This is a genomic window from Mesorhizobium sp. M0052 (genome assembly GCF_040323255.1).
Taxonomy (GTDB): Bacteria; Pseudomonadota; Alphaproteobacteria; order Rhizobiales; family Rhizobiaceae; genus Mesorhizobium.
The window spans coordinates 223,492-279,514 of record NZ_JAMYUS010000005.1 but is presented as its reverse complement, the minus strand read 5'-3'; the positions used below and the strand labels follow the sequence as shown (position 1 = coordinate 279,514).

Genomic DNA, 56,023 nt, shown 5'->3' with positions numbered 1-56,023 from the left:
CGACGCCATCCACGGCCGCAGGTCCGGCTCGCCGCGAAACGGCCAATAGAGGCTGACCATGCGGCCGGCAATGTCGCCGATTGCCGCGTCGAGCCCTTCGGCGATAGCCCGCGACATCGCCACCCGCGCATCGGCGGAAACCGCCAACCGTGCCGCGATCAGACGCTCGCGCTCGGCCTTGCGCCAACGGCGCACATCGGTCCAGTCGGTCAATGGCGCGCGAAATTCCGGATCGAGTTCGTGCATGAAGCAAGGTGGCGAAGAATATTGCGCCCGCCCTTTGCCATCTTTGTCATCGTCGTTGGCCATGCTTCACTCCCGTGGTTCCAGCCCCTGCAAGGCTATACCCGTCCATGCTTGCCGACATAGGCATTCGCGACATCCGGCGACGAGTCCTGGGCAGCCTTAAGCGGCAATCTAGCTCGCCCCGACATTGTTGCGGTGCACAAAAATCACTAGATAAAGGGAGACAAACAGGGGTGAATGCGATGAGTGAAACCAGCCATCATGTCGTTGTCGTCGGCGCAGGGTTCGGCGGTCTCGAACTCACCCGGGCGCTGGCCGGCGCACCCGTGCGCATCACCATGATCGACAAGCGCAACCATCACCTTTTCCAGCCGCTGCTCTACCAGGTGGCGACCACCTCGCTGGCGACCTCGGAAGTCGCCTGGCCGATCCGTCATCTGCTGCGCAAGCGCGAGGACGTGACGACCCTGCTCGGCAACGTCACCGGCGTCGACCGTCCAGGCAAACGCGTGCTGCTTGAGGACGGCAGTTCTGTTCCCTACGACACGCTGGTGCTCGCCACCGGCGCGCGTCATGCTTATTTCGGCCACGACGAATGGGAGCCTTTCGCGCCCGGGCTGAAGACGCTTGAAGACGCAACCACCATTCGCCGGCGCATCCTGCTCGCCTTCGAGCAGGCCGAGCGCGAGACCGATCCGGCCAAGCGCCAGGCACTGCTGACACTGGTCATCGTCGGCGGCGGCCCGACCGGCGTGGAGCTTGCCGGCACCATTGTCGAACTCGCGCATGAAACGCTGCGCGGCGAATTCCGCAACATCGACACGCGTGAGGCGCGTGTGGTGCTGGTCGAGGCCGGAGACAGGATCCTAGCCAATTTCGCGCCAAAGCTGTCCGACTATGCGCGCAAGGCGCTGGAGCGGCGGGGCGTCACGGTCGAGCTTGGCCGCGCCGTCACGCGCCTCGATGCCGAAGGCGTCGTCTTTGGCGATACGCATCTGCCGGCGCGAACCATCCTGTGGGCCGCCGGCGTGGCGGCTTCACCCGCGGGAGAGTGGCTGGGCGCGCCGGTGGACCGGGCGGGCAGGGTAATGGTCGAGCCCGATCTGACCGTGCCGAACAGTCCTGAAATCTTCGTCATCGGCGACACCGCGCATGTCTTGCGGCCGGACGGCAAACCGGTGCCCGGCGTGGCGCCCTCGGCCAAGCAGGAGGGCAAGCATGTCGCCGCGACGATCAGGGCGCGGCTGGCCGGCGATGGCGCGCCGCGGCCTTTCCGCTACAAACATGCCGGCGACCTGGCGACGATCGGCAAGTGGGCAGCCGCGATCGATTTCGGCTCGATCAAGCTCACGGGATGGCTTGCCTGGTGGCTGTGGGGCGTGGCGCATATCTACTTCCTGATCGGTTTCCGCAACCGGCTCTCGGTGTCGCTTAGCTGGCTATGGATCTATTTCACCGGCCAGCGCAGCGCGCGGCTGATCACCCAGGGCGACGATGACAAGGGCTGAGGTTCTCAACCGCGGCCAAGGATATTCATCCAGCCGTCACCTTTTGCTGATCGACTGACTTCCCGATGGACATGGCCGGTTTTCGGCGCGAAGCTTCCGCCCGGGGCTGGGATCTTGTCACGTCGCTGGGAAGGAAAACCAATGCCGCATCTCAATTACCCCGTCTCCCGCCGTAGTTTTCTTGCCGGTACGGCCGCCAGCGGGGCGCTGATCATGCTCCATCCGTTTTCCGCCCGCGCGCAGGCCAATCAGGCGCATCTGAGGATCATGGAGACCACCGACATTCATGTGAATGTGCTGCCTTACGACTACTACGCCGACAAAGCCAACGACACGATGGGCCTGTCACGGACGGCCTCACTGATCGCGGCGGTGCGCAAGGAAGCCACCAATGCGATGCTGATCGACAATGGCGATCTTTTGCAGGGCAATCCGATGGGCGATTACATCGCCTATGAGAAGGGCCTCAAGGAAGGCGATCTGCATCCGATCATGAAGGGCATGAACCTGCTGGGCTATGAATGCTCGACGCTCGGCAATCACGAGTTCAATTACGGCCTGTCGTTCCTCGACAAGGTGCTGGCCGGAGCCAATTTCCCCTTCGTCTGCGCCAATCTGATCCGCGGCACCGAGCTTGCCGCCAAACCGCGCGACGACAAGCTCTACCTCAAGCCCTATGTCATCCTCGACAAGAAGATCAAGGACGGGTCGGGCGCCGAGCAGCCGATCAAGATCGGCATCATCGGCTTTGTGCCGCCGCAGATCATGGTCTGGGACCTGAAGAACCTGGAAGGCAATGTCAGGACGCGCGACATCGTCGAGGCGGCCAGGGCATGGGTGCCGCAGATCAAGGAGGAGGGCGCCGACATCGTCATCGCGCTCTCGCATTCCGGCATCGATATCAAGCAGGGCGACGGCATGGAGAACGCCTCCTTCTTCGTCGCCGGCGTCGAAGGCATCGATGCGGTGTTCACCGGCCATCAGCATCTCGTCTTCCCCGGCAAGAAGGATTTTCAGGCGCTCGAAGGCGTCGACACCGAGAAAGGCACGCTGCAGGGCAAGCCCGCCGTGATGGGCGGTTTCTGGGGCTCGCATATGGGACTGATCGATCTGCTTCTGGAACGGGACGGATCGAAATGGCGCGTAGCCTCGGCCACATCGGAGGCAAGGCCGATCTACCAGCGCGTCGACAAGGCAAACAAGCCGACGGTGGCGGACGACCAGCGCGTCGTCGATGCGCTGAAGGCGGACCATGAGGCGACACTTGCCTATGTCCGCCGACCGGTCGGCAAGACCTCGGCGCCGCTCTATTCCTATTTCGCGCTGGTCGCCGACGATCCGTCGGTGCAGATCGTCAACCAGGCGCAGAGCTGGTACCTCAAGGACATATTGAAGAGCACGCAGTGGAAGGATGTGCCGCTGCTGTCGGCGGCAGCACCCTTCAAGGCCGGCGGGCGCAACGGCGCCGACTACTATACCGACGTGCCGGTGGGCGACATCGCCATCAAGAACGTCGCCGACCTCTATCTCTATCCGAACACGGTGCGCGCCGTCGAAATCACCGGCGCGCAAGTGAAGGAATGGCTGGAAATGTCGGCCGGCATTTTCAGGAAGATCGAGCCGGGCAAGGCCGACCAGGCGCTCATCGACACCGAATTCCCGTCCTACAATTTCGATGTGATCGATGGCGTCAGCTACGGAATAGACCTGTCGCAGCTGCCGAAATACGATGCCAAGGGTGGCGTCGCCAATGCCGGCTCGAACCGCATCGTCGGCCTCAGCTTCGACGGCAAGCCTATTGATCCGGCAGCGAAATTCGTCGTCGCCACCAACAATTACCGCGCCGGCGGTGGCGGCAATTTCCCCGACATCAATGCCTCGAAGATCATCTACGAGGCGCCGGACACCAACCGCGACGTGATCGTGCGCTACGTCGTCAGCGAAGGCACGATCAATCCCTCGGCCGACGACAATTGGTCGTTCACGCCGCTGCCCGGCACCAGCGTCGTGTTCGAGACCGGCCCCAAAGCGAAGGATTTTATATCGGGAGTGAAATCGCTCAAGATCGAGCCGGCCGGCGAGGGCGAATCCGGGTTTGCGAAGTATCGCATCCTGCTTTGAGGCAACGTGCAGCTAACAGGGAAAACGAGCGGGCATACGCCCGCTCAATCACGCTTCGGATCAGGCTTTGTAGACCACTTGGCGCACGTCGATGTAGCTGGCTCTAAAGCCGGCTTCGCAATAGTGGAGATAAAATTCCCAAAGCTTCTTGAAGCGGTCGTCGAAGCCGAGCGGGACGATCTTTTCCCACGACGCCCAGAAGCGGTTGCGCCATTCGGCAAGCGTGCGGGCATAGTCGTCCGGAAAGACGCGCTCGCGCAGATGGGCAAGGCCATGGTCGCTGCCCAGCGTCTTCAGGATCGACGGCGTCGGCAGCATGCCGCCTGGGAAGACATAGCGCTGGATGAAATCCGGCCTCGCCCGATAGGTGTCGTAGGCGGCCTCGTTGATGGTGATGATCTGCAGGCCGGCGGTGCCGCCGGGCCTCAAGCACGCCTTCATCTTGCCGAAAAATACCGGCCAATATTTTTCGCCGACCGCCTCGAACATCTCGATCGAGGCGATGCGGTCGTAAGTGCCCGTTTCGTCTCGGTAATCCTGCAGCTTGATGTCGACCTTGTCAGACAGTCCCGCCTTCTGGATGCGCGCCTTGGCGAAATCGTGCTGTTCGCGGCTGATGGTCAGGCCGGTGACGCGGCAGCCGATCTCGCGCGCGGCAAATTCGGCAAAACCGCCCCAGCCGCAGCCGATCTCGAGCACATGGTCCTTCTTGCCGATGCCGGTATCCTTGGCCAGCGCGCGGTATTTGGCGGCCTGAGCGCTTTCCAGGTCGTTGGCGCCGGTCGCATAGAGCGCCGACGAATAGGTCATGCTGGGATCGAGCCATTGCTTGTAGAAGGCGTTGCCGAGATCGTAATGCGCCGAGATGTTGCGCTTCGAGCCGGCGCGGGTGTTTTCGTTGAACCAGTGGCGGATGCGCTGGACCGTGTTGATGAGCCAGTTGGCGCCGCCGGCAATGCGTTCCCCAACGGCCGAGTTGACGACGAACAGTTCGAGGAAGCTGGTTACATCAGGGCTTTCCCAGTCGCCGTCCATGTAGGATTCGGCAACGCCGATGGTGCCGCCGGAAAAGGCACGGCCGGGCAGGCGCCAGTTCTTCAACACCAGCTCGGCATCCGGCCCGGGTCCGTTGCCGCCGACAAGCACCGCCCGGCCATCCGGCATCCTCACCTTCAGCGAACCGCGCGGCAATTTCATCGCCGCCGACAGCACCATGCGCGCCTTGGCCGGCAGGCCCTTGACGATCTCGGCGAAATTGAGTTCGTCCAGCCTGATGGCGTCGCCGATGCCTTTGTATTCCCTGACAGCCATCTCACACCCCCCTGGACTTCCGCGGGGGCGGCGCAAGATCTGCCGGCCTCCACATCCTCCACTTTCATTCGCCAGGCGCGAACGCCGTAGCCTGCTTAAATTTTCGCCACAATCTTCCACCGCATCGACCGGAACTTCAAGAGGCAAGCCGTGCCCGGCACTGGCCCAGGTGGCGTGCCTGGGGCCAGAATCGGTGAGGGCGAGCGACCGCCGGCGAAATCGCTATGGTTAGGAACAGCCACATACGTTAGTTTCAGCCATGCGTTATGTCATCGTCATCGTCGCCATCGCCTTTTTCCTGATCTGGGACGGCCTCTACAATCAGGGCCGCTATCTCGACACGACGGTCAGGGAGATGTCGCGCGTCGTGCGCTACGTCACCGGCAAAGCCTAGCTTTTTGCGCCTCTGCAAAGTCGCCTGCCGGCATTGCCGGGCGCGACATCGTGGCGGTTGACGCGACGGTCCCGCTCACACAAAACATGCTGGAAATCGAACGTGGAGGCAGGCGTGATCCGGCATATCGTTTTCTTCAGCGCGCGGCGCAAGGACGATGTCGAGGCCGTGCGCACAGGCTTGCTCACACTGGGCAAGATCCCGCATTCAAGCCTCTTCGAGGTGACGCTCAACAGCAAGGTCGATCCGCTGTCGGATGCGATCGACGTGGTCGTCTATGCCGAGTTCGAGGATGATGCCGCGCTTGCCGCATACAAGGCGCACCCGCTCTATGCCGAGACGACCAGCCGGGTCAAACCCTTGCGCGAATTGCGCTATTCGGCCGATATCGTGGCGACGGCCTGATCGGGCCGGCAAGAGGCCTTGAACCAATTTCGGGAATGATGCACACCGCGCCGGCATGACCAGCACGACCCATCCGCTTGACCATCTGGTGCTGCCGACGGCGAGCCTCGCCGTGGCGCGGGCGCGGCTGACATCGCTTGGCTTCATCGTCGCGCCAACCGGCATTCATCCCTTCGGCACCGAAAATTGCTGCGTCTTCCTTGCCGACGGCACCTATCTCGAACCGCTGGCGGTTGGGAACGAACAGCTGGCAGCGAGTGCGATCGCCGGCGGCAATGTCTTTGTCGCGCGCGACCGGCTCCATCGCGCCAGGCTGGGCGATGAGGGCTTTTCCGCCGTGGTGCTGGCCACCGACGATGCCGATGCGGACCATGCGCGCTTTATCAAAGCCGGCCTGTCGGCGGGAGACGTACTGAGCTTTTCCCGCGCCTTCACCGACACGGCCGGAAAGAGCGACATGGCCTCGTTCAAACTGGCTTTCGCCGCCGGCGCCGAGACGATGGACGCCTTTCTGTTCGCTTGCGAGCGGATCAACGCCCCTCAAATCGACCGTACGGCGCTGCAGGCTCATGCCAATGGCGTGACCGGCATTGCCGAAATCGTTGCGGTCAGCGGCGTGCCATCCGAAAAGCGCCACCTGATCGAGACAGCGACGGGTTCGAGGCAGAGGAGCAGCACGGCGTTCGACCTGGCGAACGCGCGTTTGAGCGTTCTCAAGCCCGCGGCTTTCGCTGAGCGCTTCGGCATGTCGGCTGGCGCGCCGACGGACCTTCGCTTCGCCGCGATCGTCTTTTCGGCCCGCAGTGTCGGCGCTGTCGCGAGGCTGCTTGCAGACAACGCCGTCGGGCACGATATAGCGGGCAACGAAATCGTCGTGCAGCCGGCATCCGGACAGGGCGCGGCTTTCATCTTCCGGGAGACCCCATGAGCAAGCCGCAAGGGCCTAATTCGATGGCGCCGAATTCGTCGGTAACCGTCGGCAACGTCGTCTTCGACAACAGCGGGCCCTTGGCGTTGATCGCCGGCCCGTGCCAGTTCGAATCGCGCCAGCACGCTTTCGACATGGCCGGCGCGCTGAAGGAACTGACCGGCAAGCTCGGCATCGGCCTCGTCTACAAGACCAGCTACGACAAGGCCAACCGCACCTCGCTGTCGGCAACGCGCGGCGCCGGCATGGACGCGGCGCTTCCGGTGTTCGACGAGTTGCGCAAGGCGTTTTCGCTTCCCATTCTGACCGATGTCCACACCGAGGAGCAGTGCGCGATCGTAGCGCACCATGTCGATGTGCTGCAGATTCCGGCCTTCCTGTCGCGCCAGACCGACATGCTGGTCGCCGCGGCCAAGACCGGCAAGGTGATCAACGTCAAGAAGGGGCAGTTCCTGGCGCCCTGGGACATGAAGAACGTGGTGGCCAAGATCACCGGCTCCGGCAACCCCAATGTGCTGACCACCGAGCGCGGCGCTTCCTTCGGCTACAACACGCTGGTGTCGGACATGCGGGCTTTGCCCGTGATGGCCGAGATCGGCGCGCCGGTGATTTTCGACGCCACCCATTCGGTGCAGCAGCCGGGCGGGCAGGGCGGTTCCTCCGGTGGCGAGCGCCGCTTTGTCGAGACGCTGGCGCGGGCTGCCGTTGCCGTCGGCGTCGCCGGCGTGTTCATAGAGACCCACCAGGATCCCGACAATTCGACCTCCTCCGACGGGCCCAACATGCTGCCGCTGAAGGACATGCCGGCGCTGCTCGAAAGACTGATGGCATTCGACCGCATCGCCAAGAATGCTGCTGACCTGAACCGAGGCTGATGGATTCGGCGATGGCGCGCGCGCTGCCCTGCTTGTGGAAGGCATAAGCCGGCTGTAGGCTCGCTGCTGCAAATGAGCGTCTTGGCAGGAGGAAGCCATGTCCGTCGCCCGCGTCACCGAAATCACGTCGTCGTCGAAAAAGAGCTTTCAGGACGCCATCGAGAAGGGGATTGAGCGCGCCTCAAAGACCCTGAAGAACGTGGAAGGCGCCTGGATCCAGGACCAGAAGATCGTCGTCGAGGACGGCAGGATCGCGGCCTATCGCGTCAACATGAAGGTGACGTTCATCCTCGCGGAGTAACCGCCCGCCGCTCGAAAAACGGGAACTTTCGCCCGCGCACCTCATTGTCAAAGTATCGATCAACGACATGAGGAGCAGCAGCCATGACCACCCAGACAGGCCACACCGAAGCCATCGCCGCTTCGCGCGTCATCGGCACGTCGGTCTACAACACCGAAGGCACGAGCATCGGCAGCATCGAGGACATCATGCTCGACAAGACGTCGAACGGCATCATGTTCGCGGTGATCGGGTTCGGTGGATTTCTCGGCATTGGCGAGAAGTATCACGCCATTCCGTGGGCGAGCCTCGACTATGACGAGGACAAGGGCGGCTATGTCGTGCCGTTCTCGAAGGAGCAGCTGAAGGCAGCACCCGCCTATTCGATCAATGAACTGGCCGGCGCCGATGGCGAGGCCGCACGTGATGCTTCCTATGATTACTACAAGGTCACGCCGTATTGGCATTGATCAGCTGCGCTGACGCCTGACGTGAAAAGGCCCCCGAATTCCGAAACGGGGGCCTTTTCAGTGCAACCCGACAGTTTCTAAATTATTCTGCTGCATGAAGCGTGGACAGCTGCGTCGCCGCCTTTGGCGGCTGCTGCGTATCGCACGACGTCAGGAACGCCGCCGCGATCAGGAACAAACTCACGATACCGCTCAACTCGGACATGGCGAAACTCCTCCTGTTTCGCCCCGCGCATCACCATCCTAGTCGACACAGAGATTGTTATCTCTGAATTATGATGACGTGGTGTTGCCGAACGTGATCCGAGGCATGCTCAGCCGAGGAGTCCGGCATTCTTCACCGCCTTGAAAATCTTTTCGTGCCAGGCGATCCGATCCGCTTCGCCATTGGCCGGCGTGGTGGAATTGGCGTTGCCGACGTTGATCGCGCGCGAGATCTTTTTAATCAGGCCGGCATCGGCAAAGGCATTGCAGCCTGACCCTTTCCATTCGGCGCAAGCTGCGAGCAGCGAAATCTGCGGATCCTCGATCAGTTCAGGATGATTGGCGAGGTCGACCTTGGCGAGCTTGCCCTTGGCCGTGTACGCGTCGCGCCCGGTGGTCTGGAACGTGCCGCCGCCGCGGAAATTGAAGCCGTCCAACGTTCCTTTCACATTGCCCATGCGGCCGCCATAGGCCCAGTCGCCCAGGGCTTGCGGCTTGCGCAGCAGGTTGTCCTCGATCCACTGATCGGTCTTGCCCGCGGCTCGCGACCTCCATGCGTTCCGGATTGCCGCCACGGTCGTGTAGGTCAGGGATTCGCGAATGAGGGTGAAGCCACCGGTTTCCATCGCCGCTTGAGCGAAGAAATGCATCAGCCGATCATAGTTGTTGCACACCCCATGATCGCCAAGTGTCTTGAGGCCTTTGTCGGAGGTAAAGGCGCCGATGTAACCGTCATAGATTGTTCGCTTGGAACCGCTTGCCGGTCTCTGCGCGAATTTCTGGAAGACCGCTGCTGGCAAACCCTTGTTCGGATCGCCCGCAACGGCTTCGAGCACGCTCTCGACACTCTCGGTCGACAGCACCGGTTCGCCTTCGACGACCACCGAAGCATTGGGGATTCGCTTGCCGTTGCTTTTCGGGAAGCCACCGCCGGCAAAGGTTTTCAGATCGTCGATGAGGGCGATTACGCGTGTCCGGCTCTCCGTGAAATCCATGTCGGAAAGCGGACCGCTCACCTTCTTCGTCGGGTTGATGCATCCGACGCTGGACAGGAAATTGACGCCCGGATGGATCAGGATTTCGGTGCGCTTGTTGGTCTTCAGCAGTTCGAGTCCAGGTTTGGGTGGCGTCTTGGCGCCAGTGTAGCCGATCGTCACATATTTGCCTCCGGCCTGTGTCGCCAGCGGATAGGTGCCGGGCTCGATGCGCCTGCCATTGTCTTCTTTGGAATTGTCGCCTGGGCCGCGAGATTCACACACGAACCCCGATAGACCCGTTACTGCCGTGCCGTTGTGAAAGACTTTATAGGTACCAACTGTCCTGCGTCTGGTGCCCCTCATATGCTCGACTTTGCGGCTAATAAGAAGTTCCCAGCCAGTACCTGAAATCGCTGCCATTGCCGCCTCCCCAAAGAGTTCAAGTTTGTTGATTTCACTGTGGTCGCCAAATAGTTCGCGTTGTAGATGTGACCCTAACATCTTCGAATTCTCTGCATTGTGAAGTTTGTCACGTTGGCGGTAGCCTCTTTTGAAGCATCGGGTGGAGTTTGTGTGCCGCCTGGTTTCGTGACAAAGGCATTGCCGCAGGGGCGGGGCACCCACCCCATGCCGCGCCAGACATATGACGTCAGGGCGGGCTGTTTGCGTTCAGATGGCGTCGCCCATGCCCCACGGCCTGAGCGCATGGGGCGACTGTCACCATTATTTCATGCCATTCCTGATTGCCTTTTGCGGCACTTTGGCTAAGAGGGGCGCGACGCTTTCAATCGATCAATCGGGGACATCGCAATGACCGCCATCATCGACATTGTCGGGCGTGAAATCCTGGACAGCCGTGGAAATCCGACCGTCGAGGTCGACGTCGTCCTCGAAGACGGCTCGATGGGCCGCGCCGCGGTGCCGTCGGGCGCGTCGACCGGCGCGCATGAGGCCGTCGAACTGCGCGACGGTGGCGCCCGCTATCTCGGCAAGGGCGTGCTCAAGGCGGTCGAGGCCGTCAATGGCGAGCTGTTCGAGGCGATCGGCGGCTTGGAAGCCGAAAACCAGATCCACATCGACCAGACCATGATCGAGCTCGACGGCACGCCCAACAAGAGCCGGCTCGGCGCCAACGCCATCCTCGGCGTCTCGCTGGCGGTCGCCAAGGCCGCGGCGGAAGCCGCCGGCCTGCCGCTCTACCGCTATGTCGGCGGCACCAAGGCGCATTTGCTGCCGGTGCCCATGATGAACATCATCAATGGCGGCGCGCATGCCGACAATCCGATCGATTTCCAGGAATTCATGATCCTGCCGGTCGGCGCGCCGACGCTGCGCGAAGGCGTGCGCTGGGGCTCGGAAATCTTCCACACGCTGCGCAAGAAGCTCAAGGATGCCGGCCACAACACCAATGTCGGCGACGAAGGCGGCTTCGCGCCCAATCTGAAGAGTGCGCCGGTGGCGCTCGATTTCATCATGGAATCAATCGAGAAGGCCGGCTTCAAGCCGGGCGAAGAGATCGCGCTCGGTCTCGACTGTGCGGCGACCGAATTCTTCAAGGACGGCAATTACGTCTATGAGGGCGAGAAGAAGACCCGCGATCCGAAGGCGCAGGCCAAGTACCTGGCCAAGCTCGCCGCCGACTATCCGATCATCTCGATCGAGGACGGCCTGGCCGAGGACGACTGGGAGGGCTGGAAGTACCTGACCGATTTGATCGGCAACAAGACGCAGCTGGTTGGCGACGACCTCTTCGTCACCAACACGGCGCGGCTGCGCGACGGCATCCGCATGGGTGTCGCCAATTCGATCCTGGTCAAGGTCAACCAGATCGGCTCGCTTACCGAAACGCTCGACGCTGTCGAGACCGCGCACAAGGCAGGCTACACCGCAGTCATGTCGCACCGTTCGGGCGAAACCGAGGATTCGACCATCGCCGACCTCGCCGTCGCCACCAATTGCGGGCAGATCAAGACCGGTTCGCTGTCGCGCTCGGATCGCATGGCCAAGTACAACCAGCTGATCCGCATCGAGGAAGAGCTCGGCAAGCAGGCGCGCTACGCTGGCAAGTCGGTGGTCAAAGCCTAAATTCTGCCGAACTGGCGAAAACGATGGAAGGGCGGGATTTTCCCGCCCTTTTTCGTTGCGGCCGCTGGCTAATGCACCTGTCCGTAACCGTCCATTAAGCACAATCGAGCGACAAATGGCGGTCAAAGGATTGCGACCATGTGGACACGCCAGCACAAGCAGAGAAACACCGGCCGGCTGATCATCCCGTCGCTTTGCGTGGCGTTCCTGGCCTATTTCGGCTTCCATGCCTATCATGGCGAGTTCGGCATCAATTCCAAATATCAGCTCGAAGCGCAGACCATCGAATTGCAGGCCAAGTACGATGCCATCAAGGCGCGCCGGATCGATCTGGAGCGGCGCGTCCAGCTGATGCATGAGGGCACGCTCGAAAAGGATATGCTCGACGAGCAGGCACGCCGGGCGCTCAATCTGTCCCAGCCCGATGAAATCACCATCATGCTGCCGGCCAATTCGAAATAACCGAATTTCGGTTAATCGCTGTTATCTCTAATGATTCTGGGCGTTTAGGCGCATGCCAGCCATGCGTTTTTCTGCATGGCGAAACGCGGTCTCGCATGTTAGCTTCCTTCCAATCGGTGGGGAGGAGCTGATCCTCCCCGGAGCAGACATGGTCTGCTTTAGTGTCCGCGAAGAGACGCCAACAGGGAGTGATGCATGGCCACCGCCGCCAAAAAAGCGCCTGCCAAATCCGTTAAATCGACATCCGCCAAATCAACGGGGCTTTCCGCCCCCAAGCCGGCCGACTTCACCAAGGACGAGGAGCTTGCCGCCTACCGGCACATGCTGCTTATCCGTCGCTTCGAGGAAAAGGCCGGCCAGCTCTACGGCATGGGCTTCATCGGCGGCTTCTGCCACCTCTATATCGGCCAGGAAGCGGTCGTCACCGGCATGAAGATGTCGCTGATCAACGGCGACCAGATGATCACCGCCTATCGCGACCATGGCCACATGCTGGCGATGGAACTGTCACCGCGGGGCGTCATGGCAGAGCTGACCGGACGCCGTGGTGGCCTGTCGAGGGGCAAGGGCGGCTCCATGCACATGTTCTCCAAGGAGAAGCATTTTTACGGCGGCCACGGCATTGTCGGCGCGCAGGTCTCGCTCGGCACCGGTCTCGCCTTCGCCAACCGCTACCGCGACAACAACAATGTGTCGCTGACTTATTTCGGCGATGGCGCTGCCAACCAGGGTCAGGTCTATGAAAGCTTCAACATGGCCTCGCTGTGGAAGCTGCCGGTGATCTACATCATCGAGAACAACCGCTACGCCATGGGCACTTCGGTGTCGCGCTCGTCGGCCGAAACCAATTTTTCGCATCGCGGCGCCTCGTTCAAGATTCCCGGCATTCAGGTCGACGGCATGGATGTGCGTGCGGTCAAATCCGCCGGCGATCAGGCGACCGAATGGTGCCGTGCCGGCAACGGTCCGATCATCCTCGAGATGCAGACCTATCGCTATCGCGGTCACTCGATGTCGGATCCCGCAAAATACCGCTCCAAGGAAGAAGTGCAGAAGATGCGCTCGGATCATGATCCGATCGAGCAGGTCAAGGCGCGGCTGACGGCCAAGAAGTGGGCGACCGAGGACGAACTCAAGAACATCGACAAGGAAGTCCGCGACATCGTCGCCGACGCCGCCGAATTTGCCCAGCACGACGCAGAGCCGGATCCGTCCGAGCTCTGGACCGACATCGTATTGTAACGGGAGGGCAAGGACATGCCGATCGAAATTCTCATGCCCGCTCTCTCGCCGACCATGGAAGAGGGCAATCTTTCCAAATGGTTGAAGAACGAGGGCGACAAGGTCGTCGCCGGCGATGTCATCGCCGAGATCGAAACCGACAAGGCGACGATGGAAGTCGAAGCCGTCGATGAAGGCACGATCGGCAAGATCGTGGTTCCCGCCGGCACCGAAGGCGTCAAGGTCAACGCGGTGATCGCCGTGTTGCTGCAGGACGGTGAAAGTGCAGGCGATGTCGAAAAGAGCGGCAAGCCTGCCTCCACCCAGGATGCCGTTTCCGCTGGCGGTCAGCGGACCGATGCAGCCGAGGAAGGTACAAAAGCGGCTCCCCAGGATGCCGGCGAGGCTCCGAAGGCAGTTCCCGCCGCTCCGGCGGCCAAACCTGCGGCCGATCCGGATATTCCCGCCGGCACCGAGATGGTCTCGACCACGGTGCGCGAAGCGCTCCGCGATGCCATGGCTGAAGAAATGCGCCGCGACGGCGATGTCTTCGTCATGGGCGAGGAGGTCGCGGAATACCAGGGCGCCTACAAGATCACGCAAGGGCTGCTGCAGGAATTCGGGCCGCGCCGCGTCGTCGACACGCCGATCACCGAGCACGGCTTTGCCGGCGTCGGCGTCGGTGCGGCGATGGCCGGCCTGAAGCCGATCGTCGAGTTCATGACCTTCAACTTCGCCATGCAGGCGATCGACCAGATCATCAACTCCGCGGCCAAGACGCTCTATATGTCGGGCGGCCAGATGGGCGCACCGATCGTGTTCCGCGGACCGAACGGTGCGGCCGCCCGCGTCGGCGCCCAGCATTCGCAGTGCTATGCCGCCTGGTACAGCCATATTCCCGGCCTGAAGGTGGTGATGCCGTACACGGCTGCCGACGCCAAGGGCCTGCTCAAGGCGGCGATCCGCGATCCGAACCCGGTCATCTTCCTTGAAAACGAAATCCTCTACGGCCAGTCCTTCGACGTGCCGAAGCTCGATGATTTCGTGCTGCCGATCGGCAAGGCGCGCATTCACAAGCAGGGCAAGGACGTCACCATCGTCTCGTTCGGCATCGGCATGACCTATGCCATCAAGGCGGAAGCCGAACTGCGCGGCATGGGCATCGATGCCGAGATCATCGATCTCCGGACCATCCGCCCGCTCGACCTCGACACCGTCATTGCCTCCGTGAAAAAGACCAACCGCCTGATCGTGGTGGAAGAAGGTTTCCCGCAGAACTCGGTCGGCGACCACATCGCCAACCAGGTTTCGCAGCGCGCCTTCGATTTCCTCGACGCGCCGGTCATCACGATCGCCGGCAAGGACGTGCCGATGCCTTATGCGGCGAACCTCGAAAAGCTGGCTTTGCCCAATGTCGGCGAGGTCATAGAGGCGGTCAAAGCCGTCACGTATCGCTGAGCCGGTCGGGAGGACATCATGCCAATCAACATCACCATGCCGGCGCTCTCGCCCACGATGGAAGAGGGCAATCTTTCCAAGTGGCTGGTCAAGGAGGGCGACAAGGTTTCGCCGGGCGACGTGATCGCCGAGATCGAGACCGACAAGGCGACGATGGAAGTCGAGGCCGTCGATGAGGGCACCGTCGCCAAGCTCGTCGTTCCGGCCGGCACCGAAGGCGTCAAGGTCAATGCTCTGATCGCCATTCTGGCTGGCGAAGGCGAGGATGCAGGGGCGGCGGCAAAGGGCGGCGGCGATGCCGCGCCCGCGAAAGCCGATGCCAAACAGGATAAGGCGTCAATCTCCCCACCCGTGGGGGAGATGTCGACGAAGTCGACGGAGGGGGGCGCTGTCCCGCCGACCTCTCAGTCTGTCGCGCCCCCCTCTGGCCTGCCGGCCATCTCCCCCACAAGGGGGGAGATCAGCCAATCGTCAGGCGAGCGCACTTTCGCCTCGCCGCTGGCGCGGCGCATCGCCAAAGACGCCGGCGTCGATGTGTCCGCCGTGAGTGGCACCGGCCCGCATGGCCGTGTCGTCAAGGCCGATGTCGAGGCGGCGATCGCCGGCGGTGGCGCCAAGGCCGCGCCGGCCGCGAAAGCCGCACCTGCCGGCGCTCCGGCACCTGCGGCTCCGGCTCCGGCACCCAAGGCGATGTCGGACGAACAGGTGCTGAAGCTGTTTGCCGAAGGGTCCTACGAGCTCGTCCCGCACGACAATATGCGCAAGACCATTGCGCGCCGCCTGGTCGAGGCCAAGACAACCATCCCGCATTTCTACCTGACGCTCGACTGCGAGCTCGATGCCCTGCTGGCGCTGCGCACACAGATCAATGCGGCGGCTCCGATGAAGAAGACCGACAAGGGCGAAGTGCCCGTCTACAAGCTGTCGGTCAACGACATGGTGATCAAGGCGATGGCGATGGCGCTGATGGCGGTGCCGGATGCCAATGCATCGTGGACCGAAAGCGCCATGGTCAAGCACAAGCACGCCGATGTCGGCGTTGCCGTGTCAATCCCCGGCGGCCTGATCACGCCGAGCATCCGCCACGCCGACGAAAAGACGCTGTCCACTATCTCCAACGAGATGAAGGATCTGGCGAGCCGTGCCCGCAGCCGCAAGCTGAAGCCTGAGGAATATCAAGGCGGCACGACGGCTGTCTCCAATCTCGGCATGTTCGGCATCAAGGACTTTGCCGCCGTCATCAACCCGCCGCATGCGACGATCCTGGCGGTGGGTGCGGGCGAGCAGCGGCCGGTGGTCAAGAATGGCGAGATCAAAATCGCCAATATCATGTCGGTGACGCTGTCGACCGATCACCGCGCCGTCGACGGTGCGCTTGGCGCCGAACTTCTGGTCGCCTTCAAGCGCATGATCGAAAACCCGATGGGCATGCTGGTCTAGGAAGGAAAGGCTGTGCGGAGATTCGTCACCAGCCTTTTCGCCCTGATCCTTTCCGGCCTGGCCGGCGGGCTGGTGGCGCTGTGGCTGGCAATCGCCACCAATGCGAACTCGGAATTCATCCTTGTCTTCATGGCCTCGGCGCTGGTCTCTATCGTTGCGACGGTGGCGTTTTTCATCGCGCAATTGGTGCCAAACCTACAAAGGGCGATCAATCTGACGGGGCTTGTTGGGGTTGCGTTGTTCGTGCTGGCCGGGATCGGGCTGATTGCCTGGACCTTCTCTCAGCCGCCGGGCAAAGCCCAGTGGTCGGGCGATCTCCCCGTTGTCGCCGGTCTGATTTTGCCAAGCATCGCCACGGTTATCGTGCAGTGGCTGTTCGTGGGATGGCGCGTGCGGCGCGGGCTTAAGGCGGAGGCGGGTGCGGGTGCATGAAGACGATCCTCTGCTACGGCGATTCCCTGACCTGGGGCTATGACGCGGCAAGCCTCGGGCGCCATGCGCTGGAGGACCGCTGGCCGAGCGTGCTCAAGGCGGCGCTGGGCGACGATGATATCGAAGTCATTGCCGAAGGTCTGAACGGCCGCACCACGGCTTTCGACGATCACCTGGCTGGTGCGGACCGCAACGGCGCCAAGGTGCTGCCGACGATCCTGACCAGCCATGCGCCGCTCGACCTGATCATCATCATGCTTGGCGCCAACGACATGAAGCCCTGGATCCACGGCAATCCGGTCGCGGCCAAGCAAGGCGTGCAGCGGCTGATCGACATCGTACGCGGCCATGATTATCCGTTCGGCTGGGCCGCGCCGCAAATCCTGATCGTCGCGCCACCAGCGGTCAGCCGCACGGACAATGCCGAATTCAAGGAAATGTTTGCCGGCGGCGACGAGGCCTCGAAGCGGCTGGCGCCGCAATATTCCGCGCTCGCCGACGAGGCCGGCTGCGGCTTTTTCGATGCCGGCACCGTAGCCGAGACCACACCGATCGATGGGGTCCATCTCGACACGGAAAACACGCGCAATATAGGTGAGGCATTGGCGCCATTGGTGCGCGTGATGCTGGAACTCTAGAGAAAAATCAGGGAGAAACCCCGTGGCTGAATCCTACGACGTCATAATCATCGGCTCAGGCCCCGGCGGCTATGTCACGGCGGTGCGCTCCGCCCAGCTCGGCTTCAAGACTGCCATCGTCGAGCGCGAGCATCTCGGCGGCATCTGCCTCAACTGGGGCTGCATCCCGACCAAGGCGCTGCTGCGCTCGGCCGAGATCATGCACTATTCCGATCATCTGAAGGACTACGGCCTGAAGCTCGAAGGCGGCAAGGTCAGCGCCGACACGGCCGCTGTCGTCGACCGCTCGCGCAAAGTGTCGTTGAGGCTCAATGGCGGCGTCGCCTTCCTGATGAAGAAGAACAAGGTCGACGTCATCTGGGGCGAGGCCAAGCTTTCAAAGCCAGGTGAAATCGTCGTCTCCAAGACGGCCAAGAAATCGATGGAGCCGCAGCCGCCGGTGCCCAAGGGCGTCAAGGGCGAGGGCACCTATACCGCCAAGCACATCATTCTCGCCACCGGCGCCCGGCCGCGCGCGCTGCCCGGCATCGAGCCGGACGGCAAGCTGATCTGGACCTATTTTGAAGCGATGGTGCCGAAGGAGATGCCGAAATCGCTGCTGGTCATGGGTTCGGGCGCCATTGGCATCGAGTTCGCCTCCTTCTATCGCACCATGGGCGCCGAGGTGACGGTGGTCGAGCTGTTGCCGGCGGTGATGCCGGTCGAGGACGCCGAGGTCTCGAAATTTGCGCAAAAGCAGTTCGAGAAACAAGGCATGAAGATCATCCTTGAGGCCAAGGTGACCAAGGTCGAAAAGGGCGCCAACTCCGTAACCGCACACGTCGAGATGAAGGACGGCAAGGTCGAGAAGATCACGGCCGACCGCATGATCTCCGCCGTCGGCGTGCAGGGCAACGTCGAAAATCTCGGCCTCGAGACGCTCGGCGTGAAGACTGACCGCGGCTGCGTCGTCATTGACGGCTACGGCAACACCAATGTGCCCGGCATCTACGCCATCGGCGATGTCGCCGGGCCGCCGATGCTGGCTCACAAGGCTGAGCATGAGGGCGTGGTCTGCATCGAAAAGATCGCCAGTTTCCCGGGCGTGCATGCGACAGACAAGCTGAAGATCCCGGGCTGCACCTATTGCAACCCCCAGGTCGCATCGGTCGGGCTCACCGAAGCCAAGGCCAAGGCCGAGGGCAAGGACATCCGCGTCGGCCGTTTCCAGTTCGGCGCCAACGGCAAGGCGATCGCGCTTGGCGAGGACCAGGGCTTCATCAAGACCATCTTCGACAAGAAGACCGGCCAGCTGCTCGGCGCGCATATGGTCGGCGCCGAGGTGACGGAGCTGATCCAGGGCTTTGTCGTGGCGATGAACCTGGAGACCACCGAGGAAGAACTGATGCACACCATCTTCCCGCATCCGACGCTGTCGGAGATGATGAAGGAAAGCGTGCTCGATGCCTATGGCCGTGCGCTCAACGCGTGATAAATTGGTGCCGCGAGACTCAGACGCATGCGCCGGAGGAACCTTACGGCAAGACAGTTCGTTTCCGGATGCATTTTCACCTGACACTGGAGGAGTTGGCATATGGACGTGAATGGCGTGGGCTGGATTGCGGCCATCATCATCGGCGGTTTGGCCGGGTGGCTGGCCGAGATGGTCATGAAGAGCAATACCGGCGTCTTGATGAACATCATTATGGGCATTGTCGGCGCGGTGGTGCTGAACGCAATTCTCAGGGCGCTCAACATCGAACCCTTCGGTGTCGGCTGGCTCGCCTACCTGATCACCGGCTTCATCGGCGCCTGCCTGCTGATCTTTGCCGGGCGGCTGATACGCCGATAAAACGGCTCGCCGTTTTATCTCGTTCTTCTGACGCAATTCCGGACGGAAAACCGTGTCACACTTTTCCTGGAATTGCTCTGGATCCCCGCTATGCGAAAAAGGCTGTGGCGGCATGCGCCGCCGCAGCCTTTTTCTTTGCACCAAAAAGCCCTAGATGACGTCAGAAGGGCGAATGCCGACGAGCAGACGCCAACAAGTCAGGTTTGAGATGGTCACTGTTCTCGACACGATCGCCAACGCGCCGCGCCTGCGGCACCCCGAGAAGGCGCACAAGCCTGATCAGGACGTGCTGCGCAAACCCGACTGGATCCGCGTCAAGGCGCCGATGTCCAAGGGCTATGCCGAAACGCGCGAGATCGTGAAGTGGCACAAGCTGGTCACGGTGTGCGAAGAGGCCGGCTGCCCCAATATCGGCGAGTGCTGGGAAAAGAAGCACGCCACCTTCATGATCATGGGCGAGATCTGCACGCGCGCCTGCGCCTTCTGCAATGTCGCCACCGGCATTCCGACGGCGCTCGATGCCGATGAGCCGGCGCGTGTCGCGCATGCCGTCAAGCAGATGGGGCTGACCCATGTCGTCATCACCTCGGTCGACCGCGACGATCTCGTCGATGGCGGCGCGCAGCACTTTGCGGAAGTCATCCGGGCTATCCGAGCAGCGACACCTCTGACCACGATCGAAATCCTGACGCCCGATTTCCTGCGCAAGGAAGGCGCGCTGGAGATCGTCGTGGCGGCCAAGCCCGATGTCTTCAACCACAATCTCGAAACCGTGCCGTCGAACTACCTGACGGTGCGGCCGGGTGCCCGCTATTTCCACTCGATCCGGCTGTTGCAGCGGGTCAAGGAGCTCGACCCGTCGATCTTCACCAAGTCCGGCATCATGGTCGGCCTCGGCGAAGAGCGGAACGAGATCCTGCAACTGATGGATGACCTGCGCTCGGCCAATGTCGACTTCATGACCATTGGCCAGTATCTGCAGCCGTCGAAGAAACACCACCCGGTGATCCGCTTCGTCACGCCGGAGGAGTTCAACTCCTTCGCGACGATCGGCAAGACCAAGGGTTTCCTGCTGGTGGCGTCGAGCCCGCTGACGCGCTCCTCGCATCATGCCGGTGACGATTTCGCCAGGCTGCGGGCGGCGCGTGAGGCGCAGCTTAAAAAAGCCAGTTAAAATCCTGCTTCAATGCCGAAATTCGAAGCCACACGCCGCGTTGCCCACACGCCGGAGCAGATGTTTGCTCTGGTCGCCGATATCGAGACCTATCCGCAATTTCTGCCGCTTTGCGAGGCGCTGACGGTGCGCTCTCGCAAGGAGCGTGATGGCCGCACCATTCTCCTCGCCGATATGAGCATCGGCTACAAGGCGATCCGCGAGACCTTTACGACGCAGGTGCTGTTGAAGCCGGACGAGAACACAATCGACGTCAAATACATCGATGGGCCGTTCAAATATCTAAGCAATATCTGGCGCTTCGAGCCGGCCGACGGCGGCGGCTGCAACGTTCGCTTCTTCATCGACTACGAGTTCAAGAGCCGTATCCTCGGCGTGTTGATGGGCACCATGTTCGATCGCGCCTTCCGCATGTTTTCCGAAGCGTTCGAAAAACGTGCGGACGTCATCTACGGAACGACGCCCATCTCATGAGTGTCGCCCAGCGCGCGCAGGCCGATCTCCAGCGCATGCTTGACCGTCTCGCGGCGGATGAAGTCACGGCCATTGTCGGCAAACATATTGAGCTCGGCAGCCACCGGCCCACCTCTTAGGGCAACTCCGAACCAGACGAGGCCGACCGGTTTTTCCGGCGAGCCGCCGCTTGGGCCGGCAATGCCGGTGACGGCAAGCGCAAGCCCGGCGCGCGAGCGGGCCAGAGCGCCCTCCGCCATCTCCAGAACCGTTTCGCGCGAGACGGCGCCATGCGCCTCGAGTGTGGCGGGCGAGACGCCGAGCATCTCCATCTTTGCTTCATCGGAATAGGTGATGAGGCCGCGATCGACGACAGCGGACGAGCCGGCAATGTCGGTCAGTGCCGAGATGATCATGCCGCCGGTGCAGCTCTCGGCCGTCGCCAGCATGATGCCGCGTTGCTGGCAGACCTGGAGCAGGGCGTTGGCAAGATCGCTGTTGTTCATGCGGGAACCTCCCCGGGGAAGACGACACTGGCGGTGGCGATGGCGGCGATGCCTTCCTCGCGGCCGACAAAGCCGAGTTTCTCGTTCGTCGTCGCCTTGATCGAGATGCGATCGCTGGAAATGCCCAGCATCGCCGACAGCGCATTGGTCATGGCCCCGCGATGCGGGCCGACGCGCGGCGCCTCGCAGATCAGCGTGATGTCGGCATTGGCGATGCGGCCGCCGCGTTCGCGCACCAACCTGGCCGCATGCTCGACGAAGATCTTTGACGCCGCGCCCTTCCATTGCGGATCGGAAGGCGGGAAATGCGTGCCGATGTCGCCGGCGCCGCAAGTGGCGAGCAGCGCATCGGTCAGCGCGTGCAGGCCGACATCGGCATCCGAATGGCCGGAAAGCTTCTTGCGGTGCGGAATGGCGACGCCGCACAGGGTGACATGGTCGCCGGCCTCGAAGGCGTGCACGTCATAGCCATTGCCGGTGCGAATGTCTGGAAAACGCTCGCCAGTAAGCCGTTGATCTGCCATCGCAATATCCCTTGCCCAGGTCAATTTGACATTGTCCGGCGACCCCTCGACGATTTTTACCGGAATATGCGCCCATTCGGCGATCGCGGCATCGTCGGTGAAATCCGCCTTGCCGAGATGATGGGCCTTTTCATGCGCGGCGAGCAACGGCCAGAACGGAAAGCCTTGCGGCGTCTGGGCGGCATGAAGGCCGGCCCTTGGCACCGTCTCTTCGATCATGCCGGTCGTCGACTCGCGCTTCAGCGTATCGGCGACGGGCAAAGCGGGCAGCGCGCCCTGGCGCTCGCCAATGGCGGCGATGATACGGTCGATCAGGGCCGTGTCGACAAACGGCCGCACCGCGTCATGGACAAGGACACGGCCGGGCGTACGTTCCCTCAGCGCCAGCAGGCCGAGCCGGACCGAGGCCTGGCGCGACTCGCCACCGACCACGGCGGTAACCCGCTCGGCATACGCGCCGGCTGCCTTGTCGAAAAGCGCGCGGTCATCGGCATGGATGGCGACGACGACGGGGCCAATTTCGGGATGCGCCAGGAAAGTCTCCAGCGTGCGCGCGATGACGGCACGGCCACCAATGCGCTGATATTGCTTCGGCCCGTCGGCCTTTCCGGCACGCGCGCCGCGACCGGCGGCAACGATGACCAAGCCGACCTTGTCGGTCGTCGCTTCGGCCGGTTTTTCGCTTGCGTCTGTCATGCCGAGAGGCTTAGTCGCGGCTTATGGCGAAGGCCAGCATTTTCCCAAATGCGCCGCAATGTGACGTCATTGCGCGTTGCACAATGCCTTTCTTATGGCTAGAGAATGTGCAGCAATCCGATATGCTTGGTTTTTGTGCATGCCTGAAGTGACAAAATTGGCTTCGCCGCTCGACGTTGGCGGCGTGACGATCCGCAACCGCGTCTTCCTCGCGCCCATGTCGGGAATAACGGACGAGCCGTTCCGGCAGCGCGCCTACGCGCATGGCGCGGGCCTAGTCGTGTCGGAAATGGTGGCGAGCGGCGAGCTTGCCAAGGGCAGGGTCGGATGCGACCTGCGCATCCGTCATTCCGGGCTGCCCGTCCATATGGTTCAGCTTGCCGGCCGCGAGGCCGAGCACATGGCCGAGGGCGCGCGCATCGCTGCCGGCGAGGGCGCCGACATCATCGACATCAATATGGGCTGCCCGGCCAAGAAGGTGACCGGCGGCTATGCCGGCTCGGCGCTGATGCGCGATCTCGACCACGCGCTGTCGCTGATCGAAGCGGTGATCGGCGCGGTCCAGGTGCCGGTCACGGTCAAGATGCGGCTCGGCTGGGACGACAATGCGCTCAATGCACCCGTTTTGGCGCGCCGCGCCGAAGAGGCCGGTGTTAAAATGGTGACCGTGCATGGGCGCACGCGCTGCCAGTTTTATCAAGGCAAGGCCGATTGGGGCGCCATCGCCCGCATCAAGGACGCCGTCTCGATCCCGGTGGTCGCCAACGGCGATGTGGGCTCGCCCGCGGAGGCCGCCGAAATCCTTGAACAGTCGGGCGCCGACGCGGTGATGATCGGTCGTGCCCATTATGGCGCGCCATGGACGGCGGGCCGCATTGCGGCGAAGGCTGCGGGCGACCCGCTCTCCGGCGTGCCGGAAAGCCCGCAAGCCATGGCCGACTACATCGTTTCCCACTACGAGGACATGCTGACGCTTTACGGCGTCGAAAGCGGCTTGCGCCAGGCGCGCAAGCATCTCGGCTGGTATCTCGACCGCCACGCTGCTGGCGTTTCCGATGAGCGGCGGAAAGCCATCCTCACCTCTTTCGAACCCGCCCGCGTCATTGCCTTGCTGCATGAGGTGTTTTCCGGCGAAGCCACGCCCTTGCGGAGCGCCGCATGAACGCCACCGTCACACCGAGCTCCGACATGGCGGATGCCGCCAGTATAGTGCTGAACACCATCCGCCGTCCCGTCATCATGGTCGATCCGGACGGGTTCATCACCTACGCCAATGCCGATGCGGAAGACTTCTTCCGCTCAAGTGCCAACATGCTTGCCCGCAACACACTCTCCAAGCTGATCCCGTTCGGCAGCCCGCTGTTGCAGCTGGTCGACCAGGTGCGCGAGCGCCGTGCGCCGGTCAACGAATACCGTGTCGACGTGTCGTCGCCGCGTCTCGGCATCGAGAAGGTCGTTGATCTCTATGTCGCGCCGGTGCCGGAATTCCCAGGCTCGATCGTGGTGATGTTCCAGGAACGCTCGATGGCCGACAAGATCGACCGCCAGATGACACACAGGGGTGCCGCGCGTTCGGTCACCGGCCTTGCCGCCATGCTGGCGCATGAGATCAAGAACCCGCTGTCCGGCATTCGTGGCGCCGCACAGCTGCTCGAACTCTCGGCGTCCGACGAGGATCGCGCGCTGACCCGCCTCATCACCGACGAGACCGATCGTATCGTCTCCCTGGTCGACCGCATGGAAGTGTTTTCCGACGAGCGGCCGATTGACCGCTATCCCGTCAACATCCATGTCGTGCTGGACCATGTGAAGGCAATCGCGAAGAACGGTTTTGCCAAGAGAATCAGGATAATGGAGGACTATGATCCATCATTGCCTCCGGTTTTCGCCAACCGCGACCAACTGATCCAGGTGTTCCTCAACCTGGTCAAGAACGCCGCCGAGGCCATCGGCGGCGACCCACAGGGGGAGATCGTGCTGTCGACCGCGTTCAGGCCGGGCATCCGCGTGTCCGTTCCCGGAACCCAGGACCGCGTGTCGCTGCCGCTTGAATTCTGCGTGCGCGACAATGGTTCGGGCGTTTCGGAAGACATTCTGCCGATCCTGTTCGATCCGTTCATCACCACCAAGCCGAACGGCTCGGGGCTCGGCCTGGCGCTGGTGGCGAAAATCGTCGGCGAGCATGGCGGCATCATCGAATGCGATTCGACGCCGCGCGGCACCACCTTCCGAATCCTGATGCCGGCCTGGAAAGAAACACCCATCGACACTGCCGATGATGAAGGCGAAGGAGACCGCAAATGACGGTTCGCGGCAATATTCTCGTCGCCGACGACGATGCGGCCATCCGCACCGTGCTCAATCAGGCGCTGTCGCGCGTCGGCCATGAGGTGCGCGTGACCTCCAACGCCTCGACGCTGTGGCGCTGGGTGGCGGCGGGCGAGGGCGATCTGGTGATCACCGACGTGGTGATGCCTGATGAAAATGCCTTCGACATGCTGCCGCGCATCAAGAAGGCGCGGCCCGAGCTGCCGGTCATCGTGATGAGCGCGCAAAACACTTTCATGACGGCGATTCGTGCTTCCGAAACAGGTGCTTACGAGTATCTGCCGAAGCCGTTCGACCTAACCGAGCTGCTCAACATCGTCAACCGGGCGCTGTCAGAGCCGCGCCGACCGAAGATCGATACGCGACCGGAAGAACAGCCTGACGCCATGCCGCTGGTCGGCCGCTCGGCCGCCATGCAGGACATCTACCGCATGCTGGCGCGCATGATGCAGACGGATCTGACGGTGATGATCTCGGGCGAGTCCGGCACCGGCAAGGAATTGGTGGCGCGCGCGCTGCACGAATATGGCCGCCGCCGAGGCGGCCCGTTCGTCGCCATCAACATGGCGGCAATCCCGCGCGACCTCATCGAATCGGAACTGTTCGGTCATGAGAAGGGTGCCTTCACCGGCGCACAGAACCGCTCGACAGGCCGCTTCGAGCAGGCCGAGGGCGGCACGCTGTTCCTCGACGAGATCGGCGACATGCCGATGGAGGCGCAGACGCGGCTGCTGCGCGTGCTGCAGCAAGGCGAATACACCACTGTCGGCGGGCGCACCCCGATCAAGACCGATGTGCGCATCGTCGCCGCCACCAACAAGGATCTGCGCACGCTGATCAACCAGGGGCTTTTCCGCGAGGATCTGTTCTATCGCCTGAATGTCGTGCCGCTTCGGCTGCCTGGCTTGCGTGAGAGATCGGAAGACATTCCCGATCTGGTGCGGCATTTCTTCAAGATCGGCGCCAGCGAAGGCTTGCAGACCAAGCGCATTTCGACCGGCGGCATCGAATTGATGAAGCGCTATCCGTGGCCGGGAAACGTGCGCGAGCTGGAAAACCTGGTGCGCCGGCTTGCGGCGCTCTATTCGCAGGACGAAATATCAGCCGAGATCATCGAGGCCGAACTGAAGACAGGCGAAAGGCCGGTCGTTCCCGGCGGCGGCAATTTGATCCCGGACGATCTGTCCATCGGCCAGGCGGTGGAGCACTTCCTGCAGCGCTATTTCGCCTCTTTCGCCGGCGAATTGCCGCCGGCAGGTCTCTATCAGCGCATCCTGTCCGAGGTCGAATATCCGCTGGTGCTGGCTTCCATGACGGCAACGCGCGGCAACCAGATCAAGGCCGCCGAGTTGCTCGGCTTGAACCGCAACACGCTGCGCAAGAAGATTCGCGAGCTGGGCGTCAACGTCTACAAATCGTCGAGATCATGAGCGCCTACCGCCCGAAGTGACGTGGGGTCATCCCCTTTTCAGGGGATCGGCGGCCGAAAGATTTCCGTCACGGCCACACTTGTTGCATAATCGCCACAATGCGTTGCATACATCCGACGCAATCACTGGCTCTTAGACGGCGACATGGCTTCGCAAGCTCTGACATCAAACGAACCGCTTTTCAGCAGACCCGGCCAGAGGGATGGACGGCGGCTGCTTGCGTTGCCCGGCGTTGTGGCAATTGCCGGCGCGCTGGTTACGGCGGCAATCTCGTTTGCGATTCTTGTCGGCGCCACGCCGATCACGCCAGACGCAAACACAACGCTGACGCTGATTGCGGCCAACGCCTTATTTGTGCTGGCGCTGATCGCCCTGGTCGGCCGCGAGGTGCATCGCATCACCATGGCGCGCCGGCACGGCAAGGCGGCGTCACGGCTGCATGTGCGCATCGTGACGATGTTTGCGCTGGTCGCGGCCATCCCCGCCATCATGGTGGCCATCATTGCCTCGATCACGCTCGATATCGGCCTCGACCGCTGGTTCGAAATCCGCACCAAGGCGATCGTCAACTCGTCGCTGTCGATCGCCGACGCCTATGTGCAGGAAAACGCTCGCAATCTTCAGGGCACGACGCTGTCGATGGCCTACGATCTCGACGCCTCGCGCACGCTTTACGGCCTCGATCGAACCGGCTTTCTCGACCTGATGAACAAGGAAGCCGTGGGCAGGAGCCTGGTGCATGCGGCGCTGGTCAGGGAAGACGGCTCCTTTGTCATGAGCGCGAAGACCGATGCGGATTTCTCTATGCCGCCACCGCCGGAGGGCGCGGTCAGCGCCGCGGCCGACGGCAAACCGGTGCTGATCGAGCCGAAGACGCGCAACATCATGGGCGCCATCATCAAGCTGCGGGAGATCGAAGGCCTCTACCTCTACACCAATCGCCTGGTCGACCCCGAAGTGATCAAGGCGAGGGCGATCGTCCAGTCCAACACCGCCGAATATCGCGGCCTGGAAGACAACAGGCGGACGTCGCAGGTGGCGTTCGCGCTGCCCTATCTGTCACTGACGCTGATCATCATCCTGTCGGCCATCTGGACCGGCATAGCGGTGGCCGACCGTCTGGTGCGGCCCATCCGTCAACTCATCGGCGCGGCTGACGAGGTTGCGACCGGCAATCTCGATGTCGCCGTTCCGGTACGGCCTTCCGACGGCGATGTCGCCTCGCTTGGCGATACGTTCAACAAGATGCTGCTGGAGCTTAAATCGCAGCGCAACGAGATCCTGTCGGCCAAGGATTTGATCGACGAACGGCGTCGTTTCTCGGAAGCGGTGCTGGCCGGCGTCACCGCCGGCGTCATCGGCGTCGATCCCTACGGCATCGTCTCCATCGTCAACAAATCGGCCGAAACGATGCTGGCCATATCGGCCACGGCGGCGCTGGGGCAGAACCTGTCCGCCGTGCTACCGCATGTCGGGCGCGTCTTCGAGATCGGCCGCAAATCCGGCAAGCCGGTCTATCGCGAGCAGGTCACCTTCTATCGCACCGGCGCCGAGCGTACCTTCAACGTGCAGATCACCATCGAGGCCGGCGACGACGGCGAGGAGGAGAAATCCTACGTCGTGACGGTCGACGACATCACCGATCTCGTCCAGGCACAGCGCTCGTCGGCCTGGGCGGATGTGGCGCGGCGCATCGCACATGAAATCAAGAACCCGCTGACGCCGATCCAGCTCTCGGCCGAGCGCATCAAGCGACGCTTCGGCAAGGTCATCACCGAGGACCGCGAGATTTTCGACCAGTGCACCGACACGATCATCCGGCAGGTCGAGGATATCGGCCGCATGGTCGACGAGTTCTCGGCTTTCGCCCGCATGCCCAAGCCCGAGATGAAAGCCATCGATCTGCGCGAATCGCTGCGCGAGGCGTCGTTCCTGGTCGAAGTCAGCCGCGCCGACATCGCTTTCGAACGCGTGTTCGGCAACGAACCGCTCAAGGGCACGTTCGATAGCCGATTGATGGCGCAGGCTTTCGGCAACGTCATCAAGAACGCGGCCGAGGCGATTGACGGGCTGGAACAAAAGGACGGTTCGCACGGCATAATCCGGATTCAAGCTGCCCGGCAGAATGGCGCGATCAGAATCGACGTCATCGACAATGGCAAAGGCTTGCCGCGCGAGAACCGCCAAAGGCTGCTCGAGCCCTACATGACGACGCGCGAGAAGGGCACCGGGCTCGGTCTCGCCATCGTCAAGAAGATCGTGGAGGACCATGGCGGGCGGCTCGAATTGCACGATGCGCCCGCGGATTTCCACGGTGGACGCGGCGCGATGATCTCGATCATCCTGCCGCCAGCTGCCGCAACCGCGCCGCCACGCGGTCAAGGCGAAACGGAACACGAACGAGAAACTGAAAAGGTCGGTAATGGCGTCTGATATTCTCATCGTCGATGACGAGGAAGACATCCGTGAACTCGTCGCGGGCATATTGAGCGACGAAGGGCATGAAACCCGCACGGCATTCGATGCCGACAGCGCGCTCGCGGCAATCGCCGACCGGGCGCCGCGGCTGATTTTCCTCGACATCTGGTTGCAGGGCTCGCGCCTCGACGGGCTGGCGCTGCTCGACGAGATCAAGACGATGCATCCGAGCCTGCCGGTGGTGATGATCTCCGGCCACGGCAATATCGAGACAGCGGTGTCGGCCATCCGCCGCGGCGCCTATGATTTCATCGAGAAGCCGTTCAAGGCCGACAGGCTGATCCTGATCGCCGAGCGGGCGCTCGAAACCTCGAAATTGCGGCGCGAGGTGTCCGACCTCAAGCAGCGCAGCGGCGAAACCTTCGACCTGATCGGCATGTCGTCGGCGATGAGCCAGCTGCGCCAGACCATCGAGCGCGTGGCGCCGACCAACAGCCGCGTCATGATCATCGGTCCGTCCGGCTCGGGCAAGGAGCTCGCCGCGCGCGCCATCCACACGCTGTCGACGCGCAAGGGCGCGCCCTTCGTGACGCTGAGCGCGGCCAACATCACGCCCGAGCGCATGGAGATCGAGCTGTTCGGTACCGAATCGAACGGCACCGAGCGCAAGGTCGGCGCGCTTGAAGAGGCGCACCGCGGCATTCTCTACATCGACGAAGTGGCCGACATGCCGCGCGAGACGCAGAACAAGATTTTGCGCGTGCTGGTCGAACAGCAGTTCGAGCGGGTCGGCGGCACCAAGCGGGTCAAGGTCGACGTCCGCATCATCTCCTCGACCTCGCAGAACCTGGAGGCGATGATCGCCGACGGCCGTTTTCGCGAAGACCTCTATCACCGCCTGGCGGTGGTTCCGGTCATGGTGCCGGGCCTGGCCGAGCGGCGAGAGGACATTCCCTATCTCGTCGACAATTTCATGAAGCAGATCGCTCGCCAGGCCGGCATCAAGCCGCGCCGCATCGGCGACGATGCGCTTGCCGTGCTGCAGGCGCACAACTGGCCGGGCAATGTCCGCCAGCTGCGCAACAATGTCGAACGGCTGATGATCCTGGCGCGTGGCGACGATATCGATGCGCCGATCACCGCCGACCTGTTGCCGTCGGAGATCGGCGATGTCATGCCGCGCACGCCGAACCAGTCCGACCAGCACATCATGGCGCTGCCGCTGCGCGAGGCGCGCGAACAGTTCGAGAAGGACTATCTGATCGCCCAGATCAACCGTTTCGGCGGCAACATCTCGAAGACGGCGGAATTCATCGGCATGGAGCGCTCGGCGCTGCACCGGAAACTGAAGTCGCTGGGGGTCTGATCCCCATTGTTGTTGGTCCAGCGGGCCGTGGCCCGTGCAATTGCCGGTTACGGCAGCGGCGGAATCGCCTAGAAATAGCGAGACTGTTCTGAGGGATAACCCATGCCGCGCATTGCCTATGTGAACGGGCGCTATGTCGCCCATGCCGACGCTGCCGTGCATATCGAGGATCGCGGCTATCAATTCGCCGACGGCGTCTACGAGGTCTGCGAGGTGGCGCAGGGCTTTATCGTCGACATGCCGCGCCATCTTGCCCGGCTGAGCCGCTCCCTTAGCGAATTGTCGATCGACTGGCCGGTCACCAGGGGTGTGCTGCCGCTTCTTCTGCGCGAAATCGTCCGGCGCAACCACGTCGTCAACGGCCTGGTCTATGTCCAGGTTACGCGCGGTGTTGCCAGCCGCGACTTCGTTTTCCCCGCCGATACACCGTCATCGCTGGTGATTACGGCCAGAAAGGCCGACCCGGCGGCGGCCGCCAAGCGAGCCGAGGCGGGCATCAAGGTCATCACCGTGCCGGAAAACCGTTGGGACCGGGTCGACATCAAGAGCACCGGCCTGCTGCCCAACGTACTGGCCAAGCAGAAGGCCAAGGAGGCCGGCGCCCAGGAGGCCTGGTTCGTCGACACCGATGGCAACGTCAAGGAGGGCGGCTCGTCCAACGCCTGGATCGTTACAAGGGACGGCGTTCTGGTCACCCGGCCGGCGGAGCATGGCATCCTGCGCGGCATCACCCGCACGACCATGTTCGAAGTGGCGGCAAAGCTCGGGTTGACGATCGAGGAGCGCGGTTTTTCAGTCACTGAAGCCAAGGCTGCGCGAGAAGCTTTCATCAGTTCGGCAACGACAATCGCCATGCCGGTCGTGGCAATCGACGGTGCCGCGGTCGCCAATGGGCACCCCGGTTCGATAACACTTTCATTGCGGCAAGCCTTTTTTGACGTTGCGGAAAAAAGTCCAGCCTGATAACCGCACAGACGGACTGCACATCAATATATCTCGTTCTGCTTGTCGCTACTGACGGCAAGGGGGTGTTTGCAAGCTTGACATGTGCCCGCTAATTTGGCGCATTAGCCTGCAAACCGAAGGGGATCGGCGAAAGACAAGAACAATGGCGGAACGATCGCAAAACCTTCAGGACCTGTTCCTGAATTCTGTTCGCAAGAGCAAAAATCCACTCACCATCTTTCTCATCAACGGCGTCAAGCTGACCGGCGTGGTCACTTCCTTCGACAATTTTTGTGTTCTGCTGCGCCGTGACGGCCACTCCCAGCTCGTCTACAAGCATGCCATTTCCACGATCATGCCGAGCCAGCCGGTTCAGATGTTCGATGGCGAGGAAAGCCAGGGCGCCTGATTGGCACGTGAAAAAGACGCGGACCGCGGCGTCCGCGGGAAACCAGCACATAATTCCGGGACGGAAGCCACAGGTCCGACCCGGGCGGTTGTCATTGTGCCGGTGCTTACCCGGCATCAGCGCAACGATGACGAAACGAACCGTCCACGGCTGACGCGTTCGGCGGATGCGCGCCACGACGAAGCTGTCGGCCTTGCCCGCGCCATCAACCTGGATCTGATCCACACGGCGGTGGTCACCGTCAACGATCCACGCCCGGCAACCTTGCTCGGCAGCGGCAAGGTCGCGGAATTCGCCGAGATCGTCAAAGAGGGTCACGCGGAGGTGGTCATCGTCGACCATCCGCTGACGCCGGTGCAGCAGCGCAATCTCGAAAAAGAAATGAATGCCAAGGTGCTCGACCGCACCGGATTGATCCTGGAGATTTTTGGCGAGCGCGCGCGGACCAAGGAGGGCACGCTGCAGGTCGAACTTGCCCATCTCAACTACCAGAAGGGCCGCCTGGTGCGGAGCTGGACCCACCTTGAACGCCAGCGCGGCGGAGCCGGCTTCCTCGGCGGCCCCGGCGAAACCCAGATCGAGTCGGACCGGCGGCAGCTGCAGGAAAAAATCATCAAGCTCAAGCATGAGCTGGAAACGGTGCGCCGCACCCGCGACCTGCACCGCGCCAAGCGCAAGAAGGTGCCGTTCCCGGTGGTGGCGATTGTCGGCTACACCAATGCCGGAAAGTCGACGCTGTTCAACCGGCTGACCGGGGCCGACGTGCTGGCCGAAGACATGCTGTTTGCAACGCTCGACCCGACGCTGCGCCGCGTGCGCCTGCCGCACGGCACGCCGATCATCCTGTCGGACACAGTCGGCTTCATTTCGGACCTGCCGACGCATCTGGTCGCCGCCTTCCGCGCCACGCTGGAAGAGGTCGTCGAGGCCGATCTGGTCATCCACCTGCGCGATATTTCGGATCCGGATACCGCAGCGCAAGCCGAGGACGTCGAGCGCATTCTCGCCGATCTCGGCGTCGATGCCGGCGATGCCAAGCGCGTCGTCGAAGTGTGGAACAAGGTCGACCTTCTCGACGACGGCAACCGGGAGCGCCTGCTCGCCGACGGCACTGACGCCAACAAGGCGCCGCCGATCGCCATCTCGGCGGTCACCGGCGAAGGCATCGATGCGCTGAAGGCGCTGATCGAGACCAGGATGTCGGGCGAACTCGAGGAATTGACGGTGACGATCGAACCGCCGCAGTTCGGCCTTGTCGACTGGCTATACCGCAATGGCGACGTCGTTTCGCGGGTAGACAATGAGGATGGCAGCGCGACCATCGCACTCAAGGCCACGCACACCGCCCGGCAAGAGATCGAAAGCCGATTGCACCGCAAAAACAGGCAGTAAGCCTGATTATTTCACGCCCTTGGCCTGCTGCCAGAGCACTTCCATCTCGTCCAGCGTGGCTTTTTCGAGCGTGCTTCCCGATGCATCGATCGCGCGCTCGACATAGTGGAAGCGCGAGCGGAACTTTTCGTTGGTGCCGCTAAGCGCCGCTTCCGAATCGAGCTTGAGGTGACGCCCCAGATTGACGACGGCAAACAGCATGTCGCCGAATTCGTCCTTGATCTCAGCCGTTTCGCCCTTAGCCAGTGCCTCGCGCAGCTCGCCGATCTCTTCCTCGATCTTGTCGAGGATGGGTGCTGCCTCGCTCCAGTCGAAACCGACACGCGCTGCCTTTTCCTGCAGCTTCAGCGCACGAGTCAAAGCGGGCAGGGCGACGGGCACGCTGTCCAGGAAACCCTTGCCATGGTCTTCGGGGTCGAGGCCGCGGGCGAGGCGCGCACTTCGCTTTTCGGCTTTTTCCTCAGCCTTGATCTTTTCCCACATGCCCTTTGCCATGCCGGCGCTGCGCGCCTTCTCGTCGCCGAAGACATGCGGATGGCGCCGGATCATCTTGGTGGTGATGGCCTCGACCACATCACCGAAGGCAAAATCGCCGGCTTCCTCAGCCATCTGCGCGTGGTAGACGACCTGCAGCAGGAGATCGCCTAATTCGTCGCGCAGATCGTCGAGATCGCCGCGCGCAATGGCGTCTGCCACCTCGTAGGCTTCCTCGATCGTATAGGGTGCGATGGTCGAGAAATCCTGCTCGATGTCCCAGGGACAACCGGTCTTCGGCGCCCTGAGCGCCGCCATGATCTCGATCAGCCGGGAAATGTCGCGCGAAGGTTTCATGCGGCGAATGCTATCCCGCTGCCTGTCGTGCGGCCAACGGCGTCAGCCGGAAAGGGGAGATTGTCCACAGCGAGCTTCAGCCGAGTACCGACACAACCGCCTTGGCGAGGTCATCCATGCCGTCCTCGGGCAGGCCGGCGACGTTGATGCGGCTGTCGCCGACCATGTAGACGCCATACTCGGCACGCAGCCGCTCGACTTGCGCCTCGGTCAGGCCAAGCCTGGAAAACATGCCGCGATGGCTGGCGATGAAGTCGAAGCGGTCGGAGTTGGACTGCCGGCGCAGCGCGTCGGCGAACTGCACCCGCAGCCTCAGCATGCGCAGCCGCATCTCCTCCAGCTCCGCCTCCCAGTCGGCGCGAAGGCCATCATCTGCCAGCACCATGCGCACGGCGGCGGCGCCGTGGTCCGGCGGCATCGAATACATGGCGCGCGCCGCCGCCAGCATCTGGCTCATCGCGACATCGGCTTGCGCGCTATCCTTCGCCAGGATCATCGCCGCGCCGACGCGGTCGCGGTAGACGGCAAAGTTCTTCGAGCAGCTCGAGGCAACGACCATTTCAGGCACCTTGGCCGCGAGAAGGCGCAAGCCGGCGGCATCGGCGTCGAGGCCTTCGCCAAAGCCCTGATAGGCAATGTCGACAAAGGGCAACAGCCCGCGCTCGACGACAAGATCGGCGACGCTGGCCCATTGCGCGATATCGAGATTGGCGCCGGTCGGGTTATGGCAGCAGCCATGCAGCAGCACGATATCGCCGGGCTCGGCTGCGCCAAGCGTTGCCAGCATGTCGTCGAAGCGCACCGCGCCGGAAGCGGCATCGAAATAGGGATAATCGCGCACCTTGAGGCCGGCCCCGCGCATCACCGGCGGGTGGTTCGGCCATGTCGGGTCCGACAGCCAGACGGTTGCGTCGGGGCGGGTCCGCTTCAACAGCTCCGCCACCAGCCGCAGCGCGCCCGAACCGCCCGGCGCTTGCGCGGCGCGGATGCGCGTCATGTCGGCGGCGGGGCCGAAGGCCAGCTTGACCATCGCCGTGTTGAAGCCGGTGTCGCCGGCAAGGCCGAGATAGGTCTTGGTGTCCTGGTCCTGCAGCAACCTCTTCTCGGACTCGCGCAGGGCGCGCATGACCGGCGTCCTGCCGTCGCGGTCCTTGTAGACGCCGACGCCGAGATCGATCTTGCCGGGGCGCGGATCGGCGCGATAGAGGCCGATCAAGGCGATGATCTTGTCAGCCGGGGCAGGTTGCAGGGTCTCGAACATCAATACGGCTCCAATGGCGGCGGAGTAATACGCAAAGCGGCCGCGTTTCGCCAGTGCTTCCATCTGCGCCAGTCCGCTAGCTTACTGGACCGTTACGCCAAGCTTTGTCTGTACGGCAGGGGTCGGCGGCTATGGCGACGGGTTCATTCCAATCCGCCGGATAAGCACCCGTCCAATCACGGCGAGACCGATGCCGGTCAGCAGGGAGAAACCGCCGAGCATGCCGGCCAGCCCGGCAAGGAACCAGCGTCCGGCGAAGCTGTCGACGGAGGCATTTTGCGGATTGGTTGGGTCGTAAGCGACAGGGACGCTGTCGCCATCACCCCAGAACGAGCTGTGGACGGCATTGTTGAAGCGGATGACGGTGCCGTCGGCGGTCGAGAACTCGATGCGGGGATTGTATTCGGCGGCGACAATCCTGCCTGTCGCCGAAGCGGTACGAGGGCCGTACATCTCGACGATGGCCAGCACGCCGGAAGCGATCAGTCCGACAATGCCAAAGATGATGAACACCCTGCCGACGACCGGCAACGCTGCAAAACCCGTTACACGACTACCATTGGCCATCTTTTGCTCCTGGGACAGACGGATAAGGCTAGACTTCATCCATAAAGCAAACATCTGCCGCACGGGAGATGGGTAAGTGCGCAGCGGACTTCTGATTGCATGATGCCTATTGTGGCGACGCAAAAAAGTTTTGGTGGCGATGGATTAAGATCCCCGCCTGTTTCGTAAACGGGGCATGAAACGGTCGATGCCACGCTTCGATATTGTCGGACAGCTGGGTTCGCTCAGGCGCTACGCACGCTCGCTGACGCGCGACGGCACTGACGCCGAGGATCTGGTGCACGATGCGCTGGTGCGCGCCTACGAGCGGCGCGACACATTCCGCTCGGGCGGCAATCTGCGGGCATGGTTGCTGTCGATCGTCCACAACGCTTTCATCGACAAGATGCGCTCGCGCCGGTCGGAAGCAGCGCGTGTCGAGCAGGCCGGCTATCTCACCGATGCCAGCACCCCGGCGCCTCAGGAACATTCCGTGCGACTGGCGCAGGTGCGCGAGGCCTTTTTCAGTCTGCCGGAGCAGCAGCGTTCGGCGCTGCATCTGGTCGCCATCGAGGGCCTTTCCTACCAGCAGGCCGCCGACGCCAGCGAGGTGCCGCTGGGCACGCTGATGTCGCGCATCGGCAGGGCGCGCGCAGCACTGCGCGAGATGGAAAACGCTGCACCTTCGCCGGCCAAAAGCCATCTGAGGATCGTGGGAGACCCGTCATGACCGACCTGTTGCGGGACCCGGTGACCGATACCGATCTCGATTCTTATGTCGACGACCAGCTGGATGTCGCGCGCCGCATCGAGGTCGAGGCGTTCCTCTCGGTTCGTCCGGAGGCTGCGGCGCGGGTGATGTCCGACTTGAGGACGCGCGACGAACTGCGCCTGGCGCTGGCTGCTTCCACAGGAATGGCGCGGCCGGCGACGACTGAAGTCGCGCGCCGGCTGGGCAGGGGACTGGCCAGTCGCCGCGTCTTCGCCGTGCTGCAGCGGGCGGCCGCGGTCGCCGTCTTTGTCGCTGCCGGCTGGCTGGCGAACGGCCTCTTCGGACCGCTGCTGGTGACCAAAGTGGTGGCCTCGCCGCCGCCGCCCGCCTATGTCGAAGAAGCGATCCGGGCGCACAAGACGACGCTCATGCGCGAGGCGATGCCCTCGCAACTGGAGGCGCCCAACTACAATGGCGACGAAATCCGCGCCGCCACCGCAATCGTCATGCCATCGCTGCCCAAGGACTGGAAGGTTCGCGACGTGCAGATCTATCCGTCGCGCTTCGGGCCGAGCGTCGAGGTGGCGCTGGAGACGAAGGATATGGGGCTGGTCTCGCTGTTTGCGATCCGCCCCGGAACCTTCGACGTCGTCAAGCCTGCCATCGCGCTCTCGGGCGATATCTCCTCGGCCTATTTCCAGATCGGCGAGGTCGCGTACGCGGTCGTCGCGCGCAGCGATGTCCACGACCTCGACCGCGCCGCCGAGACGCTTGCCAAGACACTTTACTGATCAGGACACTTTACTGCTCAAGACGCTTTACTGAGACCACATAAGGAGAACCCGCAATGAATACCCCTGACCTCGGATACCGCATGGGCACTGGCGCGCGCGCCGGCGCCGTCTATGACGAGGGCCTGCGCAGCCACATGCTGCGTGTCTATAACTACATGGGCATCGGCCTCGTCGTCACCGGCATCGTCGCCATGGTGGTCGCTTCGACGCCGGCCCTCTACGTGCCGATCTTTTCCAGCCCGCTGAAATGGGTGGTGATGCTGGCGCCGCTCGCCTTCGTGCTGCTGTTCTCGTTCAAGATGCAGACGATGTCGGCGGCGAGCGCCCAGGCGATGTTCTGGGCCTTCTGCGCGGTGATGGGGCTGTCGCTGGCTTCGGTGTTCCTGGTCTTCACAGGCACCAGCATCGCGCGCACCTTCTTCATCACCGCCACCATGTTCGGCGCCACCAGCCTCTACGGCTACACGACCAAGCGCGACCTGACCCAGTTCTCGTCCTTCCTGATCATGGGCCTGATCGGTGTGGTGATCGCCAGCGTCGTCAACATCTTCCTTGGCTCGACCGCGCTGCAGTTCGCCATCTCGGTGATCGGCATTGCCGTCTTTGTCGGCCTGACCGCCTGGGACACGCAGACGATCAAGGAACAGTATGCGGGGAATTTCGACGCGGAATCGCAGCAGAAGCTCGCCGTTTTCGGCGCGCTGTCGCTGTACCTGAACTTCGTCAACATCTTCCAGCTGTTGCTGAATTTCACCGGCGAGCGCGAATAGTCGAACCGTAGCAAGGCAACAATCTCGATCTCGCAGTGGCCGGAGGAGAATCTCCGGCCACTGTCGTTTGGCGTGGAGACATCGCTCCTCTGTCAGCGCGATGTCGCTGCGCCCTTGAGTCCATGCGGGCTTTTGCTAACCTGCCGCTCGCACGCAGCTTTCCGCGAGAACGCATGGAACAAGTGACGCTTCACTGCGACGGCATCTCGGCAACCATTGTCGGGCAGGGGGCCGAGCTCATCTCCTTGCGCAATGCCGAGGGTCCGGAGTTTTTGTGGCAGGCCGGGCCGGAATGGCGGCGGCATTCGCCGGTGCTGTTTCCGATCGTCGGCCGGCTGAAGGGCGACCAGCTCCGCCATGGGGGCCAGGTCTATCCCCTGATGCAGCACGGCTTTGCGCGCGACAAGCCATTTGTGTGGGCTGACGCGAGCCCCCGATCCTGCACGCTGGTGTTGACCGACGATGCCGATACACGCACGCGCTATCCGTTCGCCTTTCGCCTTGCCATCACCTATACGCTCGAGCGTCGGGAACTTGGTGTGAGCTTCGAGATTGCCAACACCGGCGACGAGACGCTGCCAGCCTCCATCGGTGCACATCCGGCTTTCAATTGGCCATTGCAGCCGGGGCTCGCCAAGACCGACTACCACCTGACCTTTGCCCAGGACGAGCCGGCGCCGATCCGCCGGCTGAAGGATGGCCTGGTGCTGGCTGCACCGCGGCCGACGCCCATCGAAGGCAAAACGCTGGCGCTTTCCGAACAGCTGTTCGAGGCAGACGCCGTGATCCTCGACCGGCCGGCCAGCACCAGCGTGCGCTATGCCGCCGCGAACGGTGCGGCGATCGAGATGTCGTGGCAGGGTTTTAAGGAACTGGGCATCTGGTCGAAGCCGGGCGGCGCTCCGTTCCTGTGCATTGAACCCTGGCACGGGCTTGCCAGCCCCGTGGATTTCGAAGGCGAGTTCGCGGACAAGCCGGGCGTGATGCTGATCGCGCCCGGTGAAAAGCGCGTGCTGAGCTATCAGGTACGGCTCGACCATGCGCCGCTGTGACCGATGAACCAGAGACAGGCGCGATGAAACTTGGCTTCATCGGCACGGGTGCCCTTACAGCGGCCATTGTCAGCGGGCTCAAATCCGTCGCGGATAACTCCGTCTCCGTGCTGCTGTCGCCGCGCAATGAAGAGATCGCCGCAGAGCTGGCAGCCCGTTATCCGGATGTGCGTATCGCTGATGACAATCAGGCGGTTCTCGATCAATGCGACCTAGTCATGCTGGCTGTCCGGCCGCAAATTGCGCATGACGTCCTGCCGGGTTTGCGGTTTCGGCGCGAGCATCACCTCATCAGCTTGATCGCCACGCTGCCGCGCGAGGAGATTGCCGGCTTGACCGCACCAGCGCACCAGGTGACGAAAGCGCTGCCCATGCCGATGATTGCCCACCGGCTGGGGGCAACGATCATCTGCCCGCCGGATGCCACTGTCGCTGCCTTGTTCGGCAATCTGGGGAAAGCGATCGAGGTCGAGAACTCAGCCGAATTCAACGCGTTGAGCGTGGCCACCGCAACCTATGCCAGCTACTTTAGATATCTCGATACGATTAACAGCTGGCTCAAGAGGAATGGCGTGGAGGAAGGGAAGGGGCGCGATTACATCGCCTCGCTTTTCAAAGCCTTGGGAAGCGCTCCTGATATGTCGCCGGATGCCGACTTCATGAATCCGGCGCAGGACTATGCGACGCGCGGCGGCATCAACGAACAGGTTCTTCGCGAACTGACGGCGCGAAACGTGTTCGAGGCGCTTACCGAGAGCCTGGACGGCGTACACCGGCGCATCGTCGGCGATACGCCTTGATGGGCGGTACCTTGAAATTCCCTGATGATCAGGAGTATGGCTCCAACGGATGTTCCGGACCGTTTCGGGAGGGTCGGCGGGTGCCTGGATGCTTGAAATTGGGCTTTGTGGCAGCGGCGCTGGCTGTGCTGATTGTCTTTCCGGTCGCTGCCGCCGACATCGACCGCGCCAGCCTCTACCGCGCGCAATCGGTGACCAGCGGCACTGGCGAGGAGAACCGGGCGTGGGGCCTGGCGCCGTGCCTTGAAGAGGTGCTGGTCAAGGTTTCCGGCGACCCGCGGCTGATCGGCGACCCGCGTGTTGCGGACATGAGCCGGCACGCGGCCGACTATGTCACTGGTGTCGGCTACCGCGACCTGCTCAACAACCGCCCGCCGCATGACGAGCAGGGCACCCACGACCGGCCGCATTACATCACCGCCGATTTCGACCCGGACAAGATCGATGCCTTGCTGGCGTCGCTCGGGCGCAAACCGTGGGCGGTGCCGCGGCCAAAAATCGTCGCACTGCTGGATGTAAGGCCGATGAAAGGCGACGGCTTCACGCTGGTGCGCGATGGCGGCGGCGAGCTTGCGGCGGATATGCGCGTTGCGCTGGCGGACGCGGCGCACCGGACCGGTTTGCCGCTGGAGTTGCCTCGGCCGTCCGACGTCGCGCTCGCCGACGTGGCCAACACGCTGGATGGCGATGCCCTGCTTGCCGGCACTTTGGTATGGCGCCAGGAAGCGCTGGGCTGGGTCGGCGACTGGCGGCTCAGCTTCAAGGATAAGGACTATCGCTGGCAGGTACGTGGCGTCAGTTTCGACGATGCGTTCCGCAACGCCACGCGCGGAACGCTGCAGATCCTGTCGGGGAATGGAGAGCCGGAAGCCGTCACGCCCTGACTTCAAAGGAACCTTCTTGCCGGAGCACCGTAAACAAAGTGGCGGGCAAGCTTTGAGCAAGGAGGTAGAATTGCAACATCGCCGGATCGACATTGACGGAAACAGCATCTTCTATCGCGAAGACGGCCCGCCTGATGCTCCCGTCCTTCTCCTGCCGCACGGCTATCCGTGCTCGTCCTATCAATTCCGACGGTTGATGCCGGCACTTGCCGATCGCTGGCATACATTCGCGCCGGACTTTCCCGGCTTTGGCTATAGCGCCACGCCCGAGATGTTGGTTTTTGGCTATGATTTCGATGCCTATGCCGAGTTTCTGACAGCTTTCGCCGATGCGCTCGGCACGTCGCGCTATGCTCTCTGGCTGCACGATTATGGCTCACAGATCGGACTGCGCCACGCCATCGCACATCCCGAGCGCATCGCGGCACTCATCATCCAGAACGGCGATATATACGAGGATGTTCTCGGGCCGAAATACGCTGGGATAAAAGCCTATTGGACGGAAAAGACGCCCGAAAAGCACCGGCCGTTGGAAGAGGCGGTGAGCGAGGAGGGGTTCCGGCACGAGTTCGTCGGAGAGGTGGATTACGCTGTAGCCGAGCGCGTGCCTCCCGATCTTTGGAAACTCCACTGGCCTTTGATGGACACGCCGATCCGCCGGCGACTCGCGGTCGGCCTGATGGAGAAGCTGGAGGCGAACCTCGGCTGGTTCCCGCGCTATCAGAGCTATCTGCGCGAGCACCAACCGCAAACGCTCATCGTCTGGGGCCCCGAGGATGGTTACATGCCGGCACAATCGGCGCATGCCTACCAGCGCGATTTGCGGGAAGCGGAGCTTCATCTGATCGATGGCGCCGGCCACTGGTTGCTCGAAACGCATTTCGATGAGGCACTTCCGCTGGTGCGCGATTTTCTGGCGCGCGTCCACAGTCAGGAAGCGAAAGGGACGGGCGGCCGGGCGTAGACACCGTTGCGGTCATCCGATCGATCTGCAACCATGGCGTCATGATGGAAAAGTCTGCCGCGCCCTGGCCTCTGCTGCAAATCGCGATCGAGCCGAAGTCGCGGGCCGATCAGGAGAAGCTGCTTGTCACTTCGTCCAAGCTCGCGCCTGACGACCGCGACCCACCGGCCGCCATGGCCATGGCCAGATGACGTCGCCAAAATTCTCCTCGCGGGCAGGGTTCCTTGTCGGCCTCGGCGTCACGCCGGTCGCCTTTTTCCTGGCGCTCTATTCGGCCGGGGCCGGGCATGGCGACTATGTGCTGGCGCGACTTCTCTATCCGGTCCCCATGCTGGCAACGCTTTTGACCAACACAACGATCACCAGCCTTTCCATCGGATTGGCTGCGCTGCAGTTTCCTGCCTATGGGGCATTTGTTGCGGGCGCCGGCGGCTCCAGATGGCTGGCCCTTGGCGTCTTCCATCTTGTTGCAATCGCAGCAGCCTTCAGCGGCCTCCTGGAAAGCTTTTCGGGATGACGCTCCTGTTCGTTATCCCGGCGCGGGCCGGTCGAGCAGGAAGTCGAGGCCTTTGCGAAAGGCGCCATCCCTTGAGAAATGAAGACCACGCCAACTCATTTCGCCACTGCTTCGTCAACGTTCCTCCCGCCAAGCAATCCGAGCCGCCGGCCTGCATCTCAGTCAGCAGGGCGTATATTGGCACGCCCCTAATGGAAGCAGCAGCCACTATGAAAAGTCGCATAAGATAGATTATGGAACTTGTGCATTAGACTGAAGCTGGAAATTGCTGCGATTTTCACGGGTTTGGCATGATCGACGCGTGTTGCCTTGAGCCGTTGGCCAACGCTACGCTGTGTCGATGACGACAGGAAAGCGTGACATCGAAGCGGCGATCAAAGTGTTCGTGCACGGCTTCAGCACCGACAAGAGCCGCACCTTTCCATACGAAGCCAGCCGCGTCGGACCCTTGTGGCTGATGCGCGATGCCGAGCGCAAGAATGCACGCGACTACCGTGGCGAAGAATGGATCGTCCATGACGTCGCCGCCGAGGAAGCCGATGCCATCGTGCGGCAGCATGCGCGGCCGGGCTTTGCCGTTTCGGTCGTGATCGCGAATGACGGCCCGGACGAACCAACGCGAACGGCCTACAAGGCGCTCGGCTACCGGCTGCTGCGGACGGAAGGCTTTTTCATCCAGTCGCTGCGCCAAATTCCAGACCCGCCAGCAATCGTCTCTATCGAACGCGTGAGGACGGCTGAACGCGCTGCACAACTGGGAAAGGTCATACGCAGGCGGTCACTTCCAGACGATCAACTCGGCGACGATGCGCCGTTTCGCCAGTATGTGGCGCTCGATGGCGACGCCATCGTCGGGCGTGTGCGCAGCATAGACGCCCTCGGCGCCACATGGTGCTCGGCAATGTTTGTCGAGCCTTCGCACCGGCGTCGAGGCATCGGCCAGGCGCTGATGGCCAAAATGCTGCATGACGACAAAGCGCATGGGTCGCGGTGCTCGATGCTGTTGGCGACTCGTGCCGGAGCGCTGCTTTATCCCCGCATGGGCTATGAGCGGATTGGAACGCTGCTGATCTTCGCGCCGAAGAACCGAACGTCCTTATAAAGATCTGCTCGTATCATGCTGTCTCATAAAGGAATTTCGATCACCATGCCGTCATAGGCCGGAGTGACGTTGGCCGGCACCTCGGCCTTCACCGTGGCATAGTCGAGCGGCACATGCATATGCGTCAGCACGGCCTGTTTCGGCGCCAGTTTTTCAATCCAGCCAAGCGCCTGACCGAGCGACAGATGACTGGGATGGGTATGGTACTGCAAGGCATCGATGACCAGCATTTCCAGGCCGCGCAGCCGCTCGGCGGTGGCATCCGGGAAGTCGCTTATATCGGGGCAGTAGGCCAGCCCGCCGATGCGGAAGCCGAGCGAAATGATGTCGCCATGGATCTGCGGCAGCGGCTCGAGGGTGAGGGCACCGCCCTCGCCTTCGATCGTCACCGCCCTTGCGTGATCGATGATGTGCGGCCTGACGATCGGCGGATAGGAACTGCCAAACGGCGTCTCGAAGCAATAGCCGAACGCTTCGCGCAGCCTGAGCATGGTCGGCTGGTCGGCATGGACATCGATCAAATGGCGCTGCTCCAGCACGTAGCCGCGCAGATCGTCGATGCCGTGGATGTGGTCGGCGTGCGGATGCGTATAGACGACGGCGTCGATGCGCCGGACGGCCGCCATCAGCATCTGCTCACGGAAATCAGGCCCGGTGTCGATGACGACCGTGGTTCTGGCGCCGTTGGCTGCTATCCGCTCGACGAGCGCGGCTGAGCGTGTACGCCGGTTTTTCGGATTGGCCGGGTCGCAATTGCCCCAATCGCCGGTGATGCGCGGCGTGCCAGGTGACGAGCCGCAGCCGAGGATGGTGAGGCGCAGCCGGTCGCTCATGCGTCAGAGCCCGGCGGGCCGCGGCATCTTGCCGAACAGCCGGAAGAAGTTCGCCGTCGTCAGCGTCGCGATCTCGGCTTCGCCAACGCCGACCGTCTCCGCCAGCACCTTGGCTGTATGCGCGATATAGGCCGGCTCGTTGCGTTTGCCGCGGAACGGCACCGGCGCCAGATACGGTGCGTCGGTCTCGACCAGCAGCCGGTCATGCGGCACATCGGCTGCGATGGCGCGTAAATCGGCGGAGTTCTTGAAGGTCAGTATGCCCGAGAAGGACACATAGCCACCAAGCGCCACGCCGACCTCTGCCAGCCGTCGCCCCGACGAAAAACAATGCAGGATGAAGGGGAAGGCGCCCTTCCCTGTTTCGTCTTCGAGGATGGCAGCCATGTCGTCATCGGCATCGCGCGAATGGATCACCAGCGGCAGCCCGGTCTCGCGCGCAGCTGCTATATGAGTGCGAAAACCCTGCGCCTGCGCATCGCGTGGCGCCTTGTCGTAAAAATAGTCGAGCCCGGCCTCGCCGATCGCCACCACCTTCGGGTGCGCGGACAGGCGCACAAGGTCCTCAGCCGTCACATCCAGCTCTTCGCCGGCATTGTGAGGATGAGTGCCGACCGAGCAATAGATTTCGTCGAAACTCTCGGCAATCTCAAGCACTTGCGCAAACCGCTTCACGCGCGTCGAGATGGTCACCATGTGACCTATACCGGCAGCCTTGGCGCGGGCGACGATGGCCGCCCGCTCCTCGGTGAAATCCGGAAAGTCGAGATGGCAATGGCTGTCGACGAGCATCAGGCGCTCGCCTCAGGGTTTTCGACATAACGCGGAAACACGCCCTCCGGCGCGGGCAGCGCCGTGCCGGGCACCAGCGCATAGTCGGCATGGACATGCGCGAAGTCACGCTTGTCCGCCGGCACCGCCAGCAGGTCCAGCAGCTTGCCGGCCGACCCCGGAATGTAGGGCTGGCACAGCAATGCCACGCGCCGCACCAGTTCGGCGGTCGTCCACAGCACTGTTTCCATGCGCGCCGGATCGGTCTTCTTCAGCGCCCAGGGCGCCTGCGAGGCGAAGTAGCGATCCGCTTCCGCCACAACGCCGAAGATCGCCGCCAACGCGAGATGGATGCCCTGTTCCGACATCGCCTGGCGCGCGGTACCCAGCGCTTCCACCGCCTGGTCGAGGATCGCGCTGTCGGCTTCGGTCAGCTCGCCGCGATGCGGCACCACGCCGCCGCAGTTCTTGGCGATCATCGACAGCGAGCGCTGCGCCAGATTGCCGAGACCGTTGGCGAGATCGGCATTTGTGCGGTTGACGATCGCGTCATGGCTGTAGCTGCCGTCCTGGCCGAATGGCACCTCACGCAAGAAGAAATAGCGCACTTGGTCGAGGCCGTAATGCTCGACCATGGTGAAGGGGTCTACGACATTGCCGACCGACTTCGACATTTTCTCGCCGCGGTTGAACAGGAAGCCATGCGCGAAGACGCGCATCGGCAGTTCGATGCCGGCCGACATCAGGAAAGCCGGCCAGTAGACGGCATGGAAGCGGACGATGTCCTTGCCGATAATGTGCGTGGCCGGCCAGTAGCGCCATTGCTCGGCCTTGGTGTCGGGATAGCCGGCAGCGGTGATGTAGTTGGTCAGGGCATCGACCCAGACATACATCACATGCTTGTCGTCGCCCGGCACCGGCACGCCCCAATTGAAGGTCGTGCGCGAGACCGAGATGTCCTTGAGGCCGGACCTGACGAAGCTCATCACCTCATTTCGGCGCTCGGCCGGACCGACGAAATCGGGCTGGCTTTCGTACAGCGCAAGCAATTTGTCCTGATAGGCGGAAAGCCTGAAGAAGTAGCTTTCCTCCTCATTCCATTCGACCGGCGAGCCAAGCGGCTCGCGGCGCACGCCGTCGTCGCCGAGCGTGGTTTCGCTCTCTTCGAAATAGGCTTCCTGGCGGACCGAATACCAGCCACTGTAGCGGTCGAGATAGATGTCGCCATTGGCCGCCATCGCCTTCCAGATCGCCTGGCACGACTCGTAGTGGCGTGGTTCCGTCGTGCGGATGTAATCATCATTCGAGCCGCCCAGGACCTCTGTCATCGAACGGAAGATCGCCGAGTTGCGGTCGGCAAGCGCGAGTGGCGTTATGCCTTCCTTCTCGGCCGTCTGCTGCATCTTGAGGCCGTGTTCGTCAGTGCCGGTGAGGAAGAGCACGTCCTTGCCGTCCAGGCGCTGGAAGCGGGCCAGCGCGTCGGTCGCGATGACCGTATAGGCGTGGCCGATATGCGGCTTGCCGTTCGGATAGAAAATTGGTGTCGTGATGTAGAATGTGTCGCGTGACATGAATTAACCGTCATGAATGGCCGAATGAATGTGAGCGGTGGATATCGCATCGAGACGGCGATTGCCATCCCGCCCCAATGCCGAAACCGGTCACATTCGCATTGCGGAATTCAGGCGGTCGATCATGGTCAAGGCGTGCTGCTTCTTGTCAAGATTGTAGGTATCGGTCTCAGATATGGCGTTCAGCGCCTCGTGCCAAGTGTCGGACAGCGTTTTCGCCCGCGCGAGATCCCCAGCCAGCGCGGCTTCACTGGCGCCGGTGGAGAGCAGATCGAGCGCGCGGCGGTTGAAGATGTCGAACTGGATCGCCTGGTCGCGGCCGGCGACGGCCTCGGCAAGGCGATAGGCGCCGGCGATGTCGCTCCTGCCCGACGTGACCAGGGCGTCGAGCGTGCCGGCAATCTCCAGCCCGCCATATTGGGTCAGAAGGATCGCATTGCGGGCGCTGCCCCCTGCCCGTTCCGCCAGTGCCGCGCGCGCGGCAGGATCGGAAGGTGGCGGCGGCTCGACGGTTTCCAGAACGCTCATCAGGCTGCCGGCATCGAGCGGCGTCAGCCGCACCATCTGGCAGCGCGAGCGGATGGTCGGCAAAAGGCTGCCCGGCGCATGCACGATGAGGATGAACAGCGTGCGGCTCGGCGGCTCCTCGAGGTTCTTCAGCAAGGCATTGGCGGCGTTGGTGTTCATGTCGTCGGCCGGATCGACGATCACCACCCGGTAGCTGCCGTCATGCGAGGTCAGCGACAGGAAGCGGTTGACCTTGCGGATCTCGTCGACGGTGACGACCGTCTTGAAGCTCTTGGTCTTGTCGTTCAGCGGCCTGGTCAGATGCAGCACGCCGGGATGCGCCCCGGTGGCGATCTGGCGAAACAGCGATGAGGCCGGATCGGGAACGGCAAACACATCCGGCGCCTGGTCGAAGGCCGGATGCTTCAACAGATGGTGCGCCAGGTGAAAGGCAAGCGTCGCCTTGCCGATGCCGATCGGCCCGGCAAAGATCACCGCATGCGGCAGTTTTCCCGAGCGATAGGCGGCAGCGAGCATCGCGGCCGCCTGCTCATGGCCGACCAGGCGCAGCGTCTCGGACGGCTCCGGTACACCGTCCAGCGTGTCGTGCTGCTCGGGAGCGATGCGTTCGAAGATCATGCGGGCGCCGCCTGTCGGTTGCGCGCGGGCGCCCTCGCCTCAAGTGCGGCGAACACCACCGCGGTGATGACATCCTCCACCGTAGCGGGAGGCGCCGACGCGTCGATCACGATGCAGCGGTCCGGCTCGGCGGTTGCGATCGCCAGGAAGGCGTCACGGCGGCGCTGGTGGATGTCCAGCGTCTCCTTTTCGAAGCGGTCCGGACCGTCCTCGGCGCCACGCCGCGCGGCGGCGCGCCGCAAGCCCTCGGCGGGGTCAATGTCAAGGATCAGCGTCATGTCCGGCATCATGCCGTTGATGGCGACCTCCTCCAGAGCTTCCATGAAAGCCGGATCGAGGCCGCCGGTGACGCCCTGATAGACGCGCGACGAATCCAGGAAACGGTCGCAAAGCACGATGGAGCCGCGCTCCACCGCCGGCCGGATGACCTGCTCGACATGGTCGGAGCGCGCGGCGGCAAACAGCAGCGCCTCCATCTTCGGCCCGAAAGGCTCGGCGGCGCCGGACAGGAGCACGTGCCTGACCGCCTCGGCGCCGGGTGACCCCCCGGGTTCGCGGGTGAGGAGGACATCGTATTTCTTGGCGCGCATCTTCTGGGCCAGCCGTTCGATCTGCGTCGACTTGCCGGCGCCCTCGCCGCCTTCGAAGGTGATGAAAAATCCGCTTGCCAATCGAAAGGCCTTTGTCCTGCTTTGCGCTGGTGTCTTAGTCCGCGCCCGAGAAAAGGTCCACGCCGCAGGAACTCAACGCAGCCAGCCTACGGCCAGTTCCCTGGCGGCATCAAACGCGCGTTGCGGCAGTGTGCCGACGCCGACCGATTCGGCGGCGAAAAGCGGCGTTTCCTGGCTCAGCGTATCGCCGATCCAGACGCGCAGCGCGCCGACGGGTTGCCCCTCCTCCACCGGCGCCGATACCGGCCCCTGATAGACGATCCTGGCGGTCAGCTTGTCGCGGTTGGCGATCGGCAGCAGGACGTCGATCGGCGCCTTTGCCTTCAGCGCTACGCTGGATTTGGCGCCGCCGAACACCTGGGCCTCGCCGACCACTTCGTTGCCAGCGAAAATCTCGGTCTTCTCGAAGGAGCGGACGCCCCATTCGAGCAGCTTGCGCGCTTCCTCGGCGCGCTCGCGATCATTGGCCAATCCGCTCATCGCCGCGAACACCCTGGTTCCGTCATGGCTGACCGAGCCGACAATGCCGAAACCGCCCGCCTCGCTCGACCCGACCGCCAGCCCATCGGCGCCGATGCCCATGGCCAGCAACGGGTTGCGATTCTTTTGCGAGATCTTGTTCCAGGTGAAATCGGCCCGGCCGTAATAGAGATAGAGATCCGGATATTCGCGCCATATATGCAGGCCAAGCTGCGCCAGTTCGCGCACTGTCGTCTGCTGGCCGTCGGCCGGCAGGCCGGTGGAATTGACAAATGTCGATTTCGGCAGCCCGATCTGGCGCGCGCGATCGTTCATCTGCGCCGCGAAATTCTCTTCCGAACCGGCCATGCCTTCGGCCAGCACCATGCAGCCGTCATTGGCGGCCTGTATGGTGACCCCCTGGATCAGATCCTCGACCCGGATCGCCGATTTGAGCTTGGCAAACATGGTCGACGTTCCCGAAGGCGCACCGCCCTTGCGCCAGGCATTTTCCGAAACCACGAAGGTGTCGTCGAGGCTCATGCGCTTCGACTTGATGGCGTTGAAGACCATCTCCATCGTCATCAGCTTGGCCATCGAGGCCGGCGGGATCGGTTGGTCGGCATCCTTGGAAAACAGCACCGTGCCGGTTTCGGCATCGATCATGAAAGCCTGCGTCGCCTTGGTCTCGAAAAGCTGCGCGTTGGCCGGAACCAGCGCGGCAAGCAAGAAGCCAAGGCCAAAAAGCCCGGCAAAAGGGTGGAAAAGGCGAAATCGCATGAAGAGGCTCGACTGTTAGCCGGCAGAAACTTGCCGCAACGCTATCAGGCTTCTTCCCGGCGGATCAACCGCGCAATGACCAAACCGGCGTGCCTTTGTTGGTCAGTTGCGCACAGCCAGCGCGTCCGGCGCGCCATGCGACCATGCCGCGCGCAAGAGGTCGTCGACATTGCCATGGCCATCCGGATAGAGATTGACCGCGTACCAGTCATTGCCGTCGAGTTCGGTGCTCTGGATTTCGGTCCTGCCGAACGGTTCGAGAGCCGCAGCCACCCGCTTTGCCTCGGCAGCATCGTCGAAGGATCCGGCGGCGACATAGTCGGAAACGGCAGGCGATGCCTGCGGGTTGGATTTCTTCCACGATTGCAGGATGTCGGCTGGCGACATGCCCTGGTCGTCAAGCGCTGCAAAGACGTCGGCGCGCTGTACGCGCTCATCCGCATAGGAGAGCGAAGCCACGGCAAAGGGCGATTCCGGGCGCTGAGGCACGATCGGCCCGAATTCAGGCAGCGTCACATCGCTTGAGGCCGGTGCCTGCATCGACATCACTGGCTGTGTGTCGGAAATCGTCAACTGACCAGGAAACGGCACTACGGCAGGGGGTGCGCCAACAGATAGGCTCGGCGAAGGTCCGTTCATCGCCACCATGACGCCGGTCGGCAAGCCATCGGACGGGTCCGGGCGGTTGCCCGGGCGGTAGGAGGCGACCAGATATTGGTCGTCGTCGCCGTCGAGCGGTGCGCGGCCAATATATTCCACCTTGACCCTGGCCGTGCCGACCTTGGCATAGTCGAGCATTTGCGCGGCGCGTTTCGAGACATCGATGATGCGTCCCTCGTGATAGGGGCCGCGGTCGTTGACGCGCACGATGACCGAGCTTCCGGTCTCGGTGTTGGTGACACGGGCGTAGCTTGGCAGCGGCATGGTCGGATGCGCCGCCGTCAGATGGGTCATGTCGTAGACTTCGCCATTGGCTGTGAGACGACCGTGGAAGGCATCGCCATACCAGGAGGCGAGACCGACCTTGGCGTAGCGCTTGTCTTCCTTGGGGTAATACCACTTGCCGCGCACCTGATAGGGCTTGCCCAACTGGTCGCGGCCGCCGCCGCGCCGCATGTACTGAACGCGCGGGCTGGCCTTCACACCGTATTCGGTCTCGGCAAAATATTCCTTCGAGCGAGGCTTCTTGTAGACCATGGCTTTCGGCTCGGACTGCGGCGACGCGCACGCGGCCAGCAACGCAGCCGAAAGAGCGCACAACACCAAAGCAGGAGCGCGACGAAGACGCCGATGCGTCGTGGTCTGCATGTTTTCCGATGTCCCCTACCGTCTCGACACAGGCGCCGCTTCTAGAATTTCGGCGGAGCCAGATGAGCAATGCCTGCGACGCGCCAATCCCCATCCCTTGTGCGCAGGAATTGCTTATCAGCGTATTAATCGATTGTGTCCGGAACCGGGCAGGAATGTGGCGGCCAGGTCCGGGCTGGCCGGGCGCCTGTGAGGAGGCATCCGAGACCTCTGTCCTTTGGAGTCTGGAAGTGAACCTGTGGCATGAAGCGCGGCTGCCTGGAACCGACCGACCCGAGATACGTTCTGCGCCTCATGGATGAATTCATTGAACGTTTCGGGCAACAGACGTGGCTGCCCTTTTCCGTAATTTTAGCCAGGCTTTTGCTCGCGGCCGTCCTTGGCTCCATCGTTGGGATCGAACGCGAATGGCGTAACCGACCGGCCGGATTGAGGACACACATCCTAGTCTGTGTTGCGACGGCTCTAATTGCCATCCTCACGATCGAGATTACTCATCTTCACGTCTTCGATGGTCAGGAAATCGCCATTGATCCTATCCGCTTGATCGAAGCCACGACTGCCGGCGTGGCATTTCTGGCCGCCGGCTTGATCTTCTTCTCCAAGGGCGAGGTTCAAGGGCTTACCACTGGGGCGGGCATGTGGCTGGCAGGCGCCATAGGCCTGGCGGTTGGGCTCGGGTTCTGGCAGATCGCAGCTTTGGCTACCTTGCTCGCACTTGTCGTGCTGGGTCTTCTGCAACTTGTGCAGGTCGGCAGCAAGGATCGCAATTAGATCCCGGCTCCTTCGAAAACGGGTTCGCAGCTCCGTTCGGGTAACGAACGCCACCCCCTATTATCCATGGCAGCGCCGATGGTTGACTTGGCGATGGGCAACGCTCTAGAGAAATGAACCGCAAGCTGGTCCGGAAGGACAGGTATCATTCGATACCAACTGTCGTTCACTGGGTCGGTTGATGTTCCTAGATGATTGAAAAGTCACGTCGGAGGGATGGCCGAGCGGTTTAAGGCACCGGTCTTGAAAACCGGCGTGGGTGCAAGCCCACCGTGGGTTCGAATCCCACTCCCTCCGCCACTACTTCAAATAAGTTATTGAAAAACAGATAGTTATGTTGCCGTTGCGCTAAGACCCGCCATCAAGCCCACCAAACAATTTCTGACCAGTTTTCGCCGCCGCATGCCTCACCGAGCGGTCCGGCGGCAAGAACGAGTCCTCGCAAGCGAACTTTGTTCCTGATCAATGAACGCGCTGCATTCTGTTGCTAGGCTTTCTCGATGGGACAGCCATTGATCGGCCAAGGACGCCCTTCTTCTTTCGACGAATTGACTATGTGCTGATCGAACGGCAGACCGGTCAATTCGGGAGGGAAGAAATCAGGTTTGGGAGGATAAGCATGGGTGAGAATCTATCCGGTCATCATGCCGACCGCGTTCAGGCCGCAATCGCTTCGGACGCGGCGGCGAAGTCCGCGCTGGTCGCTTCCTGGCGACGGTCTTCCAATCTGCACCGGCTCGATCCGACCGATTGCAGTCCCCCACGCTATCTGACAGAAGCGGAATTGGGAGAGGCCCGGCAACGCATCGAGCCGCTTGTCCGGGCTGCTCAATCAAGCCTGGACCGGCTCTATCTTGCAGTGGGAGGCGTTGGTTGCTGCGTCCTGCTCGCCGATCGTGACGGCGTGCCGGTCGAGCGGCGCGGCGCGCCTGTAGATGATGAGACGTTTCATTCCTGGGGTTTGTGGACTGGCTCCGTCTGGAACGAACAGAGCGAGGGCACCAATGGTATTGGCACCTGTCTGGTGGAACAGCGCGTCCTGACGATCCACCGTGATCAGCATTTTCACACGCGCAACACCGGGCTGAGCTGCACCACGGCTCCGATCTATGATCACCGTGGAGATCTTGTGGCTGCCCTTGACGTATCTTCCTGCCGGGCCGACCTGACCGAAATCTTCTCCAATCTTATTTCCATGGCCGTTGTCGACGCGGCCCGTCGGATCGAGGCGGAGAACTTCAAGATGGCATTCCCCAAGGCGCGCATTCTGCTGGCCTCGGTGCCCGACAAGGGTTCCGGAGCATTGATCGCGGTTGATGCGGACGACCTCGTGGTCGGCGCAACTCGTTCGGCTCGCCTGGCGCTAGGAATTACGCAACACTGTTTCGACAAGCCGATGCCTGCGACGGATCTGCTCGGTTGGGCCGAGAGCGGCCCCGAAGTCCTCGCCGAGGCGGAGCGCGGCGTTCTGCAGCGCGCGCTGGCGCGGGCAGACGGAAATGTCTCGGCCGCGGCCCATGCGCTCGGCATCAGTCGCGCCACGCTTCACCGCAAGCTCAACCGCCTGGACGTCCACAGGTCCCACTGACCTTCGAAACGTCGCATGACTGTCGCAATTCTGCGACACATCCCGCCCGCACACTGTCCCCGGCGCATTGGCAATAGCGGTGGGAGATCGCAAGTCTCTTTCCGAAGCGTCGCATTCCGCAGCGTCAGCTTTGGGAGGAAGACATGATGAACAAGGTTGAATTCTCACGCCCGGTCAAGGCGCCCTTCGACAAGCACTACGGCAATTTCATCGGCGGCAAATGGACCGAGCCCCGCTCTGGCCGTTACTTCGAGAACTTCTCGCCGGTGAATGGTCAACTGCTATGCGAAGTGGCGCGTTCGGATGCCCAGGACATTGAGGCGGCCCTGGATGCTGCACATGCGGCCAAGGACGCCTGGGGGCGCACCAGCGTGGCTGAGCGCTCGCTCATCCTCAACCGCATCGCCGACCGCATGGAGGAAAACCTCGATCTCCTCGCTTGCGCCGAAACCTGGGACAACGGCAAGCCGATCCGCGAAACGACCGCCGCCGACCTGCCTTTAGCCATCGACCATTTCCGCTATTTCGCTGGCGCGTTGCGTGGCCAGGAAGGCAGCCTTTCGCAGATCGACGACGATACTGTCGCCTACCATTTCCATGAGCCGCTCGGCGTGGTCGGCCAGATCATCCCCTGGAACTTCCCATTGCTGATGGCCTGCTGGAAGCTGGCGCCCGCACTTGCCGCCGGAAACTGCGTGGTACTGAAGCCTGCCGAGCAGACGCCGGCCGCCATCTTGCTGTGGGCCGATCTTATAGGCGATCTGCTGCCGCCGGGCGTGCTCAACATCGTCAACGGCTTCGGCCTCGAGGCCGGCAAGCCGCTCGCGTCCTCGCCGCGTATCGCCAAGATCGCCTTTACCGGCGAGACCACGACGGGCCGGCTGATCATGCAATATGCCAGCCAGAACCTGATCCCCGTCACGCTGGAACTGGGTGGGAAGTCGCCCAACATCTTCTTCAAGGACGTTGTCGCCGAAGACGACGATTTCTTCGACAAGGCGATCGAGGGCTTCGTCATGTTCGCGCTGAACCAGGGCGAAGTCTGCACCTGTCCGAGCCGCGCGCTCATCCATGAATCGATCTACGACAGGTTCATGGAGCGTGCCCTGAAGCGCGTCGAGGCCATCGTGCAGGGCGATCCGCTGGATCCGGCGACGATGATCGGTGCGCAGGCCTCGTCCGAGCAGATGGAAAAGATCCTTTCCTACATCGACATCGGCCGCCAGGAAGGCGCCGAAGTGCTGACCGGTGGCGCGCGCAACGTCTTGCCCGGCGATCTAGCCGGCGGTTACTACGTCCAGCCCACGGTGTTTAAGGGTCACAACAAGATGCGCATCTTCCAGGAGGAGATCTTCGGGCCAGTGGTTTCGGTCACGACCTTCAGGGATGACGACGAAGCGCTGGAAATCGCCAACGATACGCTCTACGGACTCGGCGCCGGCGTCTGGACACGCGACAGCAACCGCGCCTACCGCTTCGGCCGCGCGATCCAGGCCGGCCGCGTCTGGACCAACTGCTATCACGCCTACCCTGCGCATGCGGCCTTCGGCGGCTACAAGCAGTCCGGTATCGGCCGCGAGACGCACAAGATGATGCTCGACCATTATCAGCAGACCAAGAACATGCTGGTCAGCTACAGCCCGAAGAAGCTCGGCTTCTTCTGATCGTCTCCTAGGCTTAAAGGCGCGGCTCCGCGAGGGGCCGCGCCCCAGGTTCAAAATCGGAAAAGACCCATGCATGCGAAGGTCACAGCGACGCCGGCGGCGCTTGAACTCATCGCGGAGATAGTCGCCGATCACGGTCCGGTGCTGTTTCATCAATCCGGCGGCTGCTGTGATGGCTCTTCGCCCATGTGCTATCCGCGCGCCGGCTTCATCGTCGGCGACCAGGATGTGCTGCTCGGCCACATCGGCGACGCGCCCTTCTACATCGGGGCGTCGCAATTCGAGGCCTGGAAGCAAACCGATCTCATCATCGACGTGGTGCCTGGTCGCGGCGGCATGTTCTCGCTCGACAATGGACGGGAAAAGCGGTTCCTGACGCGGTCGACGATCTGCGCCGTATAGGCGAAACCTGCCGGTTTTGATTTCGAGCAAGGAAGGCGCCTCAGCAATCTCTACCTTGCGACGATGATCCTCAATCTGCTCATCGGCACCGTCGTCATAAGCCTGACGGTCTTGATTCATACCTTTGGTCTGATCGCCGTCACACACGCGATGGGACACCTGGTCGCCAGGTTTCGCATGCACGGGCGCCGCAGCCGCATCGTCGCGATGATCAGCGTGGTGATGGGGCTCTTTGCCGTTATGACCGCGGAGGTCTGGCTCTGGGCCGGGCTATACCGGTTGCTCGACATCTTCGCCGATTTCGAAACGGCGCTCTATTTTTCGACCATTACCTTTTCGACCGTCGGCTACGGCGACATCGTGCCCGCCCATGCGTGGCGTGTCCTGGCGGCGCTGGAGGGCGTGAACGGGTTCTTGCTGATCGGCTGGTCGACCGCCTATCTGATCGCAGCCGGCACCCGTATAGGGCCGTTCAAGGCTGGCGAGCATTTCTGACAGGGCCAGCGCTCATACCGCTACTGAATGCCTTGCTTTTCCGGTTTCGAAATATCTGTCGAACTTCGCGGCGACGCTTCTGACAAAGGGGCGGATTTCCCTAGGCACGACGAAGCGGTCGCCATCCAGTTCAAGCATGCGCGCAGGATCAAGAAGGGCAGTGGAACTTGCTTTGCTGAGGAGCCTTTGGCCAGCTTCGCCAAAGCGCTCAACCAGATCTATCGCCGAGAAGGCGAAGTCACACATCAGCCGTTCGATGATCCAGCCGCGAGCGCGGTCGTCGTTGGAAAACGCAATGCCACGGACTGAAGCCAGCCCGCCGTCAGCAACCATGCGTCCATATTCGCTGGTAGAAGGCATGTTCTGTACATAACCCTGCCGAAACTGGCTGATGGACGATG

At 62.5% G+C, this 56,023-nt stretch carries 59 protein-coding genes and 1 tRNA gene (2 of these 60 running past the window's edge); 43 read left to right on the top strand and 17 right to left on the bottom strand.

Going from position 1 to position 56,023, the window contains the following annotated elements; translation table 11 throughout:
* On the bottom strand, positions 1–309 hold the 5' end (the start) of the coding sequence (locus tag NKJ77_RS08880; RefSeq protein ID WP_023816022.1) for a 5-formyltetrahydrofolate cyclo-ligase. It extends 357 nt beyond the left edge of the window; the window shows 309 of its 666 coding nt (coding positions 1–309); the start codon lies at positions 307–309; the stop codon falls past the left edge of the window.
* A 179-nt stretch (positions 310–488) separates the two neighbouring features.
* Between NKJ77_RS08880 and NKJ77_RS08875 the strand changes: the two genes are divergently transcribed.
* Together NKJ77_RS08875 and NKJ77_RS08870 are read left to right on the top strand one after the other, a co-directional pair.
* Positions 489–1,754: an NAD(P)/FAD-dependent oxidoreductase gene (locus NKJ77_RS08875; RefSeq protein WP_023668902.1), complete on the top strand. Its 1,266-nt coding sequence runs from the start codon at positions 489–491 to the stop codon at positions 1,752–1,754.
* A 141-nt stretch (positions 1,755–1,895) separates the two neighbouring features.
* On the top strand, positions 1,896–3,875 hold the full coding sequence (locus NKJ77_RS08870; protein ID WP_023668903.1) for a bifunctional 2',3'-cyclic-nucleotide 2'-phosphodiesterase/3'-nucleotidase: 1,980 nt from the start codon (positions 1,896–1,898) through the stop codon (positions 3,873–3,875).
* A 60-nt stretch (positions 3,876–3,935) separates the two neighbouring features.
* Here the strand turns inward: NKJ77_RS08870 and NKJ77_RS08865 are convergent, their stop codons facing one another.
* The gene (locus NKJ77_RS08865) at positions 3,936–5,186 is read right to left on the bottom strand and encodes a class I SAM-dependent methyltransferase (protein WP_352534950.1); all 1,251 of its coding nucleotides are present in this window, start codon (positions 5,184–5,186) and stop codon (positions 3,936–3,938) included.
* Positions 5,187–5,445: 259 nt separating this feature from the next.
* On the opposite strand from NKJ77_RS08865, the gene NKJ77_RS08860 reads away from it, so the two are divergent.
* The 6 genes from NKJ77_RS08860 to NKJ77_RS08835 all read left to right on the top strand — a co-directional run bounded on the left by NKJ77_RS08860 (position 5,446) and on the right by NKJ77_RS08835 (position 8,538).
* A complete protein-coding gene (locus NKJ77_RS08860) occupies positions 5,446–5,580 on the top strand; it encodes a hypothetical protein (RefSeq protein WP_023688440.1) in 135 nt (44 codons plus the stop codon).
* Between the two features lie 114 nt (positions 5,581–5,694).
* A complete protein-coding gene (locus tag NKJ77_RS08855) occupies positions 5,695–5,985 on the top strand; it encodes a Dabb family protein (protein WP_023691273.1) in 291 nt (96 codons plus the stop codon).
* Positions 5,986–6,040: 55 nt separating this feature from the next.
* Positions 6,041–6,913 (top strand): VOC family protein, encoded by an 873-nt coding sequence (locus tag NKJ77_RS08850; protein WP_352534948.1) that lies wholly within the window; start codon positions 6,041–6,043, stop codon positions 6,911–6,913.
* A complete protein-coding gene (gene kdsA, locus NKJ77_RS08845; RefSeq protein WP_023706540.1) occupies positions 6,910–7,788 on the top strand; it encodes a 3-deoxy-8-phosphooctulonate synthase in 879 nt (292 codons plus the stop codon). The genes NKJ77_RS08850 and kdsA overlap by 4 nt, the downstream gene beginning before the upstream one ends.
* Before the next feature lie 97 nt (positions 7,789–7,885).
* Positions 7,886–8,089 carry a dodecin family protein gene (locus NKJ77_RS08840; RefSeq protein ID WP_023668908.1) on the top strand — a complete coding sequence of 68 codons (204 nt, stop codon included), beginning with the start codon at positions 7,886–7,888 and terminating at the stop codon, positions 8,087–8,089.
* A gap of 83 nt (positions 8,090–8,172) precedes the next feature.
* On the top strand, positions 8,173–8,538 hold the full coding sequence (locus tag NKJ77_RS08835) for a PRC-barrel domain-containing protein (protein ID WP_023668909.1): 366 nt from the start codon (positions 8,173–8,175) through the stop codon (positions 8,536–8,538).
* Positions 8,539–8,620: 82 nt separating this feature from the next.
* On the opposite strand, the gene NKJ77_RS08830 is transcribed toward NKJ77_RS08835, so the two are convergent.
* Complete coding sequence (locus tag NKJ77_RS08830) at positions 8,621–8,743, bottom strand: hypothetical protein (RefSeq protein WP_023835249.1); 123 nt, start codon at positions 8,741–8,743, stop codon at positions 8,621–8,623.
* A gap of 109 nt (positions 8,744–8,852) precedes the next feature.
* Positions 8,853–10,343, bottom strand: a complete 1,491-nt coding sequence (locus NKJ77_RS08825; RefSeq protein WP_352462429.1) for a glycoside hydrolase family 19 protein — start codon at positions 10,341–10,343, stop codon at positions 8,853–8,855.
* A gap of 186 nt (positions 10,344–10,529) precedes the next feature.
* Here NKJ77_RS08825 and eno point away from each other — a divergent pair, with 186 nt between their 5' ends.
* The 11 genes from eno (at position 10,530) to NKJ77_RS08770 (ending at position 20,934) form a co-directional block, all read left to right on the top strand.
* Positions 10,530–11,804: a phosphopyruvate hydratase gene (gene eno / locus NKJ77_RS08820; RefSeq protein WP_352534946.1), complete on the top strand. Its 1,275-nt coding sequence runs from the start codon at positions 10,530–10,532 to the stop codon at positions 11,802–11,804.
* 138 nt (positions 11,805–11,942) lie between these two features.
* Positions 11,943–12,266 carry an FtsB family cell division protein gene (locus tag NKJ77_RS08815; RefSeq protein WP_023682560.1) on the top strand — a complete coding sequence of 108 codons (324 nt, stop codon included), beginning with the start codon at positions 11,943–11,945 and terminating at the stop codon, positions 12,264–12,266.
* Positions 12,267–12,461: 195 nt separating this feature from the next.
* A complete protein-coding gene (pdhA, locus tag NKJ77_RS08810; RefSeq protein ID WP_023682559.1) occupies positions 12,462–13,508 on the top strand; it encodes a pyruvate dehydrogenase (acetyl-transferring) E1 component subunit alpha in 1,047 nt (348 codons plus the stop codon).
* 15 nt (positions 13,509–13,523) lie between these two features.
* Complete coding sequence (locus NKJ77_RS08805; protein WP_023682558.1) at positions 13,524–14,945, top strand: pyruvate dehydrogenase complex E1 component subunit beta; 1,422 nt, start codon at positions 13,524–13,526, stop codon at positions 14,943–14,945.
* 18 nt (positions 14,946–14,963) lie between these two features.
* The gene (locus NKJ77_RS08800; RefSeq protein WP_352534944.1) at positions 14,964–16,385 is read left to right on the top strand and encodes a pyruvate dehydrogenase complex dihydrolipoamide acetyltransferase; all 1,422 of its coding nucleotides are present in this window, start codon (positions 14,964–14,966) and stop codon (positions 16,383–16,385) included.
* 72 nt (positions 16,386–16,457) lie between these two features.
* Complete coding sequence (locus tag NKJ77_RS08795; RefSeq protein ID WP_352534942.1) at positions 16,458–16,817, top strand: hypothetical protein; 360 nt, start codon at positions 16,458–16,460, stop codon at positions 16,815–16,817.
* Positions 16,814–17,455, top strand: coding sequence for an SGNH/GDSL hydrolase family protein (locus NKJ77_RS08790; RefSeq protein WP_352534940.1), 642 nt, complete (start codon positions 16,814–16,816; stop codon positions 17,453–17,455). Before NKJ77_RS08795 ends, NKJ77_RS08790 begins: the two co-directional genes overlap by 4 nt.
* A 22-nt stretch (positions 17,456–17,477) precedes the next feature.
* Positions 17,478–18,926 carry a dihydrolipoyl dehydrogenase gene (gene lpdA / locus NKJ77_RS08785; RefSeq protein WP_352534938.1) on the top strand — a complete coding sequence of 483 codons (1,449 nt, stop codon included), beginning with the start codon at positions 17,478–17,480 and terminating at the stop codon, positions 18,924–18,926.
* Between the two features lie 102 nt (positions 18,927–19,028).
* Complete coding sequence (locus NKJ77_RS08780) at positions 19,029–19,286, top strand: GlsB/YeaQ/YmgE family stress response membrane protein (RefSeq protein ID WP_023668920.1); 258 nt, start codon at positions 19,029–19,031, stop codon at positions 19,284–19,286.
* 208 nt (positions 19,287–19,494) lie between these two features.
* A complete protein-coding gene (lipA, locus tag NKJ77_RS08775) occupies positions 19,495–20,460 on the top strand; it encodes a lipoyl synthase (protein ID WP_352534936.1) in 966 nt (321 codons plus the stop codon).
* A gap of 12 nt (positions 20,461–20,472) precedes the next feature.
* Entirely contained in the window at positions 20,473–20,934 is a 462-nt protein-coding gene (locus NKJ77_RS08770) for a type II toxin-antitoxin system RatA family toxin (RefSeq protein ID WP_023710532.1), read from the top strand.
* On the opposite strand, the gene NKJ77_RS08765 is transcribed toward NKJ77_RS08770, so the two are convergent.
* Together NKJ77_RS08765 and NKJ77_RS08760 are read right to left on the bottom strand one after the other, a co-directional pair.
* A complete protein-coding gene (locus NKJ77_RS08765; RefSeq protein WP_352534931.1) occupies positions 20,910–21,419 on the bottom strand; it encodes a CinA family protein in 510 nt (169 codons plus the stop codon). The genes NKJ77_RS08770 and NKJ77_RS08765 overlap by 25 nt on opposite strands.
* Positions 21,416–22,639 (bottom strand): bifunctional 2-C-methyl-D-erythritol 4-phosphate cytidylyltransferase/2-C-methyl-D-erythritol 2,4-cyclodiphosphate synthase, encoded by a 1,224-nt coding sequence (locus NKJ77_RS08760; protein ID WP_352534929.1) that lies wholly within the window; start codon positions 22,637–22,639, stop codon positions 21,416–21,418. Before NKJ77_RS08760 ends, NKJ77_RS08765 begins: the two co-directional genes overlap by 4 nt.
* Positions 22,640–22,778: 139 nt before the next feature.
* On the opposite strand from NKJ77_RS08760, the gene dusB reads away from it, so the two are divergent.
* From dusB to hflX, 8 genes are all read left to right on the top strand, one after another.
* Positions 22,779–23,801 (top strand): tRNA dihydrouridine synthase DusB, encoded by a 1,023-nt coding sequence (dusB, locus tag NKJ77_RS08755; protein ID WP_352534927.1) that lies wholly within the window; start codon positions 22,779–22,781, stop codon positions 23,799–23,801.
* Entirely contained in the window at positions 23,798–24,943 is a 1,146-nt protein-coding gene (locus NKJ77_RS08750) for a two-component system sensor histidine kinase NtrB (RefSeq protein WP_023668926.1), read from the top strand. Before dusB ends, NKJ77_RS08750 begins: the two co-directional genes overlap by 4 nt.
* A complete protein-coding gene (gene ntrC, locus NKJ77_RS08745) occupies positions 24,940–26,397 on the top strand; it encodes a nitrogen regulation protein NR(I) (RefSeq protein WP_023710528.1) in 1,458 nt (485 codons plus the stop codon). The genes NKJ77_RS08750 and ntrC overlap by 4 nt, the downstream gene beginning before the upstream one ends.
* Positions 26,398–26,541: 144 nt before the next feature.
* On the top strand, positions 26,542–28,830 hold the full coding sequence (locus tag NKJ77_RS08740; RefSeq protein WP_023668928.1) for a sensor histidine kinase NtrY-like: 2,289 nt from the start codon (positions 26,542–26,544) through the stop codon (positions 28,828–28,830).
* Positions 28,820–30,181 (top strand): nitrogen assimilation response regulator NtrX, encoded by a 1,362-nt coding sequence (gene ntrX / locus NKJ77_RS08735; protein ID WP_023668929.1) that lies wholly within the window; start codon positions 28,820–28,822, stop codon positions 30,179–30,181. Before NKJ77_RS08740 ends, ntrX begins: the two co-directional genes overlap by 11 nt.
* A gap of 102 nt (positions 30,182–30,283) precedes the next feature.
* A complete protein-coding gene (locus NKJ77_RS08730) occupies positions 30,284–31,144 on the top strand; it encodes a D-amino-acid transaminase (RefSeq protein WP_023710527.1) in 861 nt (286 codons plus the stop codon).
* A gap of 145 nt (positions 31,145–31,289) precedes the next feature.
* Positions 31,290–31,535 (top strand): RNA chaperone Hfq, encoded by a 246-nt coding sequence (hfq, locus tag NKJ77_RS08725; RefSeq protein WP_006202172.1) that lies wholly within the window; start codon positions 31,290–31,292, stop codon positions 31,533–31,535.
* Positions 31,536–32,927, top strand: coding sequence for a GTPase HflX (gene hflX, locus NKJ77_RS08720; RefSeq protein ID WP_023688461.1), 1,392 nt, complete (start codon positions 31,536–31,538; stop codon positions 32,925–32,927).
* A gap of 6 nt (positions 32,928–32,933) precedes the next feature.
* On the opposite strand, the gene mazG is transcribed toward hflX, so the two are convergent.
* The 3 genes from mazG to NKJ77_RS08705 all read right to left on the bottom strand — a co-directional run bounded on the left by mazG (position 32,934) and on the right by NKJ77_RS08705 (position 35,586).
* Positions 32,934–33,758, bottom strand: a complete 825-nt coding sequence (mazG, locus tag NKJ77_RS08715) for a nucleoside triphosphate pyrophosphohydrolase (protein WP_023688462.1) — start codon at positions 33,756–33,758, stop codon at positions 32,934–32,936.
* Between the two features lie 76 nt (positions 33,759–33,834).
* Positions 33,835–35,019, bottom strand: a complete 1,185-nt coding sequence (locus NKJ77_RS08710; protein ID WP_023741242.1) for an amino acid aminotransferase — start codon at positions 35,017–35,019, stop codon at positions 33,835–33,837.
* Positions 35,020–35,148: 129 nt separating this feature from the next.
* On the bottom strand, positions 35,149–35,586 hold the full coding sequence (locus tag NKJ77_RS08705; RefSeq protein WP_196813731.1) for a DUF3592 domain-containing protein: 438 nt from the start codon (positions 35,584–35,586) through the stop codon (positions 35,149–35,151).
* A 175-nt stretch (positions 35,587–35,761) separates the two neighbouring features.
* On the opposite strand from NKJ77_RS08705, the gene NKJ77_RS08700 reads away from it, so the two are divergent.
* The 10 genes from NKJ77_RS08700 to NKJ77_RS08655 all read left to right on the top strand — a co-directional run bounded on the left by NKJ77_RS08700 (position 35,762) and on the right by NKJ77_RS08655 (position 43,160).
* Positions 35,762–36,295 carry a sigma-70 family RNA polymerase sigma factor gene (locus tag NKJ77_RS08700; RefSeq protein WP_023741241.1) on the top strand — a complete coding sequence of 178 codons (534 nt, stop codon included), beginning with the start codon at positions 35,762–35,764 and terminating at the stop codon, positions 36,293–36,295.
* A complete protein-coding gene (locus NKJ77_RS08695) occupies positions 36,292–37,068 on the top strand; it encodes an anti-sigma factor family protein (protein ID WP_023832193.1) in 777 nt (258 codons plus the stop codon). Before NKJ77_RS08700 ends, NKJ77_RS08695 begins: the two co-directional genes overlap by 4 nt.
* Before the next feature lie 56 nt (positions 37,069–37,124).
* Entirely contained in the window at positions 37,125–37,841 is a 717-nt protein-coding gene (locus NKJ77_RS08690) for a Bax inhibitor-1/YccA family protein (protein ID WP_023832192.1), read from the top strand.
* Positions 37,842–38,014: 173 nt separating this feature from the next.
* Positions 38,015–38,893: an aldose 1-epimerase family protein gene (locus NKJ77_RS08685; protein WP_023832191.1), complete on the top strand. Its 879-nt coding sequence runs from the start codon at positions 38,015–38,017 to the stop codon at positions 38,891–38,893.
* A 23-nt stretch (positions 38,894–38,916) separates the two neighbouring features.
* Complete coding sequence (locus NKJ77_RS08680) at positions 38,917–39,693, top strand: pyrroline-5-carboxylate reductase (protein WP_023832190.1); 777 nt, start codon at positions 38,917–38,919, stop codon at positions 39,691–39,693.
* A gap of 107 nt (positions 39,694–39,800) precedes the next feature.
* Positions 39,801–40,577 (top strand): DUF8605 domain-containing protein, encoded by a 777-nt coding sequence (locus tag NKJ77_RS08675; RefSeq protein WP_050589933.1) that lies wholly within the window; start codon positions 39,801–39,803, stop codon positions 40,575–40,577.
* Positions 40,578–40,629: 52 nt separating this feature from the next.
* Positions 40,630–41,541: an alpha/beta fold hydrolase gene (locus NKJ77_RS08670; RefSeq protein WP_031195682.1), complete on the top strand. Its 912-nt coding sequence runs from the start codon at positions 40,630–40,632 to the stop codon at positions 41,539–41,541.
* Positions 41,542–41,582: 41 nt separating this feature from the next.
* On the top strand, positions 41,583–41,732 hold the full coding sequence (locus tag NKJ77_RS08665; RefSeq protein WP_023741235.1) for a hypothetical protein: 150 nt from the start codon (positions 41,583–41,585) through the stop codon (positions 41,730–41,732).
* Positions 41,729–42,058 carry a hypothetical protein gene (locus tag NKJ77_RS08660; RefSeq protein WP_023668943.1) on the top strand — a complete coding sequence of 110 codons (330 nt, stop codon included), beginning with the start codon at positions 41,729–41,731 and terminating at the stop codon, positions 42,056–42,058. The genes NKJ77_RS08665 and NKJ77_RS08660 overlap by 4 nt, the downstream gene beginning before the upstream one ends.
* 340 nt (positions 42,059–42,398) lie before the next feature.
* Positions 42,399–43,160, top strand: coding sequence for a GNAT family N-acetyltransferase (locus NKJ77_RS08655; protein ID WP_352534922.1), 762 nt, complete (start codon positions 42,399–42,401; stop codon positions 43,158–43,160).
* A 23-nt stretch (positions 43,161–43,183) separates the two neighbouring features.
* Here NKJ77_RS08655 and NKJ77_RS08650 read toward each other — a convergent pair whose 3' ends face one another.
* The 7 genes from NKJ77_RS08650 to NKJ77_RS08620 all read right to left on the bottom strand — a co-directional run bounded on the left by NKJ77_RS08650 (position 43,184) and on the right by NKJ77_RS08620 (position 50,699).
* Entirely contained in the window at positions 43,184–43,993 is an 810-nt protein-coding gene (locus tag NKJ77_RS08650; RefSeq protein WP_023688471.1) for an MBL fold metallo-hydrolase, read from the bottom strand.
* Positions 43,994–43,996: 3 nt separating this feature from the next.
* Entirely contained in the window at positions 43,997–44,785 is a 789-nt protein-coding gene (locus tag NKJ77_RS08645) for a TatD family hydrolase (RefSeq protein WP_023696113.1), read from the bottom strand.
* A complete protein-coding gene (metG, locus tag NKJ77_RS08640; RefSeq protein ID WP_352534920.1) occupies positions 44,785–46,335 on the bottom strand; it encodes a methionine--tRNA ligase in 1,551 nt (516 codons plus the stop codon). The genes NKJ77_RS08645 and metG overlap by 1 nt, the downstream gene beginning before the upstream one ends.
* 90 nt (positions 46,336–46,425) lie before the next feature.
* The gene (locus tag NKJ77_RS08635; RefSeq protein ID WP_023745049.1) at positions 46,426–47,481 is read right to left on the bottom strand and encodes a DNA polymerase III subunit delta'; all 1,056 of its coding nucleotides are present in this window, start codon (positions 47,479–47,481) and stop codon (positions 46,426–46,428) included.
* Positions 47,478–48,152 carry a dTMP kinase gene (tmk, locus tag NKJ77_RS08630; RefSeq protein ID WP_023701723.1) on the bottom strand — a complete coding sequence of 225 codons (675 nt, stop codon included), beginning with the start codon at positions 48,150–48,152 and terminating at the stop codon, positions 47,478–47,480. Before tmk ends, NKJ77_RS08635 begins: the two co-directional genes overlap by 4 nt.
* 72 nt (positions 48,153–48,224) lie before the next feature.
* Positions 48,225–49,391 carry a D-alanyl-D-alanine carboxypeptidase family protein gene (locus NKJ77_RS08625; protein WP_023688475.1) on the bottom strand — a complete coding sequence of 389 codons (1,167 nt, stop codon included), beginning with the start codon at positions 49,389–49,391 and terminating at the stop codon, positions 48,225–48,227.
* Between the two features lie 102 nt (positions 49,392–49,493).
* Positions 49,494–50,699 (bottom strand): septal ring lytic transglycosylase RlpA family protein, encoded by a 1,206-nt coding sequence (locus NKJ77_RS08620; protein ID WP_352534918.1) that lies wholly within the window; start codon positions 50,697–50,699, stop codon positions 49,494–49,496.
* A 243-nt stretch (positions 50,700–50,942) separates the two neighbouring features.
* Between NKJ77_RS08620 and NKJ77_RS08615 the strand changes: the two genes are divergently transcribed.
* The 6 genes from NKJ77_RS08615 (at position 50,943) to NKJ77_RS08590 (ending at position 55,622) form a co-directional block, all read left to right on the top strand.
* Entirely contained in the window at positions 50,943–51,473 is a 531-nt protein-coding gene (locus NKJ77_RS08615) for an MgtC/SapB family protein (protein ID WP_502902089.1), read from the top strand.
* A gap of 210 nt (positions 51,474–51,683) precedes the next feature.
* Positions 51,684–51,773, top strand: a tRNA-Ser gene (locus NKJ77_RS08610).
* A 319-nt stretch (positions 51,774–52,092) separates the two neighbouring features.
* On the top strand, positions 52,093–53,061 hold the full coding sequence (locus NKJ77_RS08605; RefSeq protein ID WP_352534916.1) for a helix-turn-helix domain-containing protein: 969 nt from the start codon (positions 52,093–52,095) through the stop codon (positions 53,059–53,061).
* Between the two features lie 146 nt (positions 53,062–53,207).
* Positions 53,208–54,725, top strand: coding sequence for an aldehyde dehydrogenase (gene adh, locus NKJ77_RS08600; RefSeq protein ID WP_352534969.1), 1,518 nt, complete (start codon positions 53,208–53,210; stop codon positions 54,723–54,725).
* Positions 54,726–54,794: 69 nt separating this feature from the next.
* Complete coding sequence (locus NKJ77_RS08595; RefSeq protein ID WP_352534914.1) at positions 54,795–55,127, top strand: DUF779 domain-containing protein; 333 nt, start codon at positions 54,795–54,797, stop codon at positions 55,125–55,127.
* Positions 55,128–55,190: 63 nt separating this feature from the next.
* The gene (locus tag NKJ77_RS08590) at positions 55,191–55,622 is read left to right on the top strand and encodes a potassium channel family protein (protein ID WP_352534912.1); all 432 of its coding nucleotides are present in this window, start codon (positions 55,191–55,193) and stop codon (positions 55,620–55,622) included.
* Between the two features lie 12 nt (positions 55,623–55,634).
* Here the strand turns inward: NKJ77_RS08590 and hemN are convergent, their stop codons facing one another.
* Positions 55,635–56,023, bottom strand: partial view of an oxygen-independent coproporphyrinogen III oxidase gene (gene hemN, locus NKJ77_RS08585; RefSeq protein ID WP_352534967.1) — the end only. It continues 961 nt past the right edge of the window; the window shows 389 of its 1,350 coding nt (coding positions 962–1,350); its start codon lies beyond the right edge, outside the window; the stop codon is at positions 55,635–55,637.

Coding starts and splice junctions, on each gene's coding strand:
- NKJ77_RS08705 (WP_196813731.1), bottom strand. CDS start 35,586: ATGGCCAATGGTAGTCGTGTAACGGGTTTTGCAGCGTTGCCGGTCGTC.
- dusB (WP_352534927.1), top strand. CDS start 22,779: ATGCCTGAAGTGACAAAATTGGCTTCGCCGCTCGACGTTGGCGGCGTG.
- NKJ77_RS08865 (WP_352534950.1), bottom strand. CDS start 5,186: ATGGCTGTCAGGGAATACAAAGGCATCGGCGACGCCATCAGGCTGGAC.
- NKJ77_RS08665 (WP_023741235.1), top strand. CDS start 41,583: ATGATGGAAAAGTCTGCCGCGCCCTGGCCTCTGCTGCAAATCGCGATC.
- NKJ77_RS08800 (WP_352534944.1), top strand. CDS start 14,964: ATGCCAATCAACATCACCATGCCGGCGCTCTCGCCCACGATGGAAGAG.
- NKJ77_RS08635 (WP_023745049.1), bottom strand. CDS start 47,481: ATGATCTTCGAACGCATCGCTCCCGAGCAGCACGACACGCTGGACGGT.
- NKJ77_RS08695 (WP_023832193.1), top strand. CDS start 36,292: ATGACCGACCTGTTGCGGGACCCGGTGACCGATACCGATCTCGATTCT.
- NKJ77_RS08870 (WP_023668903.1), top strand. CDS start 1,896: ATGCCGCATCTCAATTACCCCGTCTCCCGCCGTAGTTTTCTTGCCGGT.
- NKJ77_RS08730 (WP_023710527.1), top strand. CDS start 30,284: ATGCCGCGCATTGCCTATGTGAACGGGCGCTATGTCGCCCATGCCGAC.
- NKJ77_RS08620 (WP_352534918.1), bottom strand. CDS start 50,699: ATGCAGACCACGACGCATCGGCGTCTTCGTCGCGCTCCTGCTTTGGTG.
- NKJ77_RS08700 (WP_023741241.1), top strand. CDS start 35,762: ATGAAACGGTCGATGCCACGCTTCGATATTGTCGGACAGCTGGGTTCG.
- ntrX (WP_023668929.1), top strand. CDS start 28,820: ATGGCGTCTGATATTCTCATCGTCGATGACGAGGAAGACATCCGTGAA.
- NKJ77_RS08850 (WP_352534948.1), top strand. CDS start 6,041: ATGACCAGCACGACCCATCCGCTTGACCATCTGGTGCTGCCGACGGCG.
- metG (WP_352534920.1), bottom strand. CDS start 46,335: ATGTCACGCGACACATTCTACATCACGACACCAATTTTCTATCCGAAC.
- NKJ77_RS08780 (WP_023668920.1), top strand. CDS start 19,029: ATGGACGTGAATGGCGTGGGCTGGATTGCGGCCATCATCATCGGCGGT.
- NKJ77_RS08860 (WP_023688440.1), top strand. CDS start 5,446: ATGCGTTATGTCATCGTCATCGTCGCCATCGCCTTTTTCCTGATCTGG.
- NKJ77_RS08645 (WP_023696113.1), bottom strand. CDS start 44,785: ATGCTCGTCGACAGCCATTGCCATCTCGACTTTCCGGATTTCACCGAG.
- NKJ77_RS08750 (WP_023668926.1), top strand. CDS start 23,798: ATGAACGCCACCGTCACACCGAGCTCCGACATGGCGGATGCCGCCAGT.
- NKJ77_RS08590 (WP_352534912.1), top strand. CDS start 55,191: ATGATCCTCAATCTGCTCATCGGCACCGTCGTCATAAGCCTGACGGTC.
- NKJ77_RS08815 (WP_023682560.1), top strand. CDS start 11,943: ATGTGGACACGCCAGCACAAGCAGAGAAACACCGGCCGGCTGATCATC.
- NKJ77_RS08830 (WP_023835249.1), bottom strand. CDS start 8,743: ATGTCCGAGTTGAGCGGTATCGTGAGTTTGTTCCTGATCGCGGCGGCG.
- NKJ77_RS08765 (WP_352534931.1), bottom strand. CDS start 21,419: ATGAACAACAGCGATCTTGCCAACGCCCTGCTCCAGGTCTGCCAGCAA.
- kdsA (WP_023706540.1), top strand. CDS start 6,910: ATGAGCAAGCCGCAAGGGCCTAATTCGATGGCGCCGAATTCGTCGGTA.
- NKJ77_RS08710 (WP_023741242.1), bottom strand. CDS start 35,019: ATGTTCGAGACCCTGCAACCTGCCCCGGCTGACAAGATCATCGCCTTG.
- NKJ77_RS08680 (WP_023832190.1), top strand. CDS start 38,917: ATGAAACTTGGCTTCATCGGCACGGGTGCCCTTACAGCGGCCATTGTC.
- NKJ77_RS08740 (WP_023668928.1), top strand. CDS start 26,542: ATGGCTTCGCAAGCTCTGACATCAAACGAACCGCTTTTCAGCAGACCC.
- adh (WP_352534969.1), top strand. CDS start 53,208: ATGAACAAGGTTGAATTCTCACGCCCGGTCAAGGCGCCCTTCGACAAG.
- NKJ77_RS08760 (WP_352534929.1), bottom strand. CDS start 22,639: ATGACAGACGCAAGCGAAAAACCGGCCGAAGCGACGACCGACAAGGTC.
- NKJ77_RS08615 (WP_502902089.1), top strand. CDS start 50,943: ATGAAGCGCGGCTGCCTGGAACCGACCGACCCGAGATACGTTCTGCGC.
- NKJ77_RS08650 (WP_023688471.1), bottom strand. CDS start 43,993: ATGAGCGACCGGCTGCGCCTCACCATCCTCGGCTGCGGCTCGTCACCT.
- NKJ77_RS08660 (WP_023668943.1), top strand. CDS start 41,729: ATGACGTCGCCAAAATTCTCCTCGCGGGCAGGGTTCCTTGTCGGCCTC.
- NKJ77_RS08770 (WP_023710532.1), top strand. CDS start 20,473: ATGCCGAAATTCGAAGCCACACGCCGCGTTGCCCACACGCCGGAGCAG.
- NKJ77_RS08690 (WP_023832192.1), top strand. CDS start 37,125: ATGAATACCCCTGACCTCGGATACCGCATGGGCACTGGCGCGCGCGCC.
- NKJ77_RS08595 (WP_352534914.1), top strand. CDS start 54,795: ATGCATGCGAAGGTCACAGCGACGCCGGCGGCGCTTGAACTCATCGCG.
- eno (WP_352534946.1), top strand. CDS start 10,530: ATGACCGCCATCATCGACATTGTCGGGCGTGAAATCCTGGACAGCCGT.
- NKJ77_RS08835 (WP_023668909.1), top strand. CDS start 8,173: ATGACCACCCAGACAGGCCACACCGAAGCCATCGCCGCTTCGCGCGTC.
- NKJ77_RS08805 (WP_023682558.1), top strand. CDS start 13,524: ATGCCGATCGAAATTCTCATGCCCGCTCTCTCGCCGACCATGGAAGAG.
- NKJ77_RS08685 (WP_023832191.1), top strand. CDS start 38,015: ATGGAACAAGTGACGCTTCACTGCGACGGCATCTCGGCAACCATTGTC.
- NKJ77_RS08790 (WP_352534940.1), top strand. CDS start 16,814: ATGAAGACGATCCTCTGCTACGGCGATTCCCTGACCTGGGGCTATGAC.
- ntrC (WP_023710528.1), top strand. CDS start 24,940: ATGACGGTTCGCGGCAATATTCTCGTCGCCGACGACGATGCGGCCATC.
- NKJ77_RS08655 (WP_352534922.1), top strand. CDS start 42,399: ATGACGACAGGAAAGCGTGACATCGAAGCGGCGATCAAAGTGTTCGTG.
- NKJ77_RS08625 (WP_023688475.1), bottom strand. CDS start 49,391: ATGCGATTTCGCCTTTTCCACCCTTTTGCCGGGCTTTTTGGCCTTGGC.
- mazG (WP_023688462.1), bottom strand. CDS start 33,758: ATGAAACCTTCGCGCGACATTTCCCGGCTGATCGAGATCATGGCGGCG.
- hfq (WP_006202172.1), top strand. CDS start 31,290: ATGGCGGAACGATCGCAAAACCTTCAGGACCTGTTCCTGAATTCTGTT.
- NKJ77_RS08840 (WP_023668908.1), top strand. CDS start 7,886: ATGTCCGTCGCCCGCGTCACCGAAATCACGTCGTCGTCGAAAAAGAGC.
- pdhA (WP_023682559.1), top strand. CDS start 12,462: ATGGCCACCGCCGCCAAAAAAGCGCCTGCCAAATCCGTTAAATCGACA.
- lipA (WP_352534936.1), top strand. CDS start 19,495: ATGGTCACTGTTCTCGACACGATCGCCAACGCGCCGCGCCTGCGGCAC.
- NKJ77_RS08875 (WP_023668902.1), top strand. CDS start 489: ATGAGTGAAACCAGCCATCATGTCGTTGTCGTCGGCGCAGGGTTCGGC.
- NKJ77_RS08605 (WP_352534916.1), top strand. CDS start 52,093: ATGGGTGAGAATCTATCCGGTCATCATGCCGACCGCGTTCAGGCCGCA.